This window comes from Streptomyces sp. CBMA152 (assembly GCF_014596475.1).
Classification (GTDB): domain Bacteria; phylum Actinomycetota; class Actinomycetes; order Streptomycetales; family Streptomycetaceae; genus Streptomyces.
In genome coordinates this window covers 229998-285795 of sequence record NZ_MECJ01000039.1, presented here as the reverse complement: position 1 = coordinate 285795, position 55798 = coordinate 229998, and the positions used below count along the sequence as shown (strand labels likewise).

Genomic DNA, 55798 nt, shown 5'->3' with positions numbered 1-55798 from the left:
GCGGGGCGGCGATCGCGTCCACCAGCGGCAGATGCCGGTCGAGCCGGTTGATCAGCGACTGGAGCACGGTGGTGATGATGGTCGCGCCGCCCGGCGAGCCGAGCGCGAGGACCGGGCGGCCGTGCCCGTCGAGCACGATCGTCGGCGACATCGAGGAGCGCGGCCGCTTGCCGGGGCCGGGCAGGTTCGGGTCGTGGACGGCCGGGTTGGCCGGGGCGAACGAGAAGTCGGTGAGCTCGTTGTTGAGCAGGAAGCCCCGCCCCGGCACCGTGATGCCGCTGCCACCGGTCTGCTCGATGGTGAGCGTGTACGAGACGATGTTGCCCCACTTGTCGGCCACCGTCAGATGCGTGGTGTTCTCGCCCTCGTACGTGGTGGGCGACGCCTGGCCCGAGGTGGCGCACGACGCCGGGTGGCGGGGGTCGCCGGGTGCCAGCGGGCTGGTGAGCGCCTTGGTGTCGCTGATCAGACAGGCGCGCGAGTCGGCGAACTTCTGCGAGAGCAGGCCCTTGGTCGGCACGTCCTCGAACGCCGGGTCGCCGACCCAGCGGCCCCGGTCCGCGAACGCGACCCGGCTCGCCTCGATGTAGTGGTGCAGATACTGCACCTCGGACGCCTTGGAGAGGTCGGTGTGCTCCAGGATGTTGAGCGCCTCGCCGACCGTGGTGCCACCGGACGAGGAGGGCGCCATGCTGTACACGTTCAGCCCCCGGTAGCCCACCTTCGTCGGGGCCTGCCGCTTCACCTCGTACGACCGCAGGTCCTTCGCGGTGAGGTCGCCCGGACGCGCCACCCGCTTGGAGCCGGGGGCGACCGGGGGCTTGCGGACGGTTCTCACGATGTCCCGGCCGAGGTCGCCGCCATAGATCGCGTCGACGCCCTTGCGGCCCAACTCCTCGTAGGTGCGCGCGAGATCGGGGTTCTTCAGCTTCGAGCCGACCGCCGGCAACTGGCTGCCCGGCAGGAAGAGCTTGGCGGTGGCGGGGAAGTCGGCGAACCGGGCCTGGTTGTCGGCGGTCTGCTGGCGGAACGTGGAGTCGACGGTGAATCCGTCGCGCGCCAGGCGCTCGGCGGGCTTGAGCAGCCGGCTCAGCGGCTTGGAGCCCCAGGCGTCGAGCGCCGCGTCCCAGGTGGCCGCGGTGCCGGGGGTGCCGACGCTGAGCCCGCTGGTCACCGCGTCCGGGAACGCCAGCGGCTTGCCGTTCTCCAGGAACAGCGAGGAGGTGGCGGAGTGCGGGGCGGTCTCGCGGCCGTCGAGGGTGTGCACGGTGCGGGACTTGGCGTCGTAGTAGACGAAGTACCCGCCGCCGCCGATGCCCGACGAGTACGGCTCGGTGACGCCGAGGGCGGCGGCCGTGGCGACGGCGGCGTCCACCGCGTTGCCGCCGTGCTTGAGGACGTCGATACCGGCGGCGGTGGCGTCCACGTCGACGCTGGCGACCGCGCCTCCGTACCCCACCGCCTCCGGCGCCTTCACCGGCGGTGGCGCGGTGCCCGGCGGGGCGGCCGCGACCGAGGCCGCCACGGCCGCGGCGACGGCCAGTACCGAGAGACTGCGGACGGCGGAGCGACGCATGCGTACCTCCTGGGTGTGAACGTCCGCGCAGCGTAACGCCGCCCCGGGCGCCGCGTCAGGACCGCGACCGACGCGACACGAACATGACATCCAACGCCCGCTAACATGCCCGCTCATGAACGACGACGTACGCAATATCGTGCTGGGTGTGGTCGCGGCGGGCGTCAGCGCCTCGCTGGGCTGGCTCACCCGTACCTACCTCTGGAAACGCAAACTCCGCCGCAAGCAGACCTTCTTCGGCCTGCCCGACCACTCCGAGTGCCTGCTGGTGGTCAACCGGGACGCGGGGGCCGAGGGCGCCGTGCACCGGTTCGACGTGTTCGCGCTGCTCGAACTCTCCTCGCTCATCAAGGACTGCGGGGCGCACGCCCAGATAGTCCAGCACGACATGACCCAGCAGGGCTTCGGCGAGCGCACGGAGTTCTGTCTCGGGGGGCCGTACTCAAACAGGCGGATGGCCGCGCATCTGGCCTCCCTGCTGCCCGGCGTCTCGATGAACGTGGACACCGAACCCGGCCCGGACCGGGGCTCGTTCACGATCGGCAGCGAGCGCTACCGGGTGGAGGGCGGGGTCGCCGAGTACGTCATCCTCGCCCGGGTCACCGCCGGGCAGAACGGCCGGCCCGTCTTCCTCTTCTGCGGCCAGCGCGCCATCACCAACCAGGCCGCCACCCGCTATCTCGCCCGCAACCACGAGAAGCTGGCCCGCAAGCACGGCAACGGCTCCTTCTGCCTGCTCCTGAAGGTCGTCAACTCGCTCGCCTACGGCCCGGACGTGGTGGAGGTCGTCGCGGACGTCACCCGCGCCGCCCTCGCTCCCGCCCCTCCAGTCCGCACCTCGCACCGGGCGGCGGGCTGAGGTCATCTCCCGTACAGGGGAAGCGACTTCACCCCGTTGATGAAGTTGGAGACCAGCCTGCGCGGCGGTCCGGCCAGGGCGAGCTCGGGGAACAGGCGCAGTGCCTCCTCGTGCAGTACGCGCAGTTGGAGCCGGGCGAAGTGGGCGCCCAGGCAGACGTGGGGGCCGTCACCGAAGGAGACATGGGGGTTGGGGGTGCGGGCGAGGTCCAGGCGGTGGGGTGCGGTGAAGACCCGCTCGTCGTGGTTGGCGGAGGCGTGGAAGACGACGACCTTGCCCCCGGCCCTGATCCGCTGCCCGGCGAGGACCGTGTCCACGGCGGCGGTGCGGCGGAAGGTGAGGACCGGCGGGTGCCACCGCAGGAGTTCGTCGACGGCGGTGTCGAGCGCCACCTCGCCCGCCCGCAGTGCGCGCCGCTGGTCCGGGTGCTCGGCGAGTGCCAGGAAGCCGCCGGGCGCGGCGCTGCGTACGGTGTCGTTGCCCGCCACGGTCAGCAGGAAGAAGAACATCTCCAGCTCGGCGTCCCGCAGTTCACAGTGCGCCAGCGAGGTCATGATGTCGTCGGCGGGCTCGCGCCGCTTGTACGCGGCGAGCTCCTGGGCGTACGCGAACATCTCGCGCAGCATCGCGGGCGAGCGCGGGTTGACCGGCCGCCCGTCGGGGCCGAGGACCGGCGGCTCGTCCGGGTCCTGGTAGCCGATGACCCGCTCGGTCCACTCCAGGAGCAGCCCCCGGTCGGTGCCCGGTACCCCGAGCAGATCGGCGAGGTTGAGCAGCGCGTAGTCGTCGGTGACGTCGGTGACCAGGTCGAACACCCCGCCCTCGGCTCCGTCCCGGGCCGCCGTGAGGAGGGTGCGCGCCCGGGCCCGTACCGCCGTCTCGAAGCGGTCGATGCGCCCGGGCGTGAAGGCGCGGCTCACCAGGCGCCGCAGCCTGCCGTGGTCATGGGTGTCCGCCGCGCTCGCACCGCGTCGAGGGTCCTGGTTGAGCATCATGCGCCGGATGAACGGCAGGTCGTCGGGGGCGGGGTCGCGGATCTGGGTGGCGCCGAGCGCGGAGGAGTACGTGGCCGCGTCCTTGAGTACCCGTACGACGTCGGCGTGGCGGGTGACCGCCCAGAAGCCGGGCCCGGCGGGCCAGCCGAGCACCTCGTACTCCTCCTGCCACGCCACCGGATGCCGCTCGCGCAGCTCCCGGTAGTCGTCGTACGGCGGTCCGGCCGCGTACCGGCGCGGGTCGAAGACATCCGGCAGATCACTCATCGCACCAAGGTGACGCGGGCGGGCGCCGCCCACAAGACCACCCGCCCACGGCGGCATCCGGGCCTCAGAACGGGCAGCTCGCGGGGCCCAGTTTCCCGTCGTTGCCCATCACCGTCACCGTGACGTGCTCGTCCGGGGACACCGTGTGCGACGCCGTGCACACCAGTTGCTCCCGGGCGAGGGCCGAGAAGTCGAGCACGGCCCGCTCCATCCGGATCGTCATGCTCGCGCCGTCCTTGCCGATGCCCAGCCCGCCGTAGTAGTGGGGCAGTTCGGTGTCGAGCCCCGCGTCCTTCTCGGCCTCGGTGGGGCCGTTCAGGAGCAGCATGACGGCATGGCCCGGCACTCGGGCCTCGGCCCGGACCACCGGCAGCAGTCCGTTCGGGCCCTTGAAGTACAAGGTGGTGCCGTCGGGGCCGGCCGGAGCCACCTTCGCGAAGGCCGGGTCGCCCACCTCGACGACATCGGTGGAGCGGATACCGCACCCGGCCACCAGGAGCAGCGCCGGGAACAGCAGGGCGGCACGTCCGCGTCTCATGACGGCTCCTCCTCCCCCGGCGGCCGCAACGGCAGTTCGACGGTGAACACCGCGCCCCCGTCGGGCCCGTTCGCCGCCCGGACCGTACCACCGTGCAGCCGTACGTTCTCCAGGGTGATCGCGAGCCCGAGCCCGCTGCCCGCCGAGCGGGTGCGGGCGGCGTCGGCCTTGTAGAACCGGTCGAAGATGTGCGGCAGCACGGCCGGGGCGATCCCGGGGCCGCCGTCCGTCACCTCGGTCACCAGCCGGTCGCGGTCGGCGCGCAGCGTCACCCGGACCGGGGCGGTGCCGTGCCGCAGCGCGTTGCCGACGAGGTTGGCGACGACGATGTCGAAGCGCCTGGGGTCGAGCATCGCCCGTATCCCGTGCGGCAGTTCGGCCCCCACCTGCTCCTCCCAGCGCCGGTTCTGGAGGGTCTTGCGGATCGTCTCGGCGACGTCGACCTCGTCGAGGTTGAGCTCGGCGGCCTTGGCGTCGAAGCGGGAGATCTCCATCAGGTCCTCGACGAGGGTGGCGAGTTTGCCGGTCTCGGCGGAGACGAGTCGGACCGCGGCCGCCGTGTCGGGGTCGAGCCGGTCGGCGTCCTCGTCCAGGACCTCGGTGACGGCGAGCATCCCGGCGAGCGGGGTGCGCAGCTCGTGCGAGACGTCGGAGGCGAACCTGCGGGCCCGGGCCTCGGCCTTCTGGAGCTCCTCGACGGACCGCTCCAGCGCCTCGGCCGACTCGTTGAACGTCCAGGCCAGATCGGCGAGTTCGTCCGATCCCTTCACCTCGATACGGGTGTCCAGGCGGCCCTTGCCCATGCTGCTGGCGGCCCGCCGCAGATCGCGGACCGGCCGCAGCACGCTGCGGGCGGCGAGCAGCGCGGGCACCAGGGCGACGGCGAGCGCGGGCAGCGCGCCGTCGCGGGCAGCGGTGACCATCGCCTGGACGTTCCCCTCCTCGGTGCTGAGCGGCATCACCGCGTACACCGTGATCCCGGTGGGCTGCGCCCGATCCTGCCCCGCCACGCCGAGCATCACCGGCATACCGACAGTGAGCCAGGGCTGGCCGTCCTTGACCACCCGCTGGAAGGCGCCGTGAGGATTGGCGCGGGCACGGCGGCGCAGGTCGTCGGTGAGGACGCCGGACGTGGTCTGGCTGACGTTGGAGGCGCGCAGCGTGCCGTACTCGGCGAACACGTACCAGGGGTGCGGCTTGCCCTGGCGGCCCACGGCGAGGCTGAGTTCGCGCAGCGAGGTGCGGGTCATCGGCAGCTTGACCGTCTGGGCGCCGATCTGGTCGCGCAGCTGGGCGACCGCCGTGTCCTGGGCCTGCTGGAGGATGGCCGAGCGCGCCTCCTGGTAGATCAGGGTCGCGGTGGTGCCCGCGGCGATGGCGGCGACCAGCAAGAACGCGGCGATCAGCCGGGCCCGCAGCCCGAGCCGCCCGGCCCGCCTGAGCCTGCGTATCCGGAAGGGACCGGTCACTGCAGGGGGCCGAAGCGGTAGCCGAAGCCGCGCACGGTCTGGATGTAGAGCGGGCTGCCGGGCACGTCCTCGATCTTGTGCCGCAGCCGCCGTACACAGGCGTCGACGAGCCGGGCATCGCCGTGGTAGCTGTGCTCCCACACCGATTCGAGCAGCTGCTGGCGGCTGAAGACCTGCTCGGGCGAGGCGGCGAGATGCAGCAGCAGCTTCAGCTCGGAGGGCGCGAGCGCCACCCGCTCGCCGGACTTGGCGGCGGTCAGACCGGCCCGGTCCAGGGCGAGTTCGCCGTGGAACTCCAGGCCGGGCCGCCCGCCCGGGTCCGCGAGCCGACGCAGTACGGCCCGGATGCGCGCCTCGATGACCTCGGTGCGGGCGGGCTTGACGATGTAGTCGTCCGCGCCCGCCTCCAGGCCGACCACCACGTCGAAGTCGTCGCCGCGCGCGGTGAGCATGATGATCGGCAGCTGGCTGGTCTCGCGTATCTTCCGGCAGACCTGTACGCCGTTGATACCGGGCAGCATCAGGTCGAGCAGGACCAGTTCGGGCTGGAACGTCCTGAGCGCCGCCAGTCCGGCCTCGCCGGTCTCGGCGGCGCTCACCTCGTGGCCGCGCCTGCGCAGGCCCAGCTCGACCCCTTCCCGTACGGAGGGGTCGTCCTCGATGAGCAGCACGCGTGGCATGAAGATCAGTATCCCAGCAGTCTCGTAGGGCTCAGTTGACCCGGATGTCCCGGCAGTACCGGACCGCCTCAGCGGCCCCGGCCGCCCCGCAGTTTGCCGACCATGTCGTTGATGCCGTCGAGCCGCAGCGGGCGGGCGAGCAGCGCCACCGTCACCAGGAGCACCGCGGCACCGGCCCCGGCCGCCGCGAAGTCGCCGAGTCGGTCGGCCGCGCGGGCGGCCCCGTAACCGAGCAGGGCCGCGGGCGCGCAGCCGAGCAGCAGCCGGCCGTGGGCGCCAAGGGCGGGTGAGCGCAGCAGCCCGCCGCCGCCCAGCCTGCGGTTGAGGGTGTACGCGGTGACCGCGAGCCCGATGAACAGGGCGAGCGAGTACGCCCCGGCCATCCCCGTCACCGCCCAGCGCGCGGGCAGCACCACATAGGCGAGCGCCGAGAACCCGGCGTTGCACCCGGCGATGACCAGGTTCAGCAGGAACGGGGTGCGGGTGTCGCCCAGCGCGTAGAACCCGCGCGAGAGCACGTACTGCCCGGAGAAGGCGATCAGCCCCGGCGCGAACGCCTGCAGCATCCCCGCCATCACCGCCACGTCGTCGGGGCCGGTGCGCGCGTACCCGAAGACCGCGCCCATCACCCACGGCGCGAGCGCGAGCAGCGCGCACGCGGCCGGGACGATCATCGCGGCGCTGGTGCGAAGCCCGTAGGAGAGATCGCGCCGCACCGCCGCCGGGTCGTCGTCGGCGGCCGCCCGGCTCATCCTCGGCATCAGCGCGGTGAGCAGCGAGACGGTGACGATGCCGTGCGGCACCACCCACAGCTGATACGCGTTGGTGTACGCGGCATAGCCCGCGCCGCCCGCCACGCCCTCGGTGTGGGCATGCTGACCGGCCCGGGTGGAGAGCGTGGTGACCACCCAGTACGCGATCTGGTTGGTCAGCACCAGGAGCACCAGCCAGCCCGCCGAGCGCAGCGGGCGGGTGATGCCGCTGCCGCGCCAGTCGAAGCGGGGCCGCCAGCGGAACCGGGCCGCGCGCAGCGCCGGGACCAGGGCGAGCGCCTGGACGGCGATCCCGGCGGTGGTGCCCCAGCCGAGCAGCCGGGTGTCGGCGGCGCTCAGGGTGTTGCCCGCCGTGCCGGCGGTGGCGAGGTAGAGCCCGAACACCGCGATGACGACGACGTTGTTGAGGACCGGCGTCCACATCATCGCGCCGAACCGGCCGCGCGCGTTGAGGACTTGGCCCAGCAGCGTGAACAGGCCGTAGAAGAGGATCTGCGGCAGGCAGTAGCGGGCGAAGGCGAGGGTCAGGTCGGCCTGGGCGCCGGTGTAGTCGGTGTAGAGGCCGACGATGGCGGGCGCGGCCGCCACCGCCGCCGCCGTGATGACGACCAGGGCGGCGGTGCAGGCGGTGAGCAGCCGGTCGGTGTAGGCGGCGCCGCCGTCGCTGTGTTCCTTGGCGGCGCGGACCAGTTCAGGTACGAAGACCGCGTTGAGCGTGCCGCCGATGAGCAGGGTGTACAGGATGTTGGGGACGTTGTTGGCGACCGCGAAACCGTCACCGACGAGCCCGACGCCGAGGGCCGCCGCGACCACCGCCGAGCGCACGAACCCGGTGGCCCGCGACACGATCGAGCCGGCGGCCATCACGGCGCCGCTGCGCCCGACCGACGCCTTCGCCGCGTGCCGGGGCCCGGCCTTGGTCTGTGCGCTCACCGGCGGGCCAGATAGGCCTGGAACGCGCGGTACAGTGCGTGGTTGGCGGTGCCGTTCATCGGTGTCTCCCACTCCCCCAGCGTCTCGACGACCTGTCCGCCGGTGCCCAGTTTCCACCGCAGCAAACCGAAGGGGCGGTCGTCTGGATCAAGGGTCGAGGGTATCCCGCGCATGTCGTAGACCTCGGCGCCGAGCGCGTGGGCGTCCAGCAGCATCTGCCACTGGAGGGCGTTGCTGGGGCGCACCTCGCGGCGGTGGTCCGCGGAGGCACCGGTCTGGTACCAGACCCGCCGCCCCGTACTGATCATGGTGTGGGCGGCCAGGATCTCGCCCTGGTGGACGGCGAGATAGAGCCGCATACGGCCGGGCTGCTCGGCGTTGAGCACGGCGTACTGGCGCTGGTAGTACGCGAGGTCGCGGCCCAGCCGGAAGCCGTCGCGCTCCTCGGTGATCCGCAGCAGCCGGTAGAACTCGGGCAGATCGGCGGCGCCGCCGACCAGGACCTGGACGCCCGCCTTCTTGGCGGTGCGCACATTGCGGCGCCACTCCTGGTTGAGGCCGCTCCACAGCTGGTCGGGCGCACGGCCGGCCAGCGGCACCTGGAAGACGAAGCGCGGCTGGGCGTCCGCGTCCCCGTCGTCGTCCCCGCCGCACCGCTTCCAGCCGCGCGCCCGCAGCCGCTCGGCGACGGCGGTCCCGAGCGGGTCGACCTCGCTGGCGAGCACATCAGCGATCTTGCGGCCGGGACCGGTCGCCGACTTCAGCAGCGGCGCGTTCCAGCGCCGGTACGCGGGCGAGGGCCCGATCCGTACGGCGAAGGCGCCCGCCCGGCGCAGATGGCGCAGCAACGGGCCGAGCCAGCGGTCCATTTCGGGGTCGGCCCAGTCGGCGACGGGCCCCTCCGGCAGATAGGCGAAGTATTTCCGGGTGCCCGGGAATTGCCGGTAGAGAACGAGCGCAGCGCCCTTCAATTCCCCGTTGTCAAGGTACCAACCGACCCTTTCCGAGGACCATTGGTCCTTCACCTCGGCCCACGAGGGCTGCTGCAGAAAGCTCACGCCGCTTCGGGTCGCCAGAAAGGACCGGTACTCGGCGACGGTGAGGCCGCGCAGTTGCAGGTCCTGGTCACGGTCACCGGTCACCAGCAGTGCGGACACGCGTGTGGCCTCCCAAGTGCGCCCCGTCGTCGGTCCTGCGGGGATGCACAGGATGCTCACAGCGGTCCATGACCGGGCCGCGCGGCGAATGTGACGGGACGATGACCGTTCCTCTGCGGTCCTTGTCACATACGAAATCCCGAGATTTCCGGCGTTCTTCGCAACCTAAAGTCGAGCCGTCGACTCTCTCCTACGGAGAAGCATTGCTACGGGAGGTTTTCCAGTTGAGCCGCATACGCCGTCACACCCCGCTCGGCCGCTCGGTCCGTCTCGCCGCGATCGCGGGCACCGCGGTGCTGGCCGCCGCTCTGAGCGCCTGCTCGGGCAGCTCGGGCGGCTCCGGCGACGGCAAGGGGGGCGCCGACATGGCCGGCGCCAAGAAGGCCGAGATATCGGTGAATCTGACGGGGCAGCAGGCGAAGGCGGGGCAGCCGGTGACGGTGACCCTGGCCGCCGGGAAGCTCCAGCAGGTCACGGTCAGCGACGCCAAGGGCGGCAAGCTGACCGGGAAGGTGTCCGCCGACGCGAAGACGTGGACGTCGGACCGCAAGGCCGCGCCCGGCACTTCGTACACGGTCGAGGCGAAGGACGACAAGGGCTCGACCGCGAAGGCCGCCTTCGCGACCGCCGCGCCCGACAAGGTCAACAAGCTGACCATGGTGCCCGGCAAGGACTCGACGGTCGGCGTGGGCCAGCCGCTGTCGATCGTCTTCGACCACCCGGTGAAGAACAAGGCCGAGGTGGAGAAGCAGCTCAAGGTGACCACCTCGAACAACACCGAGGGCTCCTGGGGCTGGATGGAGGACTACTCGGGCAAGACGCGGGTCGACTGGCGGCCCAAGGAGTACTGGAAGAGCGGTACGAAGGTCACGCTCAACGCCGACCTCAACGGCGTGGACTCCGGCGGCGGTTGGTTCGTCCGCGACTACGCCACGAACGTCACCATCGGCAAGAACCAGGTCGTCAAGGTCGACATCGACAACCACCGCCTCAAGCTGTACCGCGACGACAAGCTGGTGAAGGACACCCCGGTGTCCGCCGGTACGCCCGGCGGCGAGAAGGGCTCGTGGCGCGGCAAGGCCGTCCTGATGGCGAAGGAGGGCACGATCAACATGAACTCCGAGACGGTCGGGCTCGGCGACGCGTACAACAAGATGGTCGACTACTCGATGCGGCTCACCTGGTCCGGGATGTACGCGCACGCCGCACCCTGGAACGCCGACTACTTCGGCAACACCAACCACAGCTCCGGCTGCATCGGCATGAGCGACGCCAACGCCAAGGACCTCTACGGCCAGGTGCAGGTCGGCGACCCGTTCGAGATCACCGGCGACGAGGCCAAGGGCACCCAGGCGCTCAACAACGGCTACGGCGAGTGGAATCTGAGCTGGGCGGACTGGCAGAAGAAGAGCGCCCTCAACGGCACCGCGGGCACCTCCGGTACCGCCAGCAGCTGACACCTCGTCCAACAATCGTTACCCACGTGTAACTTACTGATCGGTCAGCAACAACGTGAACGGGTCCGATCGTCACCCGTGTGGATGACATCAACCGCAACGGCGCGGCCATCATGCTCGCCAACGCGTGGGGCGACACGGTCAAGGAGAGCGGCACCCTCGTCGCGTACTTGTACGACGTGGGCCCGCTCGGCCTCGGCAAGCCGGTCACTGGTGGTGGACACCGTCGACCCGCTGTACATCGAGCACAACCCGACCGGCGCGCAGCTGACCTTCTCCTCGCCCGCGTCAGACCCGTCGTATCTGACGGTCCCTCTCCGCGAGGAGTGATCACCGGCTGCTGCCGGGTGGGCCTTGCCCCCTTGCCACTGCTCCCCCAGGGCCTTTCAGGGCCCTGGGCGGGGTCCCCCCGGCAGTAGCGTTCCTGGTTCGGCCGGGGCGACTTCCACGGCCTCCGTCTTGGGATTGCGCTTCTGTCTCCTGGCCATCCAGGTGGCGAACCAGGAGAGCAGCATGCACATCCCGATGTAGATCGGCGAGATCACCATCACCACGGGGATGAACGGCAAATCGTAGTCGAGATTCGATGCGATGAGCTTCCCCGCGTGCAGGAACTCCTCATAGGTGATCAGATAGCCCAGCGAGGTGTCCTTCAGCGCGACCACCAGCTGGCTGATGATCGTCGGCAGCATCGCCCGGATCCCCTGGGGGACCAGCACGTACGTCATGACCTGCGTCTTGCGCATCCCGAGCGAGAATGCCGCCTCCTTCTGGCCGCGTTCCACGGAGTTGACGCCGGAGCGGAACACCTCGGCGAGCACCGAGCCGTTGTAGAGGGTCAGTCCGGCCACCAGCGCCGGCAACGGCTGCACCTTCAGCGCCACGAAGATGAAGAAGATCATGACCAGTACGGGCATGGCGCGGAAGAACTCCACCAGCAGCGTGGCGAGCCAGCGAACGGGCCGGTGGTCGGAGAGCCGCCCGGTCGCGAGCACCGCGCCGAGCGCCAGCGAGAGCAGCGCCGCGAAGGCGAACGCCCGCAGCGTGTTGCCGAGCCCGCGCAGCAGCAGCCGCTGGATCCCCTTGTACTCGAAGGGTGTCCACTTGGCGGCGGTGAACTGGTTGGTGTCGAACAGGAGATAGATCACCCAGCCGACCAGGGCGAGGATCAGGACCGTCGAGAGAAGCCCGTAGAGCAGGTGCCGCTGACGGGTCCTCGGGCCCGGGATGTCGTAGAGGGCGGTGGCCTGCGTGGACAGCTGTGCGGTCATCGGGCGACTCCCCAGTGCTTCTCCATGAGGTTGAAGATCGCGCTGATGGTGAGGGTGATGATCAGGTATCCGACGGCGATCCAGAGGAACGTCCAGATGATGTTGTAGCCGAGCTCGCTGAGCGTCTTGTACGTGCCGAGCAGCTCGGTGACGCTGAACGCGCCCGCGATCGCCGAGTTCTTGGCGAGCGCGATGAGCGTGGAGCCGATCGGCGGGATCACCGAGCGGAACGCCTGCGGCAGCACCACGGCGTTGAGCGTCTGGCCGAACGTCATCCCGAGGCTGCGGGCCGCCTCGCCCTGGCCGGTGGGCACGGTGTTGATGCCGGAGCGCAGCGCCTCGCAGATGAACGCCGAGGTGTAGCAGCCGAGCGCGAGCACCGCGAACACCTTGAAGGGCAGCACCAGTCCGAAGCGCGGCAGACCGAGCAGCACCGCGAAGAAGAGCAGCGTGAGCGGGGTGTTGCGCAGCACGTTCACCCAGACCGTGCCCAGCGCCCGGAACGAGCCGACCGGCGAGACCCGGAACGAGGCCATCAGGAAGCCGAGCACCAGCGCCACGGCCGAGGCGTAGACCGTGAGCTCGACGGTGCCGAGGAAGCCCTTGCCGTACAGCGAGAAGTTCTTGGTCAGTACGTCCATGCGGGGCCTCAGCTCGCCGGGTAGCGGTCGATGGGCGGGGCGGGCGCGGCCTTGCGCCCCGACAGGCCGAGCGTCGCGTCGTACGCCTTCTGCCAGTCGCCGTTCTTCTCATGGGTCGCGATGGCGTCGTCGAGCGCGAACCGCAGGGCGTTGTCGCCGCGCGGCACCCCGACGCCGTACGGCTCCTTGGAGAAGGGCTTGCCGACCACCTTCAGCTCGTCGGGCACCTTGGCGGCATAGCCGCTGAGGATGGTGTCGTCGGTGGTGACGGCGGCGACCTGGTAGCTGAGCAGATTGTCGACACAGACCGAGTACGTGTCGTACGCGACGAGATCGGCCTTCGGGTAGTCCTTCTGGATGCGCTGGTACGGGGTGGAGCCCGCGGCCGAGCAGACGCGCTTGCCGTTCAGGTCCTGCGGCCCGTTGATGTTCTTCTCGTCGGTGCGCACCAGGAGGCCCTGGCCGGCCTGGTAGTACGGCCCGGCGAAGCCGACCAGCTTCTTGCGGTTGGCGTTGATGGTGTAGGTGCCGACGTAGTAGTCGACCTGGCCGTTCTGCAGGGCGGTCTCGCGGTTGGCCGAGGCGATGGTCTTGAAGGCGATCGTCTTCGGGTCGAAGCCGAGCGAGGCGGACATCATCTTGGCGATCTCGATGTCGAAGCCCGAGTAGACCCCGGTGGCCGGGTCCTTCTCGCCCATGTACGGCTGGTCCTCCTTGGCGCCGACGACCAGATGGCCGCGGTTCTTCGCCCGCCGCCAGACCGAGGAGTCCGGCAGGGTGAAGCCCGTCATGACCTGGTAGTGCGGCAGTTCCCCGGCCTTCGGTCCCTTGACCGGCGGGCTGCCCGACTTGCCGCACCCGGCGGCGGCCAGGACCAGCACCAGCGCGGCGAGCGCGCGTCGCGTACGCGTCATCGTTGCGTCCACTCCCCGTTCAGTGCTTGAGGATCTTGGAGAGGAAGTCCTTGGCCCGATCGCTGCGCGGATTGGTGAAGAAGTCGTCGGGGGTGCGGTCCTCGATGATCCGGCCGTCGGCCATGAACACGACGCGGTTGGCGGCGGAGCGGGCGAAGCCCATCTCATGGGTGACGACTACCATGGTCATGCCGTCCCGGGCGAGCTGCTGCATGACTTCGAGCACCTCGTTGATCATCTCGGGGTCGAGCGCCGAGGTCGGCTCGTCGAAGAGCATGACCTTGGGGCTCATGGCGAGCGCGCGGGCGATGGCGACGCGCTGCTGCTGGCCGCCGGAGAGCTGGGCGGGGAGCTTGTCGGCCTGGGAGGCGAGCCCCACCCGCTCCAGGAGTTCGCGCGAGCGCTTGTCGGCCTCTTCCTTCTTGCGGCCGCGGACCTTGATCTGGGCGAGCGAGACGTTGGCGAGGACGGTGCGGTGCGCGAAGAGGTTGAACGACTGGAAGACCATGCCGACCTCGGCGCGCAGCTCCGCGAGCCCCTTGCCCTCCTCGGGAAGCGGCTGCCCGTCGATGGAGATCGAGCCCGACTCGATGGTCTCCAGGCGGTTCATCGTCCGGCACAGCGTCGATTTGCCCGAGCCGGACGGCCCGATGACCACCACCACCTCCCCGCGTCCGACGGTGAGGTTGATGTCCTGGAGGACGTGCAACTTCCCGTAGTACTTGTTGACGTCACGCAGCTCGATCAACGGATCGACGGCCATACGCTGTCCTGCCCACTCATCGCTGTGTCGAGGTCAGCGCAAACTATCCAGCCCGGAAAGGGACTTCACCTCGACACGCACGAACAGGACATAAACCGTATTTTGGGTTACGCGTTGGTGGGGTTACGCGGTCGTGCGCTTATGGGCGCGGGTCGTGCGGTTACTGGCTCGTTCGGTTACGGGTCCGGTGGGGCGTCAGACCTCGGCCGCCTCCGCGTACACCTGGGAGAGCTCGGGCGTGCCGCCCGCCGCCCACTCGATCCCGGCCCCGACCACGTCGACCTCGCGCCCCGAGACGAGCCGCACCACCGGCTGCCCGCTCGGCCAGATCTGCCACGAGGCGCCCTCGACGGTGCGCACCAGCACGGTCCCGAGGTAGAGCCCGGCGTCGTTGCCGAGCCAGGGCAGCTCCTCCGGGTCGTCGCGCCAGCGCGGCGGCAGCTGGTCGAGCGCCGCCAACGAGGCCGGGCTGTCGTCGAGTTCGAGCCCGGCCTGCTGCGCCCTGACCCGCAGCAGCTCGCACTCGGCGAGCAGTTCGCCCACGCCCTCCGGATCGGTCTGCACCGCCTCCGCGAGCGCCGCCGTCCGCTGCGAGCCATGCCGCTTGCGCCAGTTGTCCAGGATGTTCATGGCGCCAGCGTCCCACCGCCACACCGGCGTGCACCACTGGGCACGCGGAGTTGACGGCGGGTGCGATTCTCCGATCTGCGGACCGAGTCTCCTCGGACCCGCGGATCGCCTCTCAGATCTCTCGGATCTCTCAGATCTCCAGGTCGACGACCACCGGGGCGTGGTCCGAGGCGCCCTTGCCCTTGCGCTCCTCGCGGTCCACATAACTGTCCTTGACCGCCTTGGCGAACGGCCCGTTGCCGTACACCAGGTCGATGCGCATGCCCTTGTTCTTCGGGAACGACAGCTGGCGGTAGTCCCAGTACGTGTACGGCCGGTCGTACTTGAGGGGGCGCGGCACCACGTCCGACAGACCCGCCTCGCGCAGCGCCGCGAGCGCCGCGCGCTCGGCCGGGGTGACATGGGTCTGGCCCTCGAAGAACGCCACGTCGAAGACGTCCTCGTCGGTCGGGGCGACATTGAAGTCACCGAGCACCGCGAACGGCCGCTCCCCCGCCGCGTCCTGGGCGACGGCCGCCCTCAGCGCCTCGAACCAGGCCAGCTTGTACGCGTAGTGGCCGTGGCCGACCTCGCGGCCGTTCGGCACGTACACCGACCACAGGCGCACTCCGCCGCAGGTCGCCGAGATGGCGCGGGGCTCCAGGGTGTCCTCGAAGCCGGGGTCGCCGGGCAGCCCGGTGACGATGTCGTCGAGGCCGACGCGGGAGACCAGGGCCACCCCGTTCCACCGCCCCGTCGCGTTGACCGCCGACTCGTAGCCCAGCTCGCGGAGCTCGGCGGCGGGGAAGCCCTCGGCGGTCGTCTTGGTCTCCTGGATGCACAGCACATCCGTGCCGGTGTTCTCCAGCCAGGCCAGGAGACGGGGCAGCCGGGCGGTGATCGAGTTGACGTTCCAGGTCGCGATGCGCATGTCCCACACACTAACCGCCGGGTCCGACACTCACAGATCCGTGCAGTCCCCGGGGGTCAGCCGCTCGTGGGGGGCGCCGCCGAGCTGACCGATCTGGCGGTCGTAGATGGGGCGGGCGAGGTCGGTCAGGAGCGCGTCGTGGATGTCGATGGCGCGGCGCGGCGCGACCTCCCGTACGTAGTCGATGACCTCGGAGATCTTGCTCCAGGGCGCCTGTACGGGCAGCATCAGGGTGTCCACCGGGTGGTCCGGGACCGTGAGCGCGTCGCCCGGGTGGAAGAGCGAACCGTCCACGAGATAGCCGACGTTGGTGACCCGGGGGATGTCCGGGTGGATCACCGCGTGCAGCTCGCCGTGGACCTGGACGTCGAACCCGGCCGCGGTGAAGGAGTCGCCGTGGCCGACGATGTGGACGCGGCCGGGGAAGGCCGCCGAGATCTTCTCCGCGACACTGCGCAGGGTCCAGATCTCGGCGGCCGGGTTGCTCTCCAGGCCCGCCCGCAGCCGCTCCTCGTCGAAGTGGTCCGGGTGCTCATGGGTGACGAGGACGACGTCGGCGCCGAGCGCGGCGTCCGCCTCGCTGAAGTTGCCGGGGTCGATGACCAGGGTCCGGCCGTCCTTCTCCAGGCGCACGCACGAGTGGCTCTTCTTCGTCAGCTTCAGGCTCATGGCCCCATCCTGCTACGCCTGCGGTGTGGTCTCCTCACGGATCACCGCGGCGGCCACCTTGAAGGCCGCACCGGCGGCCGGGAAGCCGCAGTAGACGGCCGTCTGGAGCAGGATCTCGCGGATCTCGTCGGGGGTGAGCCCGGCCCGCAGGGCGGCGCGGGTGTGCCCGGCCAGCTCGTCCAGGTGCCCGCCGGTGACGAGGGCGGTGAGCGCGACGACGGCCCGGGTGCGCCGGTCGAGCCCGTCGCGCGCCCACACCTCGCCCCAGGCGTACCGGGTGGCGAGCTCCTGGAAGTCGCCGGTGAAGCCGTCCGCGCCGGCCGTCTCCTCGTCCACGCGCGCGTCGCCGAGGACTTCGCGCCGCAGCTTCATGCCCGCGTCGTACGGATCGGGCCGCCCGGCCTCCACGGGTACGGGGACCTCGGCGGGCGCCGACGCGGCGGGCGGGACGGGGATGTGCAGGGTCCCGGGCGACTGCGGGGCCTGGGGTGCGGCGGGCATGACCGGCCCGACGGGCGCGGCGGGCGCGGCGGGCGCGGCGGGCACGGCAGTCACGGCAACGGGCGGCGCGGGCGGAGCCACGACCGCTGCGGGCGAATCCTGCCAGGCGGTCTGGAAATGATGGACGAGCAGGTCGGTCACGGCCGCGGGCTGCTCGACCGGCGCCAGATGGGCCGCCCCCGGCACCACCGCGAGCCGGGCGTCCGGCACCCCGGCGACCAGCGTGCGGGCGTCACCGGGACCGGTGACGCGGTCCTCGGCGCCGACGAGCACCAGCGTGGGCACGCCGATACGGGCGAGGTCGGCGCGGATGTCGAAGGCGGCCAGCGCCTCGCAGGCGGCGATGTAGCACCCGGCGTCCGTGGTGCGGACCATCTGGACGGCCCAGTCCACGATCGCGGGCTGCGCCGCCGCGTACACCGGCGTGAACCAGCGCTCGGGCGCGCTGCGGGCGATGGGGTCCATACCGTTGCTGCGCACCACCACACCACGCTGACGGAACTCGTCGGCGGTGCCGAACCGGCCCGAGGCGGCGATCAGCGCGAGCGAGGTCAGCCGCTGCGGGTGCCGCAGCGCGAGATCCGCCCCGACGGCCGCACCGATCGCGCTACCGGCGTAACCGAACCGCTGTACGCCCAGCTCGTCCAGGGTGGCGATCAGCCGGTCCCCGAGCTCGGCGACGGTGGCCGCCGGGTGCGCGGGGGCGCCGCCGTGCCCGGGGAGGTCGAAGCGGACGATCCGCCAGTGCGCGGCGAGCTCGGGTATCTGGCGGTCCCACATGTGCCATGTGGTACCCAGTGAGGGACCCAGGACCAGGACCGGGGCGTCTTCTGGCCCGTCAGCGCGGTATTGCAGGGTGTTCTTCGGTGTCTCACTCACCCGCCCGACCCTCTCATCTGTCACCTGCAGTCTTACCGCCAGGGCCAGAAAGTGTGGGGGGACGCGGGTATGGACGCGATGTGGTCCGCCTCCACGATCAAGGTCATCGGCTCCGGGATCGATGACCCGGACTTCGCCGACAAGTTGTCCCGTCTGATCGGTGACCATGACGTCGAGACCACCTCCACCTCGCACTCCGAGTCCGGCAAGAGCACCTCGGTGTCGATGCGGCAGGAGCGCATTCTGGCCGCCGACGCCATCCGCGCCCTGCCCAAGGGCACCGCCTTGTGCTTCGCCACCGGCATGCGCGTCGCGATGCTCGACCTGCGCCCCTGGTATCTCGAACCCGGCGCCGACAAACTGTCCGCCGCCTCTGCCCGCGCGTCCAAGGGCATCACCGCCCGCGCCGTCGCCAAGGCCGCCCCGAAGCAGTCCGACTTCGACACCGCCGCCTGAGCCGCACCGCCCGCCTGACGCACCCGTTTTGGGGGACGCCCCATCCACACCTACGAGCCCTCCGACTTGTACGACATGCACCCGCGCGATGCCGTGGATGCCGTCCTCGCCGACATGCGCGACCACCGCATCACCGCCGATGGAACCGGCCTGTTCAACGCCACCCGGCACATCGGCCTGCTCTGCCACCTGGCCGCCGGCCTGGCCGCTGACACCGAGTACCAGCTCGCCCCGAACAGCCGCGGCCTCCCGCCGGCCGAGACACTCGCCCAGAGTGCCGGACACCTCGGGCGGGCCATCGCCCACTACACCCAGGCCCTCACCCCACTCGTCTGCCTCGCCACGCCCGGCGCCCAGGACACGCTCCAAAAGCAGCTGGACGCACTCGACCACCACAGCCGCCTACGCGTGCACCTCGATCACGTCGGCGTGGCCCTGAAAGCGGTCCGCGTTGGCCTGGATGTGCCTCACCGGCCCGTGGCGGCCAGCCCGTCCGCCACGGCGCCGGTGCCCGTCCCGGCCGCACAGCATCGCCGCCGCGCATAAGCACGCCCCCGGCCGAGGGCCTGTTGTTCAAGGTGGCTGCCCGCCGACACCGGTCGGACGTCCCTCCCGCTCCCTCCCGCTTCGAAGGATCTGCCCATCTCACCCACCAATTTCGCCGAGTTCGCCCTCGGCCTCGCGTTGCATCTGCCGGGCGACTGGGCTGCTGACGTAGAAAGCCACACCGACCCAGTTCTGCGATCCGGCCGCATCGCCCGCGTGTGGACCCCGTACGACGCCCGCCCCTCACTCGCCCGGTTCAACCCGGTCACGGATGCCGTGCTAGCCGGCCCGAGTGGGCAGGCCCTGTATCTGCTTCCGCATCGGACCGACCGCGTGCTGGTCTGCCCGCTCGTCCCCGGCAGCCTGCACGAGGACTTCACCGACCGCGTTCTCGCGCCTCCGTGTATCGCGGTGCCCACCGTCCCGGCCCGCGCCGCCTGGCGGCTGCGGGAGCGGCTGCTCCCGCACTACATCCACGCCTCCAACGAGGCCCTTCGCGCACAGCAAGCGGCCCGAGCCCGCCCGGACGTGCCTCACCAGCCCGCTGCGCCGGGCCTGCCCGCTGCGGCAGCGCTGCTCGCCCCGGCCGCACAGCATCGTCGCCGGGCATGACCCAACCTCCGGCTGAGGGCCTGCTGTTCGACGTGACCGAACCGCAGGCCCGCCAGGAGGCCGGCCGGCGCTTCACCCTCGTCGCGAGCCTCACCGCGCTGGGCGCCTCGGACGCCGTGGCCACCGCCGAGCTCTTCGTCGCCGAACGGCGCCGCCGGGGCTTCATGCCCAAGGACCAGCCGCCCGCGCTGTCGCCGGCCCAGGCGACCACGCTGCGCGCGGTGGCGCGCGGCGACGTGGCAATCACCAGGGGCAAGCCGTACCTGCGCCGCGAGGAGATCCGCGTCAGCATCCGCACCATCCGCTCTCTGGAGAGCCGCGGCCTGGTGATGCGCGAGGACTGCCCGGACTACTTCCGCGACGAGCGCGTCCAGCTCACCTCAGCCGGGCGCCGCGGCCTCGCCGCCTCCTTCGCGCGGCAACGGCCCACCGCACTCACCACCACACATCCCGCAGCACTCCTGCCCGCAGCCGCCGCAATCCGCTCCCGCTGAACCCACACCCACCCGGGGAGACCCCACGCCCTCCGACACGCCCACGCCACACGACATCGCCCTCGCCCTGGCCGCCCAGGTCCACCCCGACGCCACGCCACGCGACGTCGTCGTCCACTTCACCCTGCGTCGCCTGGCCGCCCCGCGCTTTGACCACAGATCCTCCGGCGGCCCCGCGAACGGCATCGCGCAGTCACTGCACGCCCGGCTCTACGGCCTGCCAGATGACCCCAGCCCCGTACCGAACTCCCTCGACGCACTCCTGCAGTTCGCAACCACCGCCCGTGACCGCGACCAGCAGCACCTGGTGCTGGCCCAGCTCGCCGAACAACTGCGCAACGCCGCCGAGATCCTCGAATGGGCCCGCAACCACGCCCACTGGCAGCAACTCCCTGCCCCTGCCTGGGAATGGCTGCGATCCGCCACGGACACCGCCCGCCACCTCGCCGACGGCCTCGACGAGATCAGCCCCGCCTTCACCACCCCACCACCCCCATCCCCACCTGCGGCCACGCCGCCGCCTCCAGCGCCCGCCGCCCCCCGCGCCGCCCCGACCCGGCGCTGACCCACCCCTCCCCCTCCCAGGGCTCCACCCCGCCCATCACAAGGACGCACCATTTCCACCACCCCCGAATTCCAATCAATCTCGCTCGGCGCCGGAATTCAATCCAGCGCCATGCTCACCCTGTCAGCGAAGGGCATTCTCCCCAGAGTCGACTACGCTATTTTCGCTGACACAGGCTGGGAGCCCAGAGCAGTTTATGCCCATCTCGACCGACTGGAACGGGAGATAGCCGAACCGGCAGGCATCCCCGTCCTTCGTGTCACCTCGGGGAACATTCGCAAGGACGCCCTTGACCCCGATCATCGATTCGCTTCAATGCCGCTCCACATCCTCAATCAGGACGGCAAGCCGGGCATGACCAGGCGTCAATGCACTGGTGAATATAAAATAAAACCGATCAAGAAGAAGGTGCGTGAACTCCTCGGATTCCCCTATCCTGCACGCATCCCCCGGGGAACCTTTGTGGAGCAGTGGGTCGGTATCTCCACCGATGAATTCCACCGCGCCAAGGACTCCGACGTCAAGTACATGCGCAACCGGCATCCGCTCATCGACATGGGCTGGTCACGCAGCGACTGCATTCGCTATCTGACGACCCTCGGGCTGGCGGACACTCCGAAATCTAGCTGCCTTGGATGCCCTTTCCACGGTAACGCCCAGTGGAGATCCATCCGGGACGCCTCGCCGGACGAGTGGGCCGATGTGGTGGAGTTCGACGCGGCAATCCGTAAGGGAAACGCGCGCGCCAACGCGAACGGAAAGCAGCTGCTGGGCGAGGCGTTCCTCCACCGCTCGCGGGTTCCTCTCGACCAGGCGCCGATCGACCACGTCACCGCCGCCGAATGGGCAGCTCTGCAGCAGGAACTCGACGACGAGGCGGGCCTGGAGGAGCTGGAGGACGGCGTCACCGACGGCTGTTCCCCGTGGGCCTGCCGCGGTGAAGTCGAGCCGGCGCAGGACGACTTCGGGCTGGCCACGTGACAGTCCTGGACCTCTTTGCTGGTCCGGGCGGCTGGAGCCACGCTCTGTCCGTGCTCGGCGTACGCGATGTGGGCCTGGAATGGGACGAGTGGGCCTGCAAAACCCGGGCCGCCGCAGGGCAGTTGACGATCCGGACCGACGTCGCGAGGTATCCGGTCTGGCCGTTCCTCGGGAAGACCACCGGGCTTCTGGCCAGCCCGCCCTGTCAGGCGTGGTCGATGGCCGGCAAGCGCCTCGGGCTCCTCGACCAGCCGCTGGTCCACCAGGCCGTCGCCGACCTCGCCGCCGGCCGCGACACCCGCGAACAACTCCTGGCCGCCTGCAAAGACGAGCGGTCCCTGCTCGCCGCCGAGCCGATGCGCTACCTCCACGCCCTCAACCAGCACGGACAGCCGGAATGGGTCGCCATGGAGGAGGTACCCGACGTCCTGCCGCTGTGGCGCCAGTACGCCGCGATCCTCCGCAGCTGGGGATTCTCGGTGTGGACCGGGATCCTCAACGCAGCCGATTTCGGAGTGCCGCAGACGAGGCGCCGGGCGATCCTGCTCGCCTCCCGCACCCGCACCGCCGAGCCCCCACCGCCCACCCACGCCAAACTCGCCGAACCCGACTCCCTGTTCGGCCCCGGCCGCGAGAAGTGGGTGTCCATGGCCGAGGCCCTCGGCTGGGGCGCCACCGACCGCCCCGTGCCCACCGTGTGCGCCGGAGGCGGCCCCGGCGGCGGCCCAGAACCCTTCCCCTCCGGCGCACGCAAAACGCTGACCGACGCCCGTGACCGGGGCACCTGGAAACCACAGACCGCCCCCACCGTGGTGAAGTCCCGTCGCAAGGATGCTCGTTGGGGCGAGCGGGGCGTGACTCGGGAGTGCCGGTCAGCCGGTGGGCCGGGCCTCGCATGCACTGCCGAGGCGTGCCGATGGTCGTGGTCGCTGCGCAGCAACAACCAGGCGAACGCAACCGTGCGCCGCGCGGATGAGCCCGCCGGCACGTTGTTCTTCGGTCATCGCGCCAACGAGTGCGTCTGGGTCGCCGAACCGGTCGGCAACGTCCTGGTCGAGGATCGTGTGGCACCGGAGTCCATCCGGATCACCGCCCACGAGGCCGGCCTGCTGCAGACCTTCCCCGCCACCTACCCCTGGGCCGGGAACAAGGGCCAGCAGTTCTCCCAGATCGGCAACGCCGTGCCGCCCCGTCTCGCAGCCCATCTGCTGGCCCCACACCTCGGCAAGACCCTCAATCCCGACGACTTCACCCTGGCCGCCTGATGCACCACGCCCCCGCCCCCGACGAGGACTTGGACGACCTGCCCCCGCCCCCGCCCGTGCACTACGCCGAGCAAGCCCTGCTCGGCGCGCTCCTCCTCGACCCGCACCGCCTCGCCGATATCGGCCCGCTGGACGCCGCCCACTTCAGCAACCACGCCCACGGCGCCCTCTTCGCCGCCATGCACGCCCTACCGGCGCCCGATCCCGAGACCCACCGCACCACCCCGGCCTGGCTGAACAGCGTTCTCGACACCGCCCGCCCCCAAGCACCGGGGCTGACCGCCACCTACCTCCACACCCTCATCCAGGTGTGCCCCTGGCCCCAGCACGCACCGGCGTACGCGCGGATGGTCCGCGCCGATCACGCCCGGCGAATGCTGCGCCTGCAGGCCGACCGCCTGGCCCAGACGTCGAGCGACGCCACCCTGCCGAACCCGGCCGCCACCACACTGGTCCAGGCCGACGCGCTCGGACAGTTCCTGGAGACACTCTCCGGACAGTTCACCCCGCACCCGGGTTCACTGCCACGCACCCCACTCCCCCAAGCCCCCGCCAGAGACAGCGGCGAGGACGCCCTGGACGAGGAACGGGCGCTGCTCGCCACAGCGACGGCGCACCCTGCAGAGCTGAAGGACATGCGGTGGCTGCAGAGCGAAGACTTCGCGCTGCCCCTGCATGCCGCGCTGTGGCAGTGCCTGACCTCGCTGGTACACCGCGGGGAGCCCGTCGATCCGGTCACCGTGCTGTGGGAGGCCCAGCACCGCCATCTCCTCGCCGACGGCCTCACCCCCACCGACCTGATGGCGCTCGTCTCCACCCCCACCGGCTCGCCCGAGTACTGGGGGGAGAAGGTCCTTGAGCGCGCCCTGCTCGCCCGCGCCCACCACGTCGCCACCCGCATCATCGCCTACACCCAGGACCCGGCCAACACGCCCCACCAGCTGATCACCGGCAGCCGCCGCGCCCTGGCCGACCTCACCGCCCTGCGCACCCGCTGGCAGCACACCACCCCCCCTCCACCGCGGGCGGCGCGTACAACGCGCACCCCGGCAGCCACCCGGGCCAGCCCGCCCCCGCGAACCGCCGCGCCCACAGCCCGAGCCACCCGCTGAACCACCCCGCTCGCCGGCAACACACCAGTCGGAGCGGTGAATCGAGAACACATGCCCCACCCCGGCCCCGAGACACACACCCTTCTCGGCAAACACCACAACCACCCCAGCGCCGTCACCGCCACCCTCGCAGGCACGAACCTCCCTACGGCCCGCGCCCTGCTCGGCCTGCACGGCTTCGAGACCGTGGGCGCGAAAACGATGCTCCTGGTGCGCATCGACCACGACGAGCCGCACTACGCCTTCGAGGCCGCACAGGCCCTGCGCGCCCAGGGCATCCCCGTGGACATCGACCCCGAACTGCTCGACGACATCCACACCGAGTGGACCTGGATCAACCACCCCATGCACTGGCTGGATCAGGACCAGATCCGCGAGGTCTCCAACGACGCCCAGACGATCTACGACGACATCCGGCACGGCCGCCTCACTGTCCACCTCCATGCCCACGACGGGTGGACCACCGTCGCCGTAGGCACCTACCAGCACGCCGACAGCGTCCACCTCCACGGCGAAAACCACCTACGGGTCATCAGCAGCACCTACGACACCCCCAGCGAAGCCATCGCCGACTTCGAGCGCATGTACGGCGACGCCGTCCGCCCCGGCCCGCCGCCGCCCACCGACACCGAACAGCAGGCCACCCAGGCCCTCGCCGTCTTGTCGACATCAGCGGCGGCCAACACGCCTGACGCACCCGCAGACCCGCAGGCGGCGAAGACGGAGTTCGTGCCGGTGTACGCAGCCGACCCCGGAGACCATGAAGCACTGCTGAACAAGTTCCTTGAGGAACAGGGCGAGTGGGAGAAGTACCGCACCTGGGAGGACTCCACCACCGTCGCGAACCACGAGTCCCTGACCCTGCGCGCGATCTTCGACCACGATGCCGTAGGCCGCGAGACCAAGTGGACCTTCGCGGCCTACGAGACGCCAGTCAGTGACCGCCTGTGGCACGGCACGGCCACCGCCTCCACGCCGACCGCGATCGTGAGCGCTCTGCTCGACGCGGTGGCCACCGAGAACGCATGGGGCCGCAGCATCTCCAAGAGCGCCGCCGAGATCGCGATCACCAAGGCGACCAGTCCGCTCACTGACGCGGGGTGGAAGCACACCATCGACGGGCGCTACATCACTTGGGAGGCCCCCCGATCCCAGGGAGGCGGCGTACAGTTCGACGCCTTCGCCGCTCAGAAGGCCGACAGTCCTCTTCCCGCATGGACCGTCTGGGGCGGCCACGCCGTCCACCAGCCGACCTGGGCACTGCAGCTGTCCGCACACGCCCCGGCAGCCCTGGTGCAGTACATCGCCTTCGAAATGGCCGAGGGCCAAGGCACCCGCCTCATACGCCCTGCAACACCTGATGGTCCGGCGCTTCGCACTCCACAGGCGGCTGCTCCGGTAGCAGCTCCCCCGGCCGCGCAGCTTCCCAGGCGAGGCCGGTGAGCCTCTACCCTGCGCAGATGACGATGTTCTGGGTGGGCCTCGGCGTCCTGGCTGCCTTCGGGACCCTGTGCTTCTAAGGTCCAGGCCGCGTTCCGCTCTGCCTACGGCCTGCCTCGGGTTGACGCGGTCGCGGTCGGCACGGACAACGTCGACCACCTGCGGGAGCTGACCCAAGCCCTGGCCTATGAGGTCGACGAGAACGTGGTCCAGGACTACCGGCAGCTCCTCAAAGCCCGTCAGCCTGCCTGAAGTTCCTGCACCATCTGCTCCGCTGTCTTCCGTGCGGGGGCCTGGCGGGGGTCGTCGGGATCAGCGTAGGGACCGAGGATCTTCGCGGCGACGAACAGTGTCATCAGTTTGCCGTCCCGGCTCGCCAGATCGTTGCGCCGCTCGGTGCGGACGCGGTCGGCCAGAGCCGGGACGGCAAGGGAGGCCGCCCACAGATTTGCCGCATCCAGGCCGCGCGGAGCCATGCCCCAGTCCTCCCAGTCGAACAGGCAGAACACTGGCGCCGTCACATTCGCCCAGTTGAGATCCGCATGAGCCGGACGCCAATCGGTCACCGCCGTATCGATCCCGGGGAAGACACCGTGGATCGTTCCCGTGACCAGTTCCTGCGTGAGGGTCTCGGTATCCGGTGTCGCGATCCGGTTCGTGTGCTGTGCGGCCAGGGCCTCCAGCGAGGCATTCAGCGAGGCCCACCACTCCTCGGCCAGTCCCGGGTCCTTGGCCACCACGGCGCTCCCCACCGGGGCACCCGGCAGCAGTCCCGTCTCGTCCGCCCGCCACATCACCGGCTCCGCCTCGTCCCGCCACGCGACACCGGCGAGCCAGGTCGGCTTGGCGATCCCGCGCAGGGCCTCCGCGGACGCGGTGCCGTCCCCGCCCTGAACCCCGATCCGGTCCAGCCCACGCCGCTCGATGCGCACCCACGTCCCGTGGTCCGTACCCGCCCCCACAGACCGGCGCTTACGCACCACCGCCTCGCGATCTAGGCGCACCCCCAGCATGCGCTCCACACGGTCCAGTACGGCTTCCACAGGCTCTTTACGCAGATCCACCGAACGCAGCGTCATACGCCAGAACGTACCAAGCCCCAACCGCAGCAGTCCTGCTGCCCAGCAGCCACAGCATCAGCGGCAGGACGATACATAGCGGACGATCCCCGGTTACCAAAACCGGGGATCGTCCGCATCATTAGTGGTCCACCGCCACTCCCTGCCCGTGACGTCGAAAGGCCGCACCGCGACGACAACAGCCCACAACTCCACACTCCGCTCGGGCCAGCGCCCCGGCAAGAGGTCTCTATGCCGCGGCGTAGCTGAGGCGGAGAAGGTCTCCAGCGCGCTCCAGGTCCCGCTCCGTACGCAGTTGCAGTTCCAGGTCACCGGTGCCGTGGTGGCCGAGCCCAGTCACGTCCCGGGTGAAGCCGGGGATGAGGTCGGCCTCCTTCGGGTCGGCCTTGAGGTAGACGAGGAGCTTGGTCTGCTGGGGCACGCAGACGCTGGCGAAGTTCCGCAGCCGCCGGTAGGCGCGGTACTGCTTGCGCTGTACCCGGGTGACGCCGTCGCCGAGTCCGACCAGGACATCGTCGACCGCCTGGGCCAGCTCGGCCATGGCACCGCCCTGCTGCCGGACCGGCGGCGCCCCGTGCGCGCGGCTGCGTACCCGCTGAGCCTTGGCCGGGTGCCCCGTGACCGAGGCCACGGTCTCCAGGCCGAAGTGGTCGCTGCCGAAGTACCGGTAGCGGACCAGGTCGATGCTGCGCCGGTGCTCGCGGACGGCGTGCGCGTCGTAGCGGGTGAAGTCGCCGGCCACGCAGATCAGCCGGGGCGCACTCCACAGGATCTGGGACGCAGCCGTCACCCCGAGCCGGTCGCGGACCAGGTTCCGGAAGGCGTCCTTGTGGGCCACGAGCCAGGCCATGTAGTAGAGGCCCTGGTTGATCACACCGGCGTCGGTGCCGCGCTTGTACTCCACGATCACGGGCGCACCGTTCTCGTCGAGACCCAGCGAGTCGATCCGCCCGCCATCAACACAGTCGATGACGAACTCGCTCACCAGGAACCTGACCCCCAGCATCGTCTCCATGTGCGCCTCGACGAGGTCCTGCACATCCGCCTCGACCCCAGCCAGACGCGGCATGACCTCACTCACTGCACCCGCCGTGTTGAACAGCTTCAGTCCAACCACTCCCCCTCCGCGATCACGTTGCCAGAGGGCAACGTCCCAGAGTTCGGGGATATTTCCGCGACCGAAGCCGTCCCGAAAGGAACCGAAGAGTCACACATGCACAGCCAGAACACCGTAATACCGGATACGGACGCCCCACACAGCCCAGCGCAGATCCGCACCACCTGGGGCGGAACCGGCAGCGTCGAGGACGCTTCCCGGGTCTTCGGATTCTCCAGGGCCAAGGGCTACGACCTCGTTCGCCGCGGCGAGTTCCCTTGCCGCGTACTGCGCATCGGCCGCAGCACACGCGTCGTCACCGCATCCTTGCTCCGCGTCCTCGACAGCGGCCAACCCGAGTACAGTGGAACGCACAACACAGACTCCGCGCCAGCCTGATCCGCTGTGCAGAAGCCCTCGCCGGACCCGGCAAATTCCAGGGGTCGTCGCAACACGTGATAACTAACGTGTGGTGGCAAGCAGTTTAGACAGACGCTCGGCTGGGGTTTCCCCGCCGAGCGTCTTGCCAGCATGGCAAGCGCCTTGGAGTCGATGCCGCCCTCGGTGATCTCCGAGAGGACCGCGCAGAGGACGAGCACCAGCAGGACACCGAAGATCAGCGGGGGTGCGTAGTTCGAGCCGAACGTGCCCGGCGCGACCACGAACGGTCAGAAGGCCAGCCCCATGACCACGCCGGCGCGTGGGGTCAACCGGATGGCGGTGCCGGTGTGTGGGTTCATGGGCGTGCTTCTTCGTCACGGTCGGTGGCGAGTTCGTGTGCCACTTGGTGGACCGTCAGGAACGGCAGCGGGGAGAGGATCTTCGCCGTCTGCGGGGCGAAGGTCGGCGAGGAGACGACGACTTCCGTGGTCGGGCCGTCGGCGACGACTTCGCCTTCGGCCATCATCACGACGCGGTCGGCGGCACGGGCGACGAATTCGACGTCGTGCGTGGAGATGACGACGGTCCGGCCTTCCGCCGCGAGGACGTCCACGATGCCGATCAGTGCCGTCTTGGCCTGGCAGTCCAGGCCCCGGGTCGGTTCGTCCAGCAGGACGACCCGGGGTGCGGCCGAGAGCTGGATGGCGAGGACCAGCGCGAGTTTCTGCCCCTCGGAGAGATCTCGGGGATGGTTGGCGTCGTCGATGCCGGGCGCGAGCCAGTCGAGGAGGGCCCTGCACGGCCAGGGCCACCTTGACGGAAGCGTTCGTGCCCGGCGTGCTGTCGGCATGCGCGACGGCCGGCGCGGAGGCGAGGGCGAGTCCGAGGGCGGTTGCGGCGATCACGGTGCGGCGTGCGGATGTGTCGCGCACCTATGCGGTTGTCGTTCCAGCAGCTCGCGCGCACGACGGTCACTGTCGTACATACGGGCGAACTGGGCTCATTCTATGGCGATTTGACTCCCACGAGTCAGACTTCGCGACATTGGGTTTGTATGGCGCCCGGGGAATCGGCGCCGACCGACGCACGTTCCTCAGGAGTCCACAGTGCGCCCCGGAGGGGTGAAGACATAGAGGTCGAGGATGTCCGGCAGCGGAACCACTCCCGGGCCTCCGGCGCGTACCCAGGTGACGATGTCCTCCGTCGCCTCCGCATCGTTGACGAGGCCGAGCCACACCGGCCGCGCACCGGCGGCACGACCCGCGGCGGACGGCTGGACGACGATGACGTTGGCCTGATCGCACACGTCGAGGCAGTCGGAGATGCGTACCGGCACCTCCGCCCGCAATCGCAGGGTCTGCGCGGCGTGATCGACTCCGGTCACCTTGGGGCTGCCACAGCAGCAGTCCCGGCACACGACGACCCGGCATGGCACGGGACTGCTCGCGCCCGCGGTCCCGCCTGATGCCTTGTCCGTCAGCTCCTCGGACATGCCACGTCACTCCCCTCCCGGGGAGATCCGCCCCGGTGTCATGTGAGGAGGCGACCGCGTGAGTCTCCTGGCTCCCGGCTCGCCCCGCCTTCCCACCCCGGTCGGAGGTGGCGGCCTGCCGGAACTCGCTCACCGGTCACAGTGGCGGGACCGCGCCGGATTCACACCGGCTTCCTCGGACCGCCGTCGCCTTATGTCGCCGGTCATCATCCCATCACTGCCGCGACACCGTCGCCTGCCCACCGCGCGGAAGGGCTCCCGCGAGCGGCATGCCCGCGGGAGCCCTTCGTACGCACCTGCCGTGACCAGTGACAAGACGATCCCGAGCAGGACATCCGGGCGGCTACGTCGCCAGGGCGGCAGCAGGCTGTCGCTGTGCTCCCCGGCGGCCACCTAGCCTCGCGCTTTCACGAGTATCGTCATCGGGGGGACGCCGAACGAGAGAAGTGCCCCTGACCTGCAACGGTGGGACTTTTCTAGGGTCCTGTTGTTGTGAAGAAAGAAGCACTTCTCAGGTGCGGAAGCGTATCGGGTTCTACCCGCGGGTACTGCAGTGCGGGCAGAAGGCGACGGGCGGGCCCACTCCCCGCCGACCGCAGGATTCGGCATAAAAGAGACCTGGGCAGCGGTCCGCCACGGCCGCCACCCGAGACTCAGGCGGTCGGTCCGGCGGTGGAAAGACCGCCAAGAAGCTCGGCGATCTCCTGGTCATGGAGACGGTAGCGGACAATGCGGCCGTCCTTTTCGGCCACCACGGCGCCGGCGGCGCGCAGCAGGCGCAGGGCTTGGGAAACGGCGGTGTCCCTGATGCCGGTGGCGAGGGCGAGGTCGGAGACGGCGATGGGCCCGGCTCGGTGCACGGCGAGCAGCAGGGCCAGCCGCCCGGGGTCCGAGAGCAGGGCGAACCGGTCCGACCAGGCGTGGACCCGTGCGAGGTCGCCGATGCCCTCGATGGCGTCGCAGACCGTGTGCTCGTCGATCGCGCTCCGGTGCGCCCGCTCCGCGGGGATCAGATGCATGATCTCAGCCTTGCCCATTGCTGGGCAGAAAATCGATACCTGCATACCTTCGCAGTCTTGCAGACGATGGTTCTCGGCCAATACCGTTTTTGCGCCGTGGTGTTCGGGAAGACCGGTGCGATGCCGGAGCGGCCCTCGCCACTGTGATCGGGAAGTCGGCGCACCAGCGGAAGGCCACGGGGCACCTCGCCCTGGAAGGCCGGTGCGATGGCGTTCGACCCGTCAGCCAGGAGACCGGCCACGGCACCGCTCGACGACCATCCACGAGGTGCTGGAGAGGCTGCCCGAAATGACTCCGCCCCAAAACCCTCCCCCGACCGCTGCCGAGGCCGTGGCCCTCCCCGCCACCCCGGTCCTCCGATGGGAACGCAAGGACTGGATACGCACCGGCGGCCTGATGGCCGTGATCGCCGCCCTCCACGTCGTCGCCTTCGGAATCCTGGTGGCCATGGTCGCCCCGCACCACTACACCGTCGGCAAGCAGGTGTTCGGCCTCGGCCTCGGCGTGACCGCCTACACCCTGGGCATGCGGCACGCCTTCGACGCCGACCACATCGCCGCCATCGACAACACCACCCGCAAGCTGATGGCCGACGGCAAACGCCCGATATCGGTGGGCTTCTGGTTCGCCCTCGGCCACTCCACCATCGTCGTCGTCCTCGCCGCCCTCATCTCCGTCGGGGCCAAGGCCGCAGGCACACTCACCAACGACAACTCCAGTGCCCACCAGACCCTCGGCGTGGTCAGCACCACGGTCTCCGGCGGCTTCCTCTACCTCATCGCCGCGCTCAACCTGATGTCTCTGGCGGGCATCCACCGCGTCTTCAAGGCCATGCGCGCCGGGCAGTTCGACGAATCCGAGCTGGAGAAGCACCTCGGCAACCGCGGGTTCCTCAACCGCATCCTCGGCCGCCTCACGCGCTCCATCACCCGCCCCGGCCAGATGTATCCGGTGGGCCTGCTGTTCGGCATCGGCTTCGACACCGCCACCGAAGTCACCCTCATGGTGATGGCGGGCAGCGGCGCCGCAGCCGGGCTGCCCTGGTACGCGATCCTGTGCCTACCGCTGCTGTTCGCCGCCGGCATGAGCCTCTTCGACACCCTCGACGGCACGTTCATGAACTTCGCCTACCACTGGGCGTTCTCCAACCCCGTCCGCAAGGTCTACTACAACCTCACCATCACCGGCCTGTCGATCGCCGTCGCCTTCCTCATCGGCACCATCGAACTCATCGGCGTCCTGCACGACCAACTCGCGCTGAACGACCCGGTCACCGACTGGATCTCCGGCATCGACCTCAACAACGTCGGCTTCATCATCGTCGGACTCTTCGTCGCGGTATGGGTCTGCGCCCTCGCCTACTGGCGCCTGGCCGAAGTCGAACACCGCTGGCAGCACCGCCCGCCGACAGCACACTGACCCACGGCACCACGGCGCCGGAAGTCCTCGAAACCCGGGACGACGATCGTGTCCGCACCGGCGAGCGCCTCGAGCCCGCGGTCAGCCCAAGGGTGAAACCGACGCCCGGGTGACCGACTCCAGGAACTTGCTGCGCTCGCTCATTTTGCCTCCTCACGGATTGAGCCATTACTGCAGGGCTCCCCCAGCCTGCCCTCTGGCGGGGTGCACGCGCCGCCGCTTGAGAAAGCAAACCGGTGCCCGAGAGGGATTTCGGCACCTCTGCTCCGTGCACAGGGAGAGGAGGTCCGGGGCGGGGTACACAGCCGTTGCAGGAGAAGCGCATCGAAACAGCCGATGGCGTGCAGCCATCCCGAGCGGGCCGGACTCCCCGGTACGGAAGGCAGGAGGCGATCACCGTGCATGACCGTCCCATCCTTGTCACCGGCGTCGGTGGCGGAGTCGGACGAACTGTCCTCGACCGGTTGCATGCTGAGGGCGTGCCGGTCCGGGCTCTAGCCTCGCGCTTTCACGAAGCTCGTCGTCCGGGTTGACGGCAAACGAGACAAACGAGACAAGTGCTTCTGGCCTGCAACGGTGTGACTTGTCTAGGGTCCTGTCGGCTGCGAGGGAAGAAGCACTTCTCAGGTGCGGAAGCGCATCGGGTTCTACCCGCGGGTGCGTGTCCAGAGCGGCGGTCCGGCGGCGGTGTCCCATGTCGGGGCTGCCCTGTTGACCGAGACGGTTCGCAAGTGCGCCCTGGATCAGACGGTTTCGGCCGCGCTGGCGCCGTGGCGCAAGCCGAGGAGCGTGCACGATCCGGGAAAGATCCTGCTCGATACAGCACTTGCCGTCGCCCTCGGCGGGGACTGCCTGGCCGATGTCGCTGTCCTGCGGGCCGCACCGCAGGTGTTCGAGCCCGTGGCACACACCCCGGCGACACGATTGTCCGGACTTCGCGGTGGGTCACGCGGCCGGGGTTTCCTCGAAGTGGCTCGGTCTGCCGTCCCGCACGATGAGGCGGCCCCTCGGGACGGCTTGCTGGTGAGACAGGAGGGTCCACGTGCCGTCCCTGCGGTGCAGGGCCGTCGAGTGCCAGGGGGTCGTCCAGGCGTCCGGGGCGTCGAGGAGGCGGATGCCGAATTTCGGGGCGCCGATGGGTTGGGGGTGGATGGAGAGGCGTACGGCGCGGGGGTGGTGTTCGGCGATCAGGGTGCCCCAGGCGCGGCTGCGTTGGATGACGCCGTAGGCGCGTTGTCGGCAGGCGCGTTGGAGGGCCGAGCGGGTGCCGGTCCAGTCGGCGGTGTCCTCGACGAGGAAGCGGGTGATGCCTCGGTAGAGGGCGAGCGCGTGGTCGTCGGCCCTGATCTCCGCCCGCAGGGCGTCCAAGGATGGCGCGTAGCGCTCGTGCACGTGGGCGCGCTTCGTGTCGTGCGGGAGGTCGCCGAGTATGTCGCGCAGGTCGAAGACGGACAGTCTGTGGAGGCCCATCTGACCTATTTGTATGCGTAGGTCGTCGGCGTAGGCGTCGATGTGGTCGTCGGGGACGCCGATGAGGTCGCCGAAGACGTGGCCGTCGGAGCAGATGATCACGCGGGCGCCGGGCGGATAGATCCGCTCAATCTTGGTGCACAGGGTGTTCAGGAAGGTCAGGGAGAGGCGTTCGCCCTGGTCGGGGGTGTGGCCGAGGACCTTGGCCGGGTTGGGGGACTTGCAGGGGAAGCCGGGGAGCGTGAAGACGATGGGGGCGCCGTCGCGTACGAAGGCGGCGATGCGGCGTAGCTGATGCGGGAAGGCTTCCGCGGGAGCGGGAACGCGGTCGGTCGTGCGGTGGTGGGGCAGGAGCAGGTTCAGGATTTCGGTGGCGATGCTCGTGGGGAGGGTGTCCGGCGCGGTCGTCAGGGGCATGTCGTTCCTCCTGGATGCGAGGGCGTACGAGGGCACGTCGACATGGCGCCGTGGCGGGGATGGAAGTCAGGCGCCTGGGGTCGGTGGGCGTGGGTCAGCCGGGGCCGGGTCGGCTGGTGTGGCCCGACCCGGTCAGCGGTACGTGGGTGTCAGAGGCGTCGGTCGTAGCCGACGGGGAGGTGGTTGGTGCCGCGGCCGAGGACGGCCGGGATCCACTCGATGGCCTCGTCTGCGATGGCCAGGTGCAGGCCGGGGAGGCGGGCGAGAAGAGTGCCGAGGGCGGTCTGGAGTTCGGCGCGGGCGAGGGCGGCGCCGGGGCAGAAGTGGATGCCGTGGCCGAAGGCCAGGTGGGGGTTGGGGCTGCGGTCGAAGTCCAGGGTGTCGGGGTCGGGGAAGCGGCCGGGGTCGCGGTTGGCCGCGCACAGGGAGACGATCACCGAGTCGCCGGCGGGGACTTCGCTGCCGTGCAGGTCGCTGGCCTTGTCGAAGAAGCGCCAGGTGGTGAGCTCGAAGGCACTGTCGTAGCGCAGGAGTTCCTCGACTGCGCGGGGCAGCAGCGACGGGTCGTCGCGCAGGCGGGCCAGTTCGGCGGGGTTGCGGAAGAGGGCGATCAGGGCGGTGGTGATCTGGTTGGTGACCGGTTCCTGGCCGGCGACCAGGAGCTGGAAGATCATCGAGTCCAGCTCTTCCTGGGAGAGTTCGCGTCGGTCGCGGGCCACGACGAGGCGGCTGAGCAGGTCGTCGTCCCAGTGTTCGCGTTTGTGGGTGACGACGTCGGCGATGTAGCTCTGGAGGCCGTGCAGGCGTGCCTCGTACTGCGGGCGCCCGGGGTCGGTGGGGCCGACCGGCTGGACGACCTTGCCCCAGTCGCGGTCGAAGCGGGCCGCCAACTCCTGTGGGAGGCCGATGACTTCGGCGAGAACACGGAAGGGGTAGTGGGCGGCGAAGCCGGTGACGAGGTCGGCGGGGCCGTGCTCGGGCAGGGCGTCGATCAGTGCATCCGCCAGTTCCTGGAAGCGAGGCCGCAGGTTCTCAATCCGGCGTGGAATGAAGGCGTCGGTGACGAAGCGCCGCATGTGGGTGTGTTTCGGGGGGTCCTGGTGGAGTAGGTGGACCTGGAGCTGGGAGTGCTGCGGCTCGGGCATGATCGAGGCGCGGGCGCGCCAGCGGTCGTTGCCGCGGTCGTGGTTCTTGCCGAGGCGTTCGTCATTGAGGGCGGCGTGGGCCGCGTCATAGCCGGTGACGAGCCACGCCTGCACGCCGCTGGGGAACAGGACACGGTGCACCGGGGCGGCCTCGCGCATCTGCTCGTACAGGGGATAAGGGTCGGCCTTGTAGGGGCATCCCATCAGCGGGACGGGATCGGGCAGGGCAGCCCCGGTGGCGGTCCCGGGTTCCTGGATGGTCATGAACGAGGCTCCTCAGAGGGCGAGATCGGGCTGGTAGTGGTCGAGCCAGAGGGCGAGGTCTACGACGCGTTCGAGGCGCAGGCGGTGGCCCCACTCCAGGCGGTCGGGCGGGGTGTCGAGACAGGGCTTGATCAGGGTTTCGTCGGCCAGGGCGCGCACCTGTTCGGTGGCGAGGGCGTCGCGGGCCAGGTCCTGCAGGCCGCGGTTGTAGTCGGGGTGGTGGGTGGCCGGGTAGTGGTTCTTGGGGCGGTACAGCACCGAGTCGGGGGCCAGGTCCTGGCCGGTCGCACGGAGCAGGCTCTTCTCCCGGCCGTCGAAGGTCTTCAGTGCCCAGGGGGTGGTGAAGGCGTACTCGACCAGACGGTGGTCGCAGTACGGGACGCGGACCTCCAGCCCCTGGGCCATGCTCAACCGGTCCTTGCGGTGCAGGAGTTGGCGCAGCCAGCGGGTCAGCGACACGTGCTGCATTTCGCGCTGGCGGTGTTCGGTGGGGCTCTCGCCGTCCAGATGCGGTACGGCGGCCAGGGCGCTGCGGTAGGTGTCGTCTCGGAACTCGGCGATGCGCAGGTCGAGTTCGGGGTTGAGGGGCATGGCGGCCTCGTCGCCGGTGACCAGCAGCCACGGGAAGGTCTGTGCGGCCAGCGCCTTGGGGTTGTGGAACCAGGGGTAGCCGCCGAAGACCTCGTCGGCCGCCTCGCCGGACAGGGCGACGGCCGAGTGCCGCCGTATCTCTCCGAACAGCAGATACAGCGAGGTGTCCATGTCGCCGACGCCGATGGGCGAGTCGCGGGCCACCACGACCGCCTTGCGGTGCTCGGGGTCCAACAGAGCGTGCGGGTCGAGCACGACGGTGCTGTGGTCGGTACCGATGAAGGCGCCGGCCTCGGTGGCGTACGGGGTGTCGTGGCCGGTGCGCAGGACATCTCCCGTGAAGCTCGCCGCCTGGTCGCTGTAGTCGACGGCGTAGGAGCGGATCCGGGCGTCCGGGCCCTCGCGCAGGCGGAGTTCGTCGGCGAGCAGGGCGGTCAGGACGGTGGAGTCGAGGCCGCCGGAGAGCAGGCTGCACAGCGGGACGTCGGCCTCCAGCTGGCGGCGGGCCGCCGCGCCGACCAGCTCGCGGATCTGTTCCGCGGTCGCGTCCTGGTCGTCGTCGTGGGCGCGGGCCTCCAGCTGCCAGTAGCGGCGTTCGCGGATGCCGTCGCGGTCCAGGACCAGGATCCCGCCGGGCTCGACCTCCCGCACGCCGGACCACATCGTCGGCCCGGTGTTGAACAGCAGGCTGTACGCCTCCCTCAGCCCGTCCGCGTCCACCCGCGGCCGGATCTCCGGGTGGGCGAACAGTGCCTTCGGTTCGGAGGCGAAGGCGAGGCCGCCGTCGACGGTGGCCCAGAACAGGGGCTTCACCCCGAGCCGGTCGCGGACCAGGAGCAGCCGCTGGGCGCGCTCGTCCCAGACGGCGAAGGCGAACATGCCCTCCAGGTGCTCGGCCGCCGCCTCTCCCCACTCGGCGTACGCGCGCAGCACCACCTCGGTGTCGCTGCGCGTGTGGAACACATGGCCCCGGCCGCGCAGTTCGGTCCGCAGTTCGTGGTGGTTGTAGACCTCGCCGCTGTAGGTGAGCACGATGGCCGGCTGGCCGGGCCGGTCGGTCATCGGCTGTCGGCCGCCTTCGAGGTCGATGACGGCCAGTCGGCGGTGGCCGATCGCGGCCCGCTCGCCGAGCCAGACGCCTCCGGCGTCGGGGCCGCGTGGGGTGAGGGTGGCGGTCATGGCCTCGATGACCGGGGCCTGGGTGCGGGCGTCGTGGTGGAAGGACGCCCAGCCGGTGATTCCGCACATGGGGAGGACTCCTCGGTCAGGGGTGGTGGGCGGCGGGAGCCGCGTCGGTGGACTTCTCTTGCACGGGCGCCGGCCTGCGTCCTTGCCGTGCGAGCAGGGGTATGGCGATACAGGCGGCTGCTGCGGCCAGGGCCAGCCCGGCCGTCACGCCGTGGTCGCCTCCGGCCAGGCCCCACGCGGCGGTGGCCAGGGCCGGGCCGAGGGTGAAGCCGAGGCTGCGGGCCAGCTGTACGGATGAGCCCACGGTCGCCGTGCGGTCCGGCGGGGCGGCGCCCATGACGAGGGCCTGGGTGGGGCCGCCGTTCAGGCCCATGCCGAGGCCGGCCAGCGCGAGCCGCCAGGCCACGTCGACCGGTGACCAGTCACTCCCCAGCGGAACGAGGAGGAGCAGACCGGCGGCGGTGAGGGCGGCACCGGTGACCGCCACCGGCCGGGCCCCGCACCGGTCGGCGAGGCGACCACCGACCGGCCCGGCCAGCCCCATGCCGAGCGGGAACGCCAGCACGGTCAGCCCGGTCGTGGTGGCACTTACGCCGTCGTCGCGCTGGAGGTACAGGGCGACGACGTAGTGCATCGCCGCGAACCCGGCCGCCAGCGCCAGCACCGCCGTATGCGCCCGCAACAGCCCCGTCGCCCGCAATACCCCGGCCACCGGACGGCCGCCGGGTCCCCGCAGCCACCACCACAACGGCGGTACGGCGGCAAGCGCGAGCACCAGCCACCCCGGGCTTCCCGACGCCAGGGTCAGCGCCAGCAGCAGGGCGGCCACACCGGAACCCACCAGCACGGCATCCGCCGCCGACCGCCGGTCGGGCAGGCGCAGGCCGCCGTCCCTCGGCATCGCCCTCCACGCCACGACCAGGGCGAGCAGACAGAAAGGGATCTTGACCAGGAAGACGGCGCGCCAGCCCAGGTGGTCCAGCAGCAGTCCACCCACCGCCGGGCCGGTCACGGCGCCCAGCGGGCCCAGCGTCGCGGGCACGCTCATGGCCCGCGCGCGCAGTTCCGGTCGTACCGAGCGCAGGGCAAGAACCGGCATCAGTACGAAGAGCACGGCCCCGAACGCGCCCTGCGCGAGGCGGGCGGCGATCAGCCAGGCCGCCCAGGGTGAGGCAGCCGCCAGCGCACTGCACAGGGCGAAGCCCGCGGTCGCGACCAGCAGGGCGGAGCGCATCCTGACCCCGTCAAGCCACCGGCCGACAGGCAACAGCAGTGCGACCACCGGCAGTTGATAACCCAGAACCGCCCACTGGGCGGTCGCGGCGGAGACATGCAGACCGTCGGCGATGTCCGCCAGGGCCACGTTGACGATGTTCATGTCGAGCATCGCCACGAACGACAGCAGGCCGGCCACCGCAACGAGCAGCCAGCGGTCCTCACTGCCGACGGGTATGGGGCCGGGCTGTTCCGAGCCCGGACTGTGGCCTGTCACCGTTGCCGCCCCTCACGGTCGTGGGTGGGCTGCCGGACGGCAGCCTCGTCCCACAAGTCGGGAGGGATCGCACACGAGTTCCCGGGCGCGTCCAAAAAACACGGCGGGCAGGCTGGAACTGCCCGCGCCGGTCAGTCGCGGCGGCGGCCGCCGCGTGGTGCCTTGCCCGACACGGCCGACTCCACCAGCAGGTACAGCAGCGCGCAGAGGATCAGCCCGGCGGCACAGCCGACAGCCGCGCCGAAGGCTCCGTCGACGACGGAGCCCAGCCAGCCGTACCCGGCTACGAGAACGGCCACGGCGGCCGCGTGCAACGGCCAGGCTCCCCCGTTGATACTCACCCAGCCGAGCCTGATCGTCCTGGGTCCAGGACCCCAGGGCCATATCGCATGGGAACCGCCGTGCACGTCGTGCCGGAGCCGCGCCATCCGACTGCCCTCCCACACACCGCTGAACACGCCCGCTGCCCGATGCGTGCCCAGGGGGCTCCTTCCCTGCCGCCGGACATCGAATCGGCACACCTACGGCGGAACTCCGCGCTCCGCTCAGCCGACTCCTGCGGTGACGGCCTCGGCCTGAACATCCGCGTTCGGACATCCGTACGCCACACCGACGTCCCCGTCCGCATCCAGGAGTTGCACCGTTGACCAGAAGCGATGCAACGTCACGGGAATGAGCTGCGAGCACTGCGCGCGAGCATCAGGGAAGCCCGACGGCTGAGCGGGCAGAACGCGACCGTCGTCCTGCCCCAACTCGTTCATCCCCGCGTGGGTGTCTCCAACGGCACGGCCGTCGGTGCCTCGTCCGCCGGCGCCCGGTGGTCGAAAGCGATCAGCGGATCACCGGTCAGGGGATGGTCGACAACCGCCGCTCGCACCCCGAACACTTCCGCCATCAGCGCGGGCGTGAGGACCTCGCGCGGCGTGCCGGAGGCGACGACCGCTCCCGCGTGCAGGACGTGCAGGCGGTCGCAGACGGAGGCGGCTGCATTCAGGTCGTGCAGCGACACCAGGGTCGTACGGCGCTGGGCGCGCAGGAGGGCGAGCAGGTCGACCTGGTGGCGGATGTCGAGGTGGTTGGTCGGTTCGTCCAGCACAAGTACGTCCGGGTTCTGCGCGAACGCCCTGGCCAGCAGGACGCGTTGGCGCTCGCCGCCGGACAGGGCCGTGAAGCGGCGACCGGCCTGCTGCGCCATGCCGACATCGGTGAGGGCCTGCGCGACGATGTCCCGGTCGGCGGCGTCCTCGCCGGAGAAGGCTCGCTTGTAGGGCGTACGGCCCATGGCGACGACCTCGCGCACGCTCAGCTCGAAGTCGCTCCCGCGCTCCTGCGGCAGGGCCGCCACGTGCCGCGCCGACTGGAGCGGGGTCATCTCCCGCAGGTCGGTGCCGGCGAGCAGGACCAGCCCGGCGGCGGGCTTCAGGTGCCGGTAGACGGTGCGCAGCAGGCTGGACTTGCCGCTGCCGTTCGGACCGACCAAGCCGGTGATCTCGCCCTCGGCCGCGACGAGATGGGCGCCCGCCACGACCGTACGGCCCGCGTAGGCGACGGACAGGTCCTCGATGTCGATCCTCAACTGCCGCTCCCCAGGCGCCGGTCCAGCAGATACAGCAGGGCCGGAGCCCCGAGCAGAGAGGTGACCACGCCGACCGGCAGTTCCTGCGTGTCCATCGCCGTACGGCACACGATGTCGACCACCACCAGCAGCAGCGCGCCGAACAGCGCGGAGACAGGCAGCAGGCGTCGGTGGTCGCCGCCGACGACGAGGCGGCAGGCGTGCGGCACCATCAGCGCGACGAAGGCGATCGCGCCGGAGACCGCCACGAGGACGCCGGTCAGCACGCTGGTCACGGTGAACAGTTCGCGGCGCAGGCGGGTGACGTCGATGCCGAGGCCGGCCGCGGTCTCGTCGCCCATCAGCAGGGCGTTGAGGCCCCGGGCGCGCGCCTGGAGCCACAGCAGGGCGGCGGGTACGGCGACGGCGGGTACCGCGAGCAGTTCCCACGTCGCTCCGCTGAGGCTGCCCATGAGCCAGAACAGGACGCTGTGGGTCTGCTGCTCGTCCCCGGTCTGCAACACCAGGTAGCTGGTGAACCCGGACAGGAACTGGCCGATCGCGACCCCCGCCAGCACCAGCCGCAGCGGCGCGAACCCTCCGCCGCGCCGAGCCACCGCCCACACCAGCGCGAACGTCGCCAGTGCGCCCACAAATGCCGCCCCGGACAACCCCAGTCCCAGTGCCCCGCCCGCGCCGAGGCCGAGGACGATCGCGGCGACCGCGCCGAGCGAGGCACCGTTGGAGATGCCCAGCAGATAGGGGTCGGCCAGCGGATTGCGCACCAGCGCCTGGACGGCCGTACCGACGACACCGAGTCCCGCGCCGACGAGGGCGGCAAGCAGGGCGCGCGGGACACGGAGCTGCCAGACGATGAGGTCGTCCGTGCCTGGACGCGGCGCCTCGCCCGACAGCCGCCGCCACACCACGCTCCACACCTCACCGGGCGGGATGGATGTCGAGCCCCAGGCAACGGCAGCCGTCAACGCGGCCAGCAGTAGCACGGCCAGAACCACCGCCAGCGGACCTGCGGGCACGCTGCCACGCTTCTCCGCAGCCACGGCTTTCCGGCGCACCAGGGTGAAGGCCACGGTCAGCCGACCTTGCCCGGGTAGAGGGCCTTGGCGATGGCCTCGACCGTGTCGGCGTTCTCGACGCCCGCAATGGTGGTCTGCTCGGAGCCGATGCGCAGGAAGTGGCCCTCCTTGACCGCCTTGAGGCCCTTGGTCGCCGAGTTGGACTTCAGCCACTTCTCGGCCTCGTCGAACGCCTTCTTGTTCGCCGCCTCGCTCCCCCGGTTGCGGACGCCGAGCTGGATCCAGTCCGGGTTCTTGGCGATGACGTCCTCCCAGCCGACCTGCTTGTAGTCGCCGTCGCAGTCGGCGAAGGCGTTGCGGGCGCCAGCCAGGGTGATCACGGCGTTGGCGACCTGGCGGTTGCAGACGGCGGTGGGCTGCTTGGTGCCGGCGTCGTAGTCGAAGAGGAAGTACGTCGGCCGCGCGCGGTCGGGCGTGCTCCCGACCGCCTTCTGTACGGCGTCCACCTTCTTCTTCATCCCGGCGACGAATTCCTTCGCCTTGGTGGTGGTGCCGGTGACCGCGCCGAGGGAGGTGATGTCCGCCTCGACCGCCGACAGGTCGGTGACCGCGCTCTTGCCCTGGGCCGCGCAGGCGGTGGACTTCAGGTAGATGTGCTTGATCCCGGCGGCCTTGAACTCCTGGGCCGTCGGTGCGTCGCCCATCCCGCCGCCCATGTTCATCGAGGCGAAGGTGTCGATGTACAGGTCGGCACCGGAGCCGAGCAGCTTCTCCTTCGGGATGACGCTCTGACCGAGCACCTTCACCTTCTGCGCCTGGGCGTCGAGTGCGCCGGGCAGCGTGCCCTTGCCGGGCGGGAACCCGGTGCCGATCACCTTGTCACCGGCGCCGAGCCGGAGCAGCAGCTCCAGGCTGGAGGCATTGCTGGTGACGATCTTCTTCGGGGTGGCGGAGAAGGTGGTCTCGGCGCCCATGCAGTCGGTGACGGAGACCGGGTGGTCGCCCGGGGCGGCCTTGCCCGCCGTGTCCGTGTCCGCGCTGTCCCCACCGCCGCACCCGGCCGTCAGCAGGCCGCCCAGCACAACGGCCGCCGCAGGGCCCCACACACGAGAACGAGAACGCATCGAACAACTCCCGGATCCACTCGGTACACGCGGGCAAACGTCCGTCGCCCGGTCCAGTAGTCGCCTCGAACGGGTCGTGAGTTCCCAGGCGGTTGGAGATCCGGCTCAGGTGAACCGCTCGCGGTACTCGGCGGGCGAGATCCGCAGCACCCGCCGGAAGGCGAGACGCAGGGTGGCTTCCGTGCCGAAACCGGCCTCCCGCGCGATCGCCTCCGGGCTGTCGGCCGTCTCCACCAGCAGCCGGGACGCGAACGCCACCCGGGCGCGCTCCACGTACTCCTTGACCGACATGCCGACCTGCGCACGGAACAGCCGGGTGAGATGCCGTTCGGACAGGCCCACGTGCCCGGCCAGCGCCCGTACGGTCAGCTCGCCCGCCGGGTGGTCGAGGACTTGCCGCTGCACCGCGCGGACCGCCGGGCTGCGCGCCTGGTGCGCCTGCGGTTCGGCGAACTGGGCCTGCCCGCCCGGCCTGCTGACATACGTGACGAGGTGGCGCGCGATCCGCTGGGCGCTCTCCCGGCCCATGTCCTCCTCCACCAGCGCCAGCCCCAGTTCGATGCCGGAGGCGACGCCGCCCGCCGTGATGACGGGGCCGTCGCGGACCACGGTGTCGCGGGCATCCACCTTCACATCCGGGTGGCGCAGCGTCAGCTCCTGCGCGTAACTCCAGTGCGTGGCCGCCGTGCGCCCGTCCAGACGCCCGGTCGCGGCGAGGAGGAAGGCGCCGGTGCACACCGAGGCGAGCCGTCCCGCCCGTGCGGCGAGGGTGGCGATGGCGTCGATGGTGTGGGGAGTGACCTGCGGGATGCCGTCCGCGCCCGGCAGGATCAGCGTGTCGACGCGGGACACGTCCGCGAGAGACGTATCCGGTACGAACACGAGCCCGCTGGAGGCCCGGACCGGTCTGCCGTCGTGGGAGGCGGTGAGGACGTCGTAGCGAAAGCGTTCCTCGCCGGCGCCGGCGAGGACGTCCGTGGGGCCCGAGAAGGTCAGGCTCTGGACGCCGTCGAAGAGCGGGATCACGACGAGATGCCGCTGTCCGCTCCCATGCGTAGGTGTCATCGATTCGCTCCTGCTCAAGGCATTGTGGCCGGGGGCGCCGGGGCTCGGCGCCCCGACACCCCCGTGCGGTGGCTCAGGCCGCCGCCAGTACGGCGAGCTGCTCCTCCCCTGCCGGCTTGAGGGCGTGTGAGGTGCCCTCATCGTTGAGCAGGTCCATCAAGGCCGCCCGGGCACGGGCCACGCGGGAGCGGACCGTGCCGATCGGACAGCCGCTGGCCTCGGCCGCCTCCGCGTACGGAAGGCCGACCAACTGGGTGAGGACGAACGCCTCCCGGCGTTCGTCGGGCAGCCCGGCCAGCAGATCGAGCAGGGCGATGCCGTCGTCGAAGCCGGGCAGATCGCACGGCTGGGACAGCTCGACAGCCAGCTGCCAGTCAGGGATATCCGACAGGCGGGGCCGGGCGGCGGCATACCGATAGCTGTCGATGACGGCTCGGCGGGCGATGGACAACAGCCACGCACGCGCCGAGGAACGACCCTCGAACCGGTGCAGGCTGCCGAGCGCCCGCAGGAACGTGTCCTGGGCCAGATCGTCCACGGCCTGGGGATCGCCGCACAGATGGGCGACGTAACGCTGGACGTCACGATGCAGCGCGCGTACGAACTGCTCGACGGCGTCCGCGTCACCGCCGCGGGCGGCCAGCGCCCAGGCAGTGATCGACTCGTCCGCCGACGGCGTCGGACCGGACGGGTGGTGCGAGGTGGGCAGGGCAGAGGTGATCACCTGGTGTCCTTCTCGGATCCGTGATCCGGACCGGTACGCGCGAGGGCGCGGGCGGTCCGGTGAATGGGGAGCCGGCCCTACGGCACTCAGGCGCGGCGATGTGACGTCGTCACATCGCCGGCGTGGGCGTACGGCCGGGGCCCAAGGCGCACATGGGCGGCCCCGGGAAACCAGCTGTCGTCACAGGACAGCAAGCCCCGCAGGAGGCCCCCGAGAAGTGATCGCGTGGAGGAGAAGACGAAGGCTCGGTGCCCGGTCCGAGCGCGGACGCCCGCGACGGACGCATGGACGGTCCGGGGCGGCCGGCAGCGCGAACAGCAGCCGCAGGGGTGCCGCCAACCATCCGGCCACGGCCCGCAGGATGCGGAAGGCGGCCTTCTCGCCACAGGCCAGCCACAGGCCGGTCAGCAGCGCGGCCACCACGTGGGCGGCGAGCATGCCGAACGACGACGCGTCGCCGCCGCCCATGAGAGGCCCCATGTGATCCATGTGGCCCATGTCCATGTGGTTCACGCGGCCCATGCACATGGAATCCATCCGCATCGACCCCATGCTCATGCGCATGGAGCTCATGGCGCCCGCGTCCCTGGCGGCCGTGCCCACGGCTGCCGACTGAGCGAGCGAGAACGCCGAGTGCAGTGCCGTCTGCGCCGCGACCACGACGGCCACGATCAGCGGCAGGCCGCGCTCACGCCCCGCGAGGCACCAGCCGACGACACCGGTCACGGCTGTGCCGGCCGCCAACGCCCACGCGGGGACGTCGGAACCGGACATCAGGACATGGCCCAAGGCGGCGAGCAGCACGCATAGGGCCGCGAACACCGCGGCCCTTACTGTGCGTGCACACCACCCTGCTGTCATGGCGCCTCATCCTTGCATCCGGGCACTCGTCGTCATGCGGGGGTACGGACCATCCACGGAGGACCGCACTCAATCCGCAGGGTGTGATCCAGACCACGAAAGAGAGTCGGAACCAGACGGGACCCACGCCCGACATCTGTTGGAGAACAGGGCCTCGGACGTCTTCCTGGGCAGCCCCGCCAGGACTAGCGTCTGCGGTGGACAGCCCTACCCTCCACTCACTGGGGGACGCCATGCTCCAGACACGCGAACTCTTCGAGAGCGTCACCACCGCCACGCCCCTCAGCAGCGAGCTCCTCGCTCAGATCGTGGACGTGCTGGCCGAGTGCGAACAGGCCGTGACCGCCTGCGCGGCAGGGATGCTCGCCGAGAAGGACGCCGACGAACTGCGCGCCGCGATCAGCCAGGACCAGGACTGCGCCGACGTCACAGCCGCCACCCGCCGCGTCCTCACCCGCGGCAGCAGCCACGACCCCGCGCTGCTCACCGCCCAGGTGCAGGCGTGCCTGATCGCCTGCCGGCGCAGCCACGACCTGTGCGAGCAGCACACGCGGCACCATGAGCACTGCCGCCTGTGCGCCGACGCGACCGGCCGGGCCGCCGACACCTGCCGGGAAGTGCTGGTCGCGTTGGGGAGCCAGGGCCTGTGATCAGGCGGCTCGGCCGCCGGGCCGGACCACCACGGCGCGGGCCTTGACCTCCCCGCTGTGCTCGAAGCGCAGCGTGAACGACACCAGGTCGCCCGCCTGCCATCGCGCTCGGGGGCGCAGGGGCACATCCAGACCCTGGGGCGACATGGACAGGTCGCCGCCGGCGCGCACGGTCGCCGAGCCAACGCTCTCCCGGTACGCAGCAGTGGTCCCGGCCATCCGGTGGCGGCTCAGGTCGATCTCCCCGTCGGCCCCGGACGACGTCACCTCGACGAGCCGGTCGTCCGCGCCGCCGCGGTTCACGATGTCGAAGAACGCGGCGGTCTGCACACCGTCGGAAAACGGCAGGAACACCCGTCCGTTCGAGACGGTGATCCGTGCCGGGCTGCCCGCCTTCCCGGCACCGGCCCAGCCGGTCAGGCCGCCCAGGGCGACGCCACACACGGCCACGGGTACGAGCGCGGCGAGCAGGGTGTCGGTCAGACGGCGACGGGTCGGCCGCCACAGGCCGGTCGTGGTCATCGGGTGGTCCTCCGAGCGGGAGAGGGCTGCCAGGCACGCAGTCGCAGGCTGTTGCACACCACGAGCACGGAGCTGGCCGACATGGCCGCCGCCGCGAGCATCGGGTTGAGCAGGCCGACCATGGCGAGCGGGACGGTGACGGCGTTGTAGCCGAAGGCCCAGACGAGGTTGACGCGGATGGTACCCAGCGTGCGCCGGGCGAGGCGGACCGCGTCCGCCAGGGCCTCGATCTCGCCGCGGACCAGGGTCACGTCGGCGGCGCCGATGGCCACGTCCGTACCGGTACCCATGGCGATGCCCAGGTCGGCTCCGGCCAACGCGGCGGCGTCGTTCACGCCGTCACCGATGACCGCGACGCGGTAGCCCTGCTCTTGAAGGTCCTTCACGAGGCCGGCCTTGTCCTCGGGGCTGCAGCGGGCATGCACCTCGTCGATGCCGAGCGCCTTCGCGACGGCCCGGGCGGGCACCTCCCGGTCGCCGGTGGCGAGTACCGGGCGTACGCCGAGGCGCCGCAGCCGGTCCACGGCCCGGTAGCTGCCCGGCCGTAGGACGTCTCCGATCTCGATCAGCGCCTCTGCCGCCCCGTCCACCCGCACGACGACAGTTGTGTGGGCGGCGGCCTCGGCCACCGCCAGCGCGTCTGCCAGTGCGGTGGGCAACTCCTCGTCCGGAGCCAGGACTTCCACCAGCCGCCCCTCGACCCGGCCGCGCACGCCCCGCCCCGGCACAGCGGCGAACTCGCTCACCTCCGGCAGCTCCCCCTCGGGGAGTTCCCGTCGAACGTATGCGGCGATCGCCCGGCCAAGGGGATGCTCCGAGCCGTGCTCGACGGCACCGGCCAGCCGCAGCAGCGCCTCGTTGCCCAGTCCGTCGGGTACGGCCGTGACCCGGGCGACGGTCATGTGGCCGGAGGTGAGCGTGCCGGTCTTGTCCAGGACGACCGTGTCGAGGTGCTGGAGCCCCTCCAGAGCCTGGGGTCCGCTGACGAGGACGCCCAGTTGGGCACCACGGCCGGTCGCGGCCATCAGCGCGGTCGGCGTGGCCAGGCCGAGCGCGCACGGACAGGCCACAACGAGAACGGCCACGCACGCGGTGACGGCAGCCTGCGGGTCGGCTCCGGCACCGAGCCAGAATCCGAGGCAGGTGATGGCCAACGCGAGCACCACAGGAACGAACACCCCGGCCACCGTGTCGGCCAGCCGCTGCGCCCGCGCCTTGCCGGCCTGGGCCTCGGTCACCAGCCGGGTGATCCGGGCGAGCTGGGTGTCGGCGCCGACGGCCGTGGCTTCGACCAGCAGCAGCCCGCCGGCGTTGACGGCGCCGCCGACCACCGCCGAACCCGGCCCGACCTCGACGGGCTCGCTCTCCCCGGTGACCAGGGACAGATCCACTGCGGAACTGCCCTCCACGACCCGCCCGTCGGTGGCCACGCGCTCCCCCGGCCGTACGACGAAGACCTGCCCCGGCCTCAACCACTCGACGGGAACCAGCCGTTCGTCGTTGCCCTCGCGGATCGTCACTTCCTTGGCGGCGAGTTGGGCCAGTGACCGGAGCGCGGCCCCGGTCCCGCGCCGGGCCCGCGCCTCCAGGAAGCGCCCCGCCAGGACGAACAGCGGCACGCCGACGGCCGCTTCGAGATAGAGGTGCGCCGCGCCGTCCGAAACCGAGGGCACCACAGTGAACGGCATCCGCATGCCAGGCTCCCCGGCACCACCGAAGAAGAGCGCGTAGGTGGACCAGGAGAAGGACGCCACCACACCCAGCGACACCAGGGTGTCCATGGTCGCCGCCGCATGCCGAAGCCCACGCGCCGCACGCACATGAAAGGGCCACGCGCCCCACACGGCGACCGGCGCGGCCAGCACGAAGCACAGCCACTGCCAGGTACGGAACTGCAGCGCGGGCACCATAGACAGCACGAGCACGGGCAGCGCGAGCAGCGCGGTGATCAGCAGCCGGTGCCGCTCCTGGCGAGCTTCCTCGGATGCGCCCGCGTCCTTGCCCGCGCGCGTCTCGGGCTGTTGGGGCGGTTCGGGCAGGGCAGCTGTGTAGCCGGCTTTCTCGACGGCGGCGGCGAGTTCCTCGGGGCTGATCCGCGACGGGTGGCTCACACGCGCCCGCCCGGTGGCCAGATTGACGGTCGCCGTGACCCCGTCCAGCTTGCCGAGCTTCTTCTCGACGCGCCTCACGCAGGCCGCGCAGGTCATGCCGCCGACGGTCAGGTCGGTCGTCACCAGGTCGACGGTCACCGGTTCCCCGCCCATCAGTGGCCACCCCCGCGCATGTCCCCCATGCCGTCCGTGCCACCGGCCCCGCCGGGATCGCCGTCACCCCGGCTCGTGCCGGTGCCGTGCATGCCGGGCGCGACGGGCCCTGCAGCGGCACCGACGGCGTACGACACCGTGAACATCAGCGCCAGCAGGAGAAGGAATCCGCACAGGGCAGGCGGAGGCACCAGCTTCCGCAACACCGCACCCGCACCCGCACCCGCACCGGAGGAGATGTGCCGGGACTCGTCCATCAACCGCGTCTCCAGATCAGGTCGTGCGGCGTCGGTCGGATCGCGCCGTACTGCATCAGGAGTCGGGGCCGCCGGGGGTCGAGTTCCGGAGCAGCGTTGTGGTCCGCGTCATGTGAGGGACAACTGTGCCCGAGGGGCACGGCGATGGGACGCTGCCCTGCCGACGGCAACCGTCGGCAGGGCAGGTGCGCTACTGCGCCCGGGATCCGGCGGAACGGCCGCGCACGACGGCAAAGCCCGCCGCCGCGAGGCCCAGCACGCCGGCGACCAGCCCGGCGATGCCGAGACCGCGGGCGGTCGAGTCGCTGGCCGAGGCGGTCGACTTGGCGCTGTCGGAGCCCTTCGAACTCGCCGGCGAGGCGGTCGAGGTGCCGGCGCCGTCCTCCGCGCCCTTGGCGGTGAGCTTGAGCACGGGTGCCGGGTTCTCCGGCGCCTTCCCTCCCTTCGGTGTGTCCTCGATCCAGCGCACGACCTTGCCGTCGGAGTAGGTCTGGAGGGTCTTGAAGGTCAGCTGGTCGGTGTCCTCGGGCAGCTGGCCGAAGGCGACATTGAAGTCTTCGTACTGCCCGGGTGCGATCTTGCCGCCGGTGAAGGTGACCTCGGAGGCGGCGTCGGTGATGGTGCCGTCGTCGGTCTTGATGGGGGTCTTGAGCTTGGTGTTGGTGACCTGGGCGGTCCAGCCGTCCTGCGGGTGGACCAGGACTCCGAGGACGGGGTGGTCGGTGGGCAGGAAGACCTGGACCTTGGTGGTGGAGGCGTTGTCCTCCTCGTTCGGGACGCGGAAGGTCAGGACGCCGTCGGTGGCACCCTTGGCGTAGCTGTCGGGGTGGACGGTGACGTGCGCGGAGGCGACGCCCGCGGCAGCGAGAAGTCCGGCGACGGTCAGGGCCGTGACTGCGCCGGCACGGCGCAGGGTGGTACGGGTTCTGGACATGAGGTGAGGGATCTCCGTACGGAAGAAGGGATGTCGGGGTCAGACCGAGTACGACAGCGCGTACGACATCCCGGGCGGCGGCCCCCGCCGGTGAACGGCGTACCTCAGCCGTACCTGCCGCAACGCCCACGGCTCACCGGCAGCCCGACGCACAAGCCCTGGCCCGGCCGGCGCGCGCCACGCCCCGCCCGCCACCTGCCACCAGGCGGCAAGCCCCGGCACGAACGCGACCGCCCACCGCAGCAGCGACCACAGTGCCGCCTCACCGCGCCGCAGCCACCAGCTCAGCAGCAGGGCCGCCCCGGTATGCGCGGCGGTGGCGTGCGGCGTCAGTGCATGGGGCGCTTGGACCATCCGCATGCCGTGCATGACCATCGCGGCGTGATGGGGCTCGACGGCGTGGAAGACAAGGTGCAACCCGCCCTGGGCGGCCAGAGTCCCCGTGCCGATGGCGGCCAGCGACCGCTCACGGCCGCCCAGCAGACAGCTCGCCGCGAAGACCGGCACGAACCCGGCCACCTGCACCCACACCGGCGGCGCCATGCCTGTGGCCATGGCATGCCCTCCGGCAGCGAGCAGCACGCACAGCACGGCGAACACCGCCGCGCGCACGCTCCGCACCACCAGGGACACACTCACGGCACCTGATGCTGCCACGCGTCTAAAGGATCTCTCCCCCGGCCCAGGCATACGCATCACCGCCCCCGGCTACTACATGGTCGACCCACATCCTCCTTACCAGTCGGACGCAAGCGCCGTACAGTTCCCGGCCACCTTGGCGAAGTCGAAGCATCGGTAGCACTCCGAGGAGCACGGGACGTACACCCGCCACCCCCCGCGCCCCCTGCACACGACGGGGCTGCGCCTGCACTTCTGCGCAGGCGTGTTCGTCGCGCCGTTCCTGCTCGTCGCGGCGGTCACCGGGCTGCTGTACGCAGGCTTGTTCCAGGCCGGGAAGATCGTGTACGCCCACGAGCTGACCGTCCCGGTCGGCGCCCACAAGCGGCCGATCTCCCAGCAGGTGGCCGCCGCCCGCAAGGCCCACCCCGAGGGGGCCATCTCCGCTGTGCGGCCGTTACCGCAGCCGGATGCGACCACACGCGTACTACTGTCCGGGGTGAAGGGCATAGCCGCCGACCACACGCTCGCCGTGTTCGTGGACCCGTGCACCCGGCAAGGTGCACGGCGCGCCTCTCCCGCCGGGCGACGACGAGGCTGAGCAGCAGGCGGCGTACTGGACATGGTCGAACTGCACACGCCCGTTCCCCTTCCGTTCCGACGGCGCGTCGCGCTGCCGGTACCAGGCCACATCGGACGGTCAGAATCGTGAGGACGCCACAACGAACGGCAGGCCCCTATCGGGACACGCCCGGCCGGCCCGGCACCGACAACGCACCATCGCCGACCATCAGCCGACAGCGTGACTCCGGGACACCTCGGTCAGAAAAATCATGAGTCAGGCCCCAGGCCCGGGATAGCACCCACGCATTCTCCCGCCTCTCCTAGCACACGAACCCCGTGTGTCCTGTCGTGTCCAGACCTGACCGCCAACCAGGACTGGGTGACAGCTGACGCCCGCTGATGACGAAGAACGCTCGCAGCGCAGCGCGACCGCATGTCCCGACCGCTCCCGGGACACTTCGTCCGAACCGGCACTGAAGCTGCTCTGGACGGGACACCGATGAGCTGACTCCTCGTACACCCGGGACCGGCATTGACGGACTCCCCGGTGGCTCACCCCTACCAGCTGCCCCTCGCCAGCTTCCTCCCGCTCCTCCACCAGGTCCGAGAGAGTGCGCGACGAAGACGGTGCCGTCGCCTGTGAACGAGCCCGGCGCTCATTCGGTCGCAGTGCCCAGGCCACCTGCAGCGACGGGCTTCAGCTCGTTACTGCGCGGGCTCGAACGGGCTGATCAGCCGAATGCCGCTAGCCCCGATATCGACGGCCATGGGACTGTCCTGCTGTCTTCGCCTGCGTACGATCCGCCCGGCGGCCAGGCCCGCGCACCGCGCTCCGGGCAGGCGGCCCCCGTCACCGGAACTTCCACTCCGCGCCACGGCGGTACAGCTCGCCGAAGACCATCGCAGTCTCGGCCGAGGCATCCCTCTTGAGGTGACGAGTGTCCGCTGGCATCTCCTCGTGGAGTGGTGTCGCCGTTGACCGTAGTCGGTCGGGTCCGTCAGTCGTGCAGCGGCAGGCGAGTCCTCGCCACTGCGGCAGATGTGTTCTTCCTCGTCAGCGGTCTCGGCGGGCCTGAGCCGAGTCGACTAGCAAGGCGGCTACGTCATGGGATAGCCCGAGGCGGCGGATGAGCCCGTTGGTGTCGTGGCCGTGGGTGGCGAGGATCCAGGCGAGGTAGAGGCGGTTGAGGTCGGGGGCGTTGGGTCCGAGGAGGTCGGGGCGGACGGATTCCATGGGGAAGCCGTCCAGGGCGCGGGCGGTGAACCATGACGCGTCGACCGATTCCGGTGATACGGCGGGGTGGTGGCGGGCGGCGATCTGCCGGTGCCGGTGGGCGAGCACGGCCGACAGCGCAAGGATGGCGACGGCGGCGCCGAGGAGGAAACCGCTGAGCAGGGGGCGGATGCCGGGCGGGGCCAGGTCGACGGCGGTCAGTTCCAGGGTGGCCGCCAAGACCACTACCAGCAGGGCAGCGGCTTCCCGTGTGCGGGGGCGTAGCAGAGCGGACAAGGTGGCTTCGCCTCTCGCTACTAAGTTCCGCAGCGGTAGTTGGGGTCGGTTGAGTGTGGGACGGGATGCCGGGCTGATTCGCTCCGATCGACCTGCGCGCCGGAGTCTGCCGGGTCCGTGGCGGCGTCGAGGTGCCAGTGGAGGTCGCGGATGCCGGGTTCCAGGGAGAGGCGGGCGACGACCTGTTCCAGGGCGCGGGTGATGTCGCCGGAGACGACCACGGTGGCGCGCAGGCTGGTGGCGTTGTCGCGACGGTGGGCGCGGAGGCCGGTGGTGGGCAGCCCAGCGGCGGTCAGAGCCTGGAGGAGCAGGGCGCGGATGTGGGTCTCCTCCGTACGGTCGCACTCGATGTGGACGAGGGCGGGGAGTTCGGTGTCCTGGTCGGTTCCGCTGGCGGGGGCGTGGTCGAGGAGGCGGCCGGCCGGGCGCAGCAGGACGTGGACGCCGAGGACGGCGATGGTGAGGATGAGGGCGAAGGCGAGGTGGCCGGAGGCGGCCATGACGCCGACGGCGGCCGAACACCACAAGGTGGCCGCGGTGTTCAGGCCGGAGATGCCGCCGCCGTCGCGCATGATGACGCCGGCGCCGAGGAAACCGATGCCGGAGACGACGTAGGAGGCGACCCGGGTGGGGCTGCCCGCGTCGGTGACAGCCTCGCTGTAGAGGACGAAGGCGGTGGCACCGAGCGCGACCAAGGTGTTGGTGCGCAACCCGGCCATCCGGGCACGCCATTGGCGCTCGATGCCGATCAGGGCTCCGCAGCCGAGGCCGGTGGCCAGGCGCAGCAGGAAGTCAAGGGTGGTCAGGGCGTGCACAGGGCACCTCCTCGGAACCCGCCGATGCACTGACGGCGGGAAGAACTCGGGCTGCTCCCGAGGCGCAGGCGGCGGCCCGGAGGGCCGCTAGCGCAACCGCGGTACGGGGCTCGGGAGCGGGACGGTGCAGGGCCGATGATGGCCGGGGTTGCTGTCCATGGATCTCGCCCCCTTTCCTCTGCCGGGCAAGGCGGCCCGGGTGGCGGTGCACGAAGATGCTGCCGGTTCCTAGGCCGCAGTGCGGCGGCCCTGGAACCGTCCGTGCACGGTCGTCGACCGGCATATCCCGCATACTTGCATGATTGCGCAACGAAGAACAAGGGCAGCGCTTCGCGGTGCGGCGGCCCGGGATCCTGCCAAAGCCCGGGCCGCCACCCTTCCCCGCCGGGCCGCCGACGGGTAGCTTATTTGCGTGAAGGTGCAAGTTGCATCGGTGGGGGCCGCCGAGGTGGACCGGGCGGTCGCGGTGCTTCGGGCGGCGGCCGATCCGACCCGCTACCGGCTGCTGTGCCTGCTGGACGGGCAGGAACTGCCGGTGAGTGCCCTGGCCGGTCTGCTCGGCGCCCAGGTTGCCGCCGTCTCCCAGCATCTGGCCCGGCTGCGGAAACTGGGCCTGGTGCGCGCCCGCCGGGAGGGCACCCGCGTCTACTACCGCACCGGCCCGGCCGGCATCCGCCGCCTCCTGGAGGATGCGGCCCTTCTCGCGGATGCCTGCGAGGAGGGAGGTCACGACGTGGACCCGGCCAGCTCGGGCAGGTACGCGTAGCCGACCCGCCGCACCGTGGTGATCGCGGCCGCGTGAGCGGGACCGAGCGCGCGGCGCACCCGGGCGATGTGGACATCGACGGTGCGCAGGTCACCGGTCGGAGGCTGGCCCCACACGCTGTACATCAGCTGCCCGCGGGTGTGCACCCGGAGCGGGTGCGCCACCAGGTGGGCCAGCAGCTCGAACTGCATATACGGCAGGGCCAGTGGACGGCCGTCGACCATGGCGGTACGCCGGTCGGGGTCAACGACGAGTCCCGCCGCGGGCTGGAGCACGGGGGGCGGCTGCGGGCCGGAGCCGTTCAGATGGTCGGAGTGCGGACAATTGGCGCGACGGTAACGCAAAGGCATATCCGCTCCGGAAGAGACGGCGGGAGAGGGGGCTGGGGCGTGCGGGCCGGTCAGGGGGCGGGTTCGAGGAATTCGAGCCGGTTGCCGACCGGGTCGAGGGTGAAGAACCGGCGGTGGCCCGGGAGCTGGCCGTCCCAGACGACGGGCGCGCGGTGGGCGCGGAGCCGGTCGGCCAGCGCGTCGAGGTCGTGGACACGCAGGCCCGGGTGGGTGCGGGTGCCGGGCCGGTAGGGGCTCTGGGTGCCGAGGTGGAGCTGGGCGCCGCCGTGTTCGCCGGTGAACCAGCAGCCACCGCGGACCGCGAGCACGGGTGGCCCGCTGGTCTCCTGCATGCCGAGCAGGTCGGCGTAGAAGGTGCGCAGCAGTGGCTCGCAGCCGGCGGGGGCGGTCAGCCGGACGTGGTCCAGGGTCGTGAGCATGGCAAGGAATCCTCCGGAACTGCCTGAGGTAAGGGGCGTTGGATGGTCAGTTGCCGTGGTGCCAGTGGGCTTCGAGGCGGCGGTGGCCGTCGGGGGTGGTGACGGTGTGCCAGTGGGCGTGCGGCCGGGCAGAGGTGTACGCACCTGTGCGCAGGGGGGCCGGGGTGTGGGTGGCGGCCGTGTGCAGCACGCTCTGGTCGAGCGGGCTGTCGGCAAGACGCCGTGCCACCTGGGTGACGAAGGCGAGCAGGCGCCCGGCGAGTGGCCGGGGTGCGGTGCCGGTGTAGCGGATGTGGTGGTGGGTGAGGGCGGACATGGACGTCACCTCCGTGGACAGGAAAATGCGGCAGAGCACGTGTATGGGTGTGACAACGCTGAGGTCAGTGGCGCCGGGCGGCGGCAGCGATCTCGCGTGCGGCAGCCGAGGGCAACCCGGTGAACCGGGCGAGCCAGTCGGCGTCGCGGCCCTGCTGAGCCAGCAGGTAGGCGAGATGGACCCAGGGGTCGTAGACAGGGTCATCGTCTGTCGTGCGGGTGGACGGCACGGGTTCGTCGAGCAGGTAGGGGCGTTCGACCCCGTCGGACAGGACCAGCCGCAGGACATGGAGGGTGGAGCGGGACATCAAAAACCTCCGGACTCCCGGGAGATATCGCCGCCGGAGCACGGCGACGGTTCGGGCAGATCCGGGCCGCCAGGGGCCCGGACCCGGGTGAAACACGGCGTTGGGGCCGCTACTGTCCCCCGGTTACGGCAGCGGTTCGAGGAATTCGAGGCGGTTGCCGACCGGGTCCTGGGTGTAGAAGCGGCGGCAGGTCGGCAGGCTCACGTTCCAGATGACCGGTGCTCCGTGCTGCTCCAGGCGGGCGGCGAGGGCGTCGAGGCCGGTCACCCGGACTGCGGGGTGGGCTTTGCGGGGCGGGCGGTAGCCGTCCTCGATCCCCACATGGATCTCCAGGCGGCCGCCGTCGGCGGCGGCGAACCAGCAGCCGCCCCGCCGGGCCACCCCCGCAGGCTGCGGGATCTCGGTCATCCCCAGCGCGGTGAGGTAGAAGCTGCGCAGGGCGTCTTCGGAGCCGGCCGGGGCGGCGAGCTGGACGTGGTCGAGTGCGGCGAGCATGCGGAACACACCTCACTTCGAGACGGGCCCGGGGCGGTGGTCAGCCCGCCCCGGGCCGGGCAGGGGTTACTGTCCGAGGGCGACCTGGACGATCTTGATGACGACCAGCACCATCGCGATCAGAAGGTAGGTGCGCAGCGCGCCCATGCCGATCTTGCGGGCGGTGGACATGGCGGGCCGGGTCAGGGTCTCCAGCGGAGGCATCCGCCAGTTCTCCTTGCCGGTGCGGTCGACGGGG

57 protein-coding genes, 6 pseudogenes and 2 riboswitches (2 of these 65 only partly in view) are annotated in these 55798 nt (G+C 70.7%); of the genes and pseudogenes, 17 read left to right on the top strand and 46 right to left on the bottom strand.

Features of this window, described 5'->3' with window-relative positions; genetic code table 11:
- Positions 1-1576 carry the 5' portion of a gamma-glutamyltransferase gene (gene ggt, locus BG418_RS39380; RefSeq protein ID WP_188278885.1) on the bottom strand. 221 nt of this gene lie to the left of the window's left edge, so the window shows 1576 of its 1797 coding nt (coding positions 1-1576); its start codon is at positions 1574-1576; its stop codon lies off the left edge, out of view.
- Between the two features lie 115 nt (positions 1577-1691).
- Between ggt and BG418_RS39375 the strand changes: the two genes are divergently transcribed.
- Positions 1692-2435 carry a hypothetical protein gene (locus BG418_RS39375; RefSeq protein ID WP_188278884.1) on the top strand — a complete coding sequence of 248 codons (744 nt, stop codon included), beginning with the start codon at positions 1692-1694 and terminating at the stop codon, positions 2433-2435.
- A gap of 2 nt (positions 2436-2437) precedes the next feature.
- On the opposite strand, the gene BG418_RS39370 is transcribed toward BG418_RS39375, so the two are convergent.
- The 6 genes from BG418_RS39370 to BG418_RS39345 all read right to left on the bottom strand — a co-directional run bounded on the left by BG418_RS39370 (position 2438) and on the right by BG418_RS39345 (position 9247).
- On the bottom strand, positions 2438-3697 hold the full coding sequence (locus BG418_RS39370; protein ID WP_188278883.1) for a cytochrome P450: 1260 nt from the start codon (positions 3695-3697) through the stop codon (positions 2438-2440).
- A 64-nt stretch (positions 3698-3761) separates the two neighbouring features.
- A complete protein-coding gene (locus BG418_RS39365) occupies positions 3762-4235 on the bottom strand; it encodes a hypothetical protein (RefSeq protein ID WP_188278882.1) in 474 nt (157 codons plus the stop codon).
- The gene (locus BG418_RS39360; RefSeq protein ID WP_317453909.1) at positions 4232-5704 is read right to left on the bottom strand and encodes a HAMP domain-containing sensor histidine kinase; all 1473 of its coding nucleotides are present in this window, start codon (positions 5702-5704) and stop codon (positions 4232-4234) included. The genes BG418_RS39365 and BG418_RS39360 overlap by 4 nt, the downstream gene beginning before the upstream one ends.
- Positions 5701-6384 (bottom strand): response regulator transcription factor, encoded by a 684-nt coding sequence (locus BG418_RS39355; protein ID WP_188278881.1) that lies wholly within the window; start codon positions 6382-6384, stop codon positions 5701-5703. Before BG418_RS39355 ends, BG418_RS39360 begins: the two co-directional genes overlap by 4 nt.
- Before the next feature lie 68 nt (positions 6385-6452).
- On the bottom strand, positions 6453-8090 hold the full coding sequence (gene murJ / locus BG418_RS39350) for a murein biosynthesis integral membrane protein MurJ (RefSeq protein WP_317453908.1): 1638 nt from the start codon (positions 8088-8090) through the stop codon (positions 6453-6455).
- A complete protein-coding gene (locus BG418_RS39345; RefSeq protein ID WP_188278880.1) occupies positions 8087-9247 on the bottom strand; it encodes a lipid II:glycine glycyltransferase FemX in 1161 nt (386 codons plus the stop codon). Before BG418_RS39345 ends, murJ begins: the two co-directional genes overlap by 4 nt.
- A 224-nt stretch (positions 9248-9471) precedes the next feature.
- Between BG418_RS39345 and BG418_RS39340 the strand changes: the two genes are divergently transcribed.
- Both BG418_RS39340 and BG418_RS39335 read left to right on the top strand, forming a co-directional pair.
- Positions 9472-10704, top strand: a complete 1233-nt coding sequence (locus BG418_RS39340) for an Ig-like domain-containing protein (RefSeq protein ID WP_223186059.1) — start codon at positions 9472-9474, stop codon at positions 10702-10704.
- Between the two features lie 143 nt (positions 10705-10847).
- A pseudogene (locus BG418_RS39335) lies at positions 10848-11034 on the top strand (acyl esterase); the annotation flags it as partial.
- A gap of 56 nt (positions 11035-11090) precedes the next feature.
- On the opposite strand, the gene BG418_RS39330 reads toward BG418_RS39335, so the two are convergent.
- From BG418_RS39330 to BG418_RS39295, 8 genes are all read right to left on the bottom strand, one after another.
- Positions 11091-11975 carry an amino acid ABC transporter permease gene (locus tag BG418_RS39330; protein ID WP_188278878.1) on the bottom strand — a complete coding sequence of 295 codons (885 nt, stop codon included), beginning with the start codon at positions 11973-11975 and terminating at the stop codon, positions 11091-11093.
- The gene (locus BG418_RS39325) at positions 11972-12616 is read right to left on the bottom strand and encodes an amino acid ABC transporter permease (protein ID WP_188278877.1); all 645 of its coding nucleotides are present in this window, start codon (positions 12614-12616) and stop codon (positions 11972-11974) included. The genes BG418_RS39330 and BG418_RS39325 overlap by 4 nt, the downstream gene beginning before the upstream one ends.
- 8 nt (positions 12617-12624) lie before the next feature.
- Positions 12625-13530, bottom strand: a complete 906-nt coding sequence (locus BG418_RS39320) for a glutamate ABC transporter substrate-binding protein (protein ID WP_188278876.1) — start codon at positions 13528-13530, stop codon at positions 12625-12627.
- Between the two features lie 19 nt (positions 13531-13549).
- Positions 13550-14293: an amino acid ABC transporter ATP-binding protein gene (locus BG418_RS39315; RefSeq protein ID WP_188278875.1), complete on the bottom strand. Its 744-nt coding sequence runs from the start codon at positions 14291-14293 to the stop codon at positions 13550-13552.
- A gap of 195 nt (positions 14294-14488) precedes the next feature.
- Complete coding sequence (locus tag BG418_RS39310; protein WP_188278874.1) at positions 14489-14923, bottom strand: DUF6278 family protein; 435 nt, start codon at positions 14921-14923, stop codon at positions 14489-14491.
- A gap of 130 nt (positions 14924-15053) precedes the next feature.
- On the bottom strand, positions 15054-15833 hold the full coding sequence (locus BG418_RS39305; protein ID WP_188278873.1) for an exodeoxyribonuclease III: 780 nt from the start codon (positions 15831-15833) through the stop codon (positions 15054-15056).
- 30 nt (positions 15834-15863) lie between these two features.
- The gene (locus tag BG418_RS39300; protein ID WP_188278872.1) at positions 15864-16502 is read right to left on the bottom strand and encodes an MBL fold metallo-hydrolase; all 639 of its coding nucleotides are present in this window, start codon (positions 16500-16502) and stop codon (positions 15864-15866) included.
- Between the two features lie 12 nt (positions 16503-16514).
- The gene (locus BG418_RS39295) at positions 16515-17882 is read right to left on the bottom strand and encodes an alpha/beta fold hydrolase (RefSeq protein WP_188278871.1); all 1368 of its coding nucleotides are present in this window, start codon (positions 17880-17882) and stop codon (positions 16515-16517) included.
- A 24-nt stretch (positions 17883-17906) separates the two neighbouring features.
- Between BG418_RS39295 and BG418_RS39290 the strand changes: the two are divergent.
- The 9 genes and pseudogenes from BG418_RS39290 to BG418_RS39250 all read left to right on the top strand — a co-directional run.
- Positions 17907-18338: pseudogene (locus tag BG418_RS39290) on the top strand (TraM recognition domain-containing protein); the annotation flags it as partial.
- Positions 18339-18413: 75 nt separating this feature from the next.
- Complete coding sequence (locus BG418_RS39285; RefSeq protein WP_188278870.1) at positions 18414-18884, top strand: hypothetical protein; 471 nt, start codon at positions 18414-18416, stop codon at positions 18882-18884.
- A 216-nt stretch (positions 18885-19100) separates the two neighbouring features.
- A complete protein-coding gene (locus tag BG418_RS39280; protein WP_188278869.1) occupies positions 19101-19496 on the top strand; it encodes a hypothetical protein in 396 nt (131 codons plus the stop codon).
- Entirely contained in the window at positions 19493-19990 is a 498-nt protein-coding gene (locus BG418_RS39275; RefSeq protein WP_188278868.1) for a winged helix DNA-binding protein, read from the top strand. Before BG418_RS39280 ends, BG418_RS39275 begins: the two co-directional genes overlap by 4 nt.
- Before the next feature lie 307 nt (positions 19991-20297).
- Positions 20298-20555 (top strand): hypothetical protein, encoded by a 258-nt coding sequence (locus tag BG418_RS39270; RefSeq protein WP_188278867.1) that lies wholly within the window; start codon positions 20298-20300, stop codon positions 20553-20555.
- A gap of 111 nt (positions 20556-20666) precedes the next feature.
- Positions 20667-21536, top strand: a complete 870-nt coding sequence (locus tag BG418_RS39265) for a hypothetical protein (protein ID WP_188278866.1) — start codon at positions 20667-20669, stop codon at positions 21534-21536.
- Positions 21533-22801: a DNA cytosine methyltransferase gene (locus BG418_RS39260; RefSeq protein WP_188278865.1), complete on the top strand. Its 1269-nt coding sequence runs from the start codon at positions 21533-21535 to the stop codon at positions 22799-22801. Before BG418_RS39265 ends, BG418_RS39260 begins: the two co-directional genes overlap by 4 nt.
- Entirely contained in the window at positions 22801-23913 is a 1113-nt protein-coding gene (locus BG418_RS39255) for a DnaB-like helicase N-terminal domain-containing protein (protein WP_188278864.1), read from the top strand. The genes BG418_RS39260 and BG418_RS39255 overlap by 1 nt, the downstream gene beginning before the upstream one ends.
- A 51-nt stretch (positions 23914-23964) precedes the next feature.
- A complete protein-coding gene (locus BG418_RS39250) occupies positions 23965-25356 on the top strand; it encodes a DUF317 domain-containing protein (RefSeq protein ID WP_188278863.1) in 1392 nt (463 codons plus the stop codon).
- A gap of 236 nt (positions 25357-25592) precedes the next feature.
- Here BG418_RS39250 and BG418_RS39245 read toward each other — a convergent pair whose 3' ends face one another.
- The 6 genes and pseudogenes from BG418_RS39245 to BG418_RS39225 all read right to left on the bottom strand — a co-directional run bounded on the left by BG418_RS39245 (position 25593) and on the right by BG418_RS39225 (position 30420).
- A complete protein-coding gene (locus BG418_RS39245; RefSeq protein ID WP_188278862.1) occupies positions 25593-26432 on the bottom strand; it encodes a hypothetical protein in 840 nt (279 codons plus the stop codon).
- A gap of 229 nt (positions 26433-26661) precedes the next feature.
- Positions 26662-27549: a transporter gene (locus tag BG418_RS39240; protein WP_399002046.1), complete on the bottom strand. Its 888-nt coding sequence runs from the start codon at positions 27547-27549 to the stop codon at positions 26662-26664.
- A 491-nt stretch (positions 27550-28040) separates the two neighbouring features.
- Positions 28041-28268: pseudogene (locus tag BG418_RS40380) on the bottom strand (ECF transporter S component); the annotation flags it as partial.
- Positions 28265-28705 (bottom strand): annotated as a pseudogene (locus BG418_RS39235) (AAA family ATPase); the annotation flags it as partial. The pseudogenes BG418_RS40380 and BG418_RS39235, both read right to left, overlap by 4 nt.
- 297 nt (positions 28706-29002) lie before the next feature.
- Complete coding sequence (locus BG418_RS39230) at positions 29003-29401, bottom strand: (2Fe-2S) ferredoxin domain-containing protein (RefSeq protein WP_188278860.1); 399 nt, start codon at positions 29399-29401, stop codon at positions 29003-29005.
- 60 nt (positions 29402-29461) lie between these two features.
- Positions 29462-29578, bottom strand: a riboswitch (cobalamin riboswitch).
- A gap of 476 nt (positions 29579-30054) precedes the next feature.
- A complete protein-coding gene (locus BG418_RS39225; protein WP_188278859.1) occupies positions 30055-30420 on the bottom strand; it encodes a helix-turn-helix transcriptional regulator in 366 nt (121 codons plus the stop codon).
- 80 nt (positions 30421-30500) lie between these two features.
- Positions 30501-30678, top strand: a riboswitch (cobalamin riboswitch).
- A gap of 31 nt (positions 30679-30709) precedes the next feature.
- Between BG418_RS39225 and BG418_RS39220 the strand changes: the two genes are divergently transcribed.
- Together BG418_RS39220 and BG418_RS39215 are read left to right on the top strand one after the other, a co-directional pair.
- Positions 30710-31840, top strand: a complete 1131-nt coding sequence (locus BG418_RS39220) for a HoxN/HupN/NixA family nickel/cobalt transporter (RefSeq protein WP_188278858.1) — start codon at positions 30710-30712, stop codon at positions 31838-31840.
- A 627-nt stretch (positions 31841-32467) separates the two neighbouring features.
- Positions 32468-32824: pseudogene (locus tag BG418_RS39215) on the top strand (transposase); the annotation flags it as partial.
- Here the strand turns inward: BG418_RS39215 and BG418_RS39210 are convergent.
- From BG418_RS39210 to BG418_RS39160, 11 genes are all read right to left on the bottom strand, one after another.
- On the bottom strand, positions 32786-33727 hold the full coding sequence (locus BG418_RS39210) for an L-tyrosine/L-tryptophan isonitrile synthase family protein (RefSeq protein WP_188278857.1): 942 nt from the start codon (positions 33725-33727) through the stop codon (positions 32786-32788). The pseudogene BG418_RS39215 and the gene BG418_RS39210 sit on opposite strands and share 39 nt — an antisense overlap.
- 149 nt (positions 33728-33876) lie before the next feature.
- Positions 33877-35136 (bottom strand): cytochrome P450, encoded by a 1260-nt coding sequence (locus tag BG418_RS39205; protein WP_188278856.1) that lies wholly within the window; start codon positions 35134-35136, stop codon positions 33877-33879.
- 12 nt (positions 35137-35148) lie between these two features.
- Complete coding sequence (gene asnB, locus BG418_RS39200; RefSeq protein ID WP_188278855.1) at positions 35149-36975, bottom strand: asparagine synthase (glutamine-hydrolyzing); 1827 nt, start codon at positions 36973-36975, stop codon at positions 35149-35151.
- Between the two features lie 16 nt (positions 36976-36991).
- Positions 36992-38407 carry an MFS transporter gene (locus tag BG418_RS39195; protein WP_317453907.1) on the bottom strand — a complete coding sequence of 472 codons (1416 nt, stop codon included), beginning with the start codon at positions 38405-38407 and terminating at the stop codon, positions 36992-36994.
- Between the two features lie 131 nt (positions 38408-38538).
- Positions 38539-38748, bottom strand: a complete 210-nt coding sequence (locus BG418_RS39190) for a hypothetical protein (protein ID WP_188278854.1) — start codon at positions 38746-38748, stop codon at positions 38539-38541.
- A gap of 416 nt (positions 38749-39164) precedes the next feature.
- Positions 39165-39983 (bottom strand): ABC transporter ATP-binding protein, encoded by an 819-nt coding sequence (locus tag BG418_RS39185; RefSeq protein ID WP_188278853.1) that lies wholly within the window; start codon positions 39981-39983, stop codon positions 39165-39167.
- A complete protein-coding gene (locus tag BG418_RS39180) occupies positions 39980-41053 on the bottom strand; it encodes an iron ABC transporter permease (RefSeq protein ID WP_188278852.1) in 1074 nt (357 codons plus the stop codon). Before BG418_RS39180 ends, BG418_RS39185 begins: the two co-directional genes overlap by 4 nt.
- A 2-nt stretch (positions 41054-41055) precedes the next feature.
- Entirely contained in the window at positions 41056-42123 is a 1068-nt protein-coding gene (locus BG418_RS39175; protein ID WP_188278851.1) for an ABC transporter substrate-binding protein, read from the bottom strand.
- A gap of 105 nt (positions 42124-42228) precedes the next feature.
- The gene (locus BG418_RS39170; protein WP_188278850.1) at positions 42229-43188 is read right to left on the bottom strand and encodes a GlxA family transcriptional regulator; all 960 of its coding nucleotides are present in this window, start codon (positions 43186-43188) and stop codon (positions 42229-42231) included.
- Between the two features lie 73 nt (positions 43189-43261).
- Positions 43262-43912, bottom strand: coding sequence for a sigma-70 family RNA polymerase sigma factor (locus BG418_RS39165; RefSeq protein ID WP_188278849.1), 651 nt, complete (start codon positions 43910-43912; stop codon positions 43262-43264).
- 180 nt (positions 43913-44092) lie between these two features.
- Positions 44093-44773, bottom strand: a complete 681-nt coding sequence (locus BG418_RS39160) for a hypothetical protein (protein ID WP_188278848.1) — start codon at positions 44771-44773, stop codon at positions 44093-44095.
- Between the two features lie 233 nt (positions 44774-45006).
- On the opposite strand from BG418_RS39160, the gene BG418_RS39155 reads away from it, so the two are divergent.
- The gene (locus tag BG418_RS39155; protein ID WP_188278847.1) at positions 45007-45423 is read left to right on the top strand and encodes a hypothetical protein; all 417 of its coding nucleotides are present in this window, start codon (positions 45007-45009) and stop codon (positions 45421-45423) included.
- Here the strand turns inward: BG418_RS39155 and BG418_RS39150 are convergent, their stop codons facing one another.
- The 5 genes from BG418_RS39150 to BG418_RS39130 form a co-directional block, all read right to left on the bottom strand.
- A complete protein-coding gene (locus BG418_RS39150; RefSeq protein ID WP_188278846.1) occupies positions 45424-45945 on the bottom strand; it encodes a copper chaperone PCu(A)C in 522 nt (173 codons plus the stop codon). It abuts the gene before it with no gap.
- Positions 45942-48209: a cation-translocating P-type ATPase gene (locus tag BG418_RS39145; RefSeq protein ID WP_188278845.1), complete on the bottom strand. Its 2268-nt coding sequence runs from the start codon at positions 48207-48209 to the stop codon at positions 45942-45944. The genes BG418_RS39150 and BG418_RS39145 overlap by 4 nt, the downstream gene beginning before the upstream one ends.
- Complete coding sequence (locus tag BG418_RS39140) at positions 48209-48466, bottom strand: hypothetical protein (protein ID WP_188278844.1); 258 nt, start codon at positions 48464-48466, stop codon at positions 48209-48211. The genes BG418_RS39145 and BG418_RS39140 overlap by 1 nt, the downstream gene beginning before the upstream one ends.
- 190 nt (positions 48467-48656) lie before the next feature.
- The gene (locus BG418_RS39135) at positions 48657-49400 is read right to left on the bottom strand and encodes a YcnI family protein (protein WP_188278843.1); all 744 of its coding nucleotides are present in this window, start codon (positions 49398-49400) and stop codon (positions 48657-48659) included.
- Between the two features lie 39 nt (positions 49401-49439).
- A complete protein-coding gene (locus BG418_RS39130; protein WP_317453906.1) occupies positions 49440-50039 on the bottom strand; it encodes a hypothetical protein in 600 nt (199 codons plus the stop codon).
- A 244-nt stretch (positions 50040-50283) separates the two neighbouring features.
- Between BG418_RS39130 and BG418_RS39125 the strand changes: the two genes are divergently transcribed.
- Positions 50284-50619 (top strand): PepSY domain-containing protein, encoded by a 336-nt coding sequence (locus BG418_RS39125; protein ID WP_399002030.1) that lies wholly within the window; start codon positions 50284-50286, stop codon positions 50617-50619.
- A gap of 816 nt (positions 50620-51435) precedes the next feature.
- Here the strand turns inward: BG418_RS39125 and BG418_RS39120 are convergent.
- From BG418_RS39120 to BG418_RS39110, 3 genes and pseudogenes are all read right to left on the bottom strand, one after another.
- Positions 51436-51513, bottom strand: a pseudogene (locus BG418_RS39120) (TerD family protein); the annotation flags it as partial.
- Positions 51514-51636: 123 nt separating this feature from the next.
- A complete protein-coding gene (locus tag BG418_RS39115) occupies positions 51637-52035 on the bottom strand; it encodes a hypothetical protein (protein WP_188278842.1) in 399 nt (132 codons plus the stop codon).
- Between the two features lie 77 nt (positions 52036-52112).
- Positions 52113-52907 carry an MgtC/SapB family protein gene (locus BG418_RS39110; protein ID WP_188278841.1) on the bottom strand — a complete coding sequence of 265 codons (795 nt, stop codon included), beginning with the start codon at positions 52905-52907 and terminating at the stop codon, positions 52113-52115.
- A gap of 412 nt (positions 52908-53319) precedes the next feature.
- On the opposite strand from BG418_RS39110, the gene BG418_RS39105 reads away from it, so the two are divergent.
- Complete coding sequence (locus BG418_RS39105) at positions 53320-53673, top strand: helix-turn-helix transcriptional regulator (protein ID WP_188278840.1); 354 nt, start codon at positions 53320-53322, stop codon at positions 53671-53673.
- Here the strand turns inward: BG418_RS39105 and BG418_RS39100 are convergent.
- The 6 genes from BG418_RS39100 to BG418_RS39075 all read right to left on the bottom strand — a co-directional run.
- Positions 53634-54023, bottom strand: a complete 390-nt coding sequence (locus BG418_RS39100) for a winged helix-turn-helix domain-containing protein (protein ID WP_188278839.1) — start codon at positions 54021-54023, stop codon at positions 53634-53636. The genes BG418_RS39105 and BG418_RS39100 overlap by 40 nt on opposite strands.
- A 50-nt stretch (positions 54024-54073) precedes the next feature.
- Positions 54074-54442 carry a VOC family protein gene (locus BG418_RS39095; RefSeq protein ID WP_188278838.1) on the bottom strand — a complete coding sequence of 123 codons (369 nt, stop codon included), beginning with the start codon at positions 54440-54442 and terminating at the stop codon, positions 54074-54076.
- Positions 54443-54488: 46 nt separating this feature from the next.
- Positions 54489-54758: a hypothetical protein gene (locus BG418_RS39090; RefSeq protein WP_188278837.1), complete on the bottom strand. Its 270-nt coding sequence runs from the start codon at positions 54756-54758 to the stop codon at positions 54489-54491.
- Positions 54759-54822: 64 nt separating this feature from the next.
- Positions 54823-55065, bottom strand: coding sequence for a hypothetical protein (locus BG418_RS39085; protein ID WP_188278836.1), 243 nt, complete (start codon positions 55063-55065; stop codon positions 54823-54825).
- A gap of 123 nt (positions 55066-55188) precedes the next feature.
- Positions 55189-55560: a VOC family protein gene (locus tag BG418_RS39080; protein WP_188278835.1), complete on the bottom strand. Its 372-nt coding sequence runs from the start codon at positions 55558-55560 to the stop codon at positions 55189-55191.
- A 66-nt stretch (positions 55561-55626) separates the two neighbouring features.
- Positions 55627-55798, bottom strand: the 3' portion of a protein-coding gene (locus BG418_RS39075) for an NRAMP family divalent metal transporter (RefSeq protein ID WP_188278834.1). The gene runs 1481 nt beyond the window's last position; the window shows 172 of its 1653 coding nt (coding positions 1482-1653); its start codon lies beyond the right edge, outside the window; the stop codon is at positions 55627-55629.

Coding starts and splice junctions, on each gene's coding strand:
- BG418_RS39375 (WP_188278884.1), top strand. CDS start 1,692: ATGAACGACGACGTACGCAATATCGTGCTGGGTGTGGTCGCGGCGGGC.
- BG418_RS39370 (WP_188278883.1), bottom strand. CDS start 3,697: ATGAGTGATCTGCCGGATGTCTTCGACCCGCGCCGGTACGCGGCCGGA.
- BG418_RS39365 (WP_188278882.1), bottom strand. CDS start 4,235: ATGAGACGCGGACGTGCCGCCCTGCTGTTCCCGGCGCTGCTCCTGGTG.
- BG418_RS39355 (WP_188278881.1), bottom strand. CDS start 6,384: ATGCCACGCGTGCTGCTCATCGAGGACGACCCCTCCGTACGGGAAGGG.
- BG418_RS39330 (WP_188278878.1), bottom strand. CDS start 11,975: ATGACCGCACAGCTGTCCACGCAGGCCACCGCCCTCTACGACATCCCG.
- BG418_RS39325 (WP_188278877.1), bottom strand. CDS start 12,616: ATGGACGTACTGACCAAGAACTTCTCGCTGTACGGCAAGGGCTTCCTC.
- BG418_RS39320 (WP_188278876.1), bottom strand. CDS start 13,530: ATGACGCGTACGCGACGCGCGCTCGCCGCGCTGGTGCTGGTCCTGGCC.
- BG418_RS39315 (WP_188278875.1), bottom strand. CDS start 14,293: ATGGCCGTCGATCCGTTGATCGAGCTGCGTGACGTCAACAAGTACTAC.
- BG418_RS39310 (WP_188278874.1), bottom strand. CDS start 14,923: ATGAACATCCTGGACAACTGGCGCAAGCGGCATGGCTCGCAGCGGACG.
- BG418_RS39305 (WP_188278873.1), bottom strand. CDS start 15,833: ATGCGCATCGCGACCTGGAACGTCAACTCGATCACCGCCCGGCTGCCC.
- BG418_RS39300 (WP_188278872.1), bottom strand. CDS start 16,502: ATGAGCCTGAAGCTGACGAAGAAGAGCCACTCGTGCGTGCGCCTGGAG.
- BG418_RS39285 (WP_188278870.1), top strand. CDS start 18,414: ATGCACCCGCGCGATGCCGTGGATGCCGTCCTCGCCGACATGCGCGAC.
- BG418_RS39275 (WP_188278868.1), top strand. CDS start 19,493: ATGACCCAACCTCCGGCTGAGGGCCTGCTGTTCGACGTGACCGAACCG.
- BG418_RS39265 (WP_188278866.1), top strand. CDS start 20,667: ATGCTCACCCTGTCAGCGAAGGGCATTCTCCCCAGAGTCGACTACGCT.
- BG418_RS39255 (WP_188278864.1), top strand. CDS start 22,801: ATGCACCACGCCCCCGCCCCCGACGAGGACTTGGACGACCTGCCCCCG.
- BG418_RS39250 (WP_188278863.1), top strand. CDS start 23,965: ATGCCCCACCCCGGCCCCGAGACACACACCCTTCTCGGCAAACACCAC.
- BG418_RS39245 (WP_188278862.1), bottom strand. CDS start 26,432: ATGACGCTGCGTTCGGTGGATCTGCGTAAAGAGCCTGTGGAAGCCGTA.
- BG418_RS39230 (WP_188278860.1), bottom strand. CDS start 29,401: ATGTCCGAGGAGCTGACGGACAAGGCATCAGGCGGGACCGCGGGCGCG.
- BG418_RS39225 (WP_188278859.1), bottom strand. CDS start 30,420: ATGCATCTGATCCCCGCGGAGCGGGCGCACCGGAGCGCGATCGACGAG.
- BG418_RS39220 (WP_188278858.1), top strand. CDS start 30,710: ATGACTCCGCCCCAAAACCCTCCCCCGACCGCTGCCGAGGCCGTGGCC.
- BG418_RS39210 (WP_188278857.1), bottom strand. CDS start 33,727: ATGCCCCTGACGACCGCGCCGGACACCCTCCCCACGAGCATCGCCACC.
- BG418_RS39205 (WP_188278856.1), bottom strand. CDS start 35,136: ATGACCATCCAGGAACCCGGGACCGCCACCGGGGCTGCCCTGCCCGAT.
- asnB (WP_188278855.1), bottom strand. CDS start 36,975: ATGTGCGGAATCACCGGCTGGGCGTCCTTCCACCACGACGCCCGCACC.
- BG418_RS39175 (WP_188278851.1), bottom strand. CDS start 42,123: ATGCGTTCTCGTTCTCGTGTGTGGGGCCCTGCGGCGGCCGTTGTGCTG.
- BG418_RS39170 (WP_188278850.1), bottom strand. CDS start 43,188: ATGACACCTACGCATGGGAGCGGACAGCGGCATCTCGTCGTGATCCCG.
- BG418_RS39160 (WP_188278848.1), bottom strand. CDS start 44,773: ATGACAGCAGGGTGGTGTGCACGCACAGTAAGGGCCGCGGTGTTCGCG.
- BG418_RS39155 (WP_188278847.1), top strand. CDS start 45,007: ATGCTCCAGACACGCGAACTCTTCGAGAGCGTCACCACCGCCACGCCC.
- BG418_RS39150 (WP_188278846.1), bottom strand. CDS start 45,945: ATGACCACGACCGGCCTGTGGCGGCCGACCCGTCGCCGTCTGACCGAC.
- BG418_RS39145 (WP_188278845.1), bottom strand. CDS start 48,209: ATGGGCGGGGAACCGGTGACCGTCGACCTGGTGACGACCGACCTGACC.
- BG418_RS39140 (WP_188278844.1), bottom strand. CDS start 48,466: ATGGACGAGTCCCGGCACATCTCCTCCGGTGCGGGTGCGGGTGCGGGT.
- BG418_RS39135 (WP_188278843.1), bottom strand. CDS start 49,400: ATGTCCAGAACCCGTACCACCCTGCGCCGTGCCGGCGCAGTCACGGCC.
- BG418_RS39100 (WP_188278839.1), bottom strand. CDS start 54,023: ATGCCTTTGCGTTACCGTCGCGCCAATTGTCCGCACTCCGACCATCTG.
- BG418_RS39095 (WP_188278838.1), bottom strand. CDS start 54,442: ATGCTCACGACCCTGGACCACGTCCGGCTGACCGCCCCCGCCGGCTGC.
- BG418_RS39090 (WP_188278837.1), bottom strand. CDS start 54,758: ATGTCCGCCCTCACCCACCACCACATCCGCTACACCGGCACCGCACCC.
- BG418_RS39085 (WP_188278836.1), bottom strand. CDS start 55,065: ATGTCCCGCTCCACCCTCCATGTCCTGCGGCTGGTCCTGTCCGACGGG.
- BG418_RS39080 (WP_188278835.1), bottom strand. CDS start 55,560: ATGCTCGCCGCACTCGACCACGTCCAGCTCGCCGCCCCGGCCGGCTCC.